This is a genomic window from Methylocystis sp. H4A (assembly GCF_015709545.1).
Taxonomy (GTDB): domain Bacteria; phylum Pseudomonadota; class Alphaproteobacteria; order Rhizobiales; family Beijerinckiaceae; genus Methylocystis; species Methylocystis silviterrae.
Map to the genome: position 1 here is coordinate 1 of NZ_JADNQY010000017.1, position 55,333 is coordinate 55,333.

The window sequence follows — 55,333 nt, forward strand, 5'->3', positions numbered from 1 at the left end:
CGGGGTTCTTGCCCTCGAGCGCGCACAGCGCCGAACCCTTGGTGATCGGAATGTCGTCGCCGGGGAACTCATATTTGCTGAGCAGCTCGCGCACTTCGAGCTCGACGAGCTCGAGAAGCTCCGGATCGTCGACCATGTCGACCTTGTTGAGGAACACGACGAGCGCCGGCACGCCGACCTGGCGGGCAAGCAGAATATGCTCGCGGGTCTGCGGCATCGGGCCGTCGGCGGCCGAGACCACCAGGATCGCGCCGTCCATCTGCGCCGCGCCGGTGATCATGTTCTTCACATAATCGGCGTGGCCGGGACAATCGACATGGGCGTAATGGCGGTTCTTCGTCTCATATTCGACATGCGCCGTCGAAATCGTGATGCCGCGCGCCTTCTCTTCCGGCGCCTTGTCGATCTGGTCATAGGCCGTAAAGGTCGCGCCGCCCGTCTCCGCCAGAACCTTGGTGATCGCCGCCGTCAAAGACGTCTTGCCGTGGTCGACGTGCCCAATCGTCCCAATGTTGCAGTGCGGCTTCGTGCGTGAAAACTTTTCCTTGGCCATCGCCGTGCTCCTCTTAAAGAGTTCCGTTTGCCCGTAGTGATCGAGATCAGGCGTATTTCGCCTGCACCTTCTTCGACTCCGCCTCGGGCACTTGTTCGTAGTGATCGAATTGCATCGTGTAGCTCGCGCGTCCCTGCGTGAAGGAGCGCAGCTGATTGACGTAGCCGAACATGTTGGCGAGCGGCACCATGGCGTTGATCACCACGGCGTTAGCGCGCATGTCCTGACCTTGAATCTGTCCGCGACGGGAATTCAGATCGCCGATGACAGAACCGGTATATTCCTCCGGCGTCACCACCTCGACCTTCATGATCGGCTCGAGCAGCACCGAGCCGCCCTTCTGCAGCGCTTCGCGCGTCGCGGCGCGCGAGGCGATCTCGAAGGCGAGCACCGACGAGTCGACGTCATGGAAGGCGCCGTCGATGAGCGTCGCTTTCAGATCGACGACCGGGAAGCCGGCGAGAATGCCGGACGTCGTCACCGACGCAATGCCCTTGTCGACGCCGGGGATATATTCCTTCGGCACCGCGCCGCCGACGATCTTGCTTTCGAACTCATTGCCTTTGCCGGCTTCGTTGGGTTCGAAAATGATCTTCACGCGCGCGAACTGGCCGGTGCCGCCGGTCTGTTTCTTATGCGTATAGTCGATTTCAAGCTTGCGCCCGAGGCGCTCGCGATAGGCGACCTGCGGCGCGCCGATATTGGCGTCGACCTTATAGGTGCGCTTCAAAATGTCGACCTTAATGTCGAGATGCAGTTCGCCCATGCCCTTGAGGATGGTCTGGCCACTTTCCTGATCGGTCGAGACGCGGAACGAGGGATCCTCCGCCGCGAGCTTCTGCAGCGCGATGCCGAGCTTCTCCTGATCGGCCTTCGACTTCGGCTCGATGGCGATCTCGATGACCGGGTCCGGGAACTCCATGCGCTCCAGAATGACGGGCTTCTGCATGTCGCAGAGCGTGTCGCCGGTGCGCGTGTCCTTGAGTCCCGCGAGCGCGACGATGTCGCCCGCGAAGGCTTCCTTGATGTCTTCGCGATTATTGGCGTGCATCAGCAGCATGCGGCCGATGCGCTCTTTCTTCTCTTTCGTCGAATTGAGCACTGTCGTGCCGGAGTCGATCTTGCCCGAATAGACGCGGGCGAAGGTGATCGTGCCGACAAAGGGATCGTCCATGATCTTGAACGCGAGCATCGAGAAGGGCTCGGAATCGAGCGGCTTGCGATCCAGCTCCTCGCCCGTGTCCACGTCGACGCCCTTGATCGCCTCGCGATCGACCGGCGACGGCAGATAATGCACGACCGCGTCGAGCAGCGGCTGGACGCCCTTGTTCTTGAAGGCCGAGCCGCAGAACACCGGGATGAAGGCGATCTTGCGCACGGCGGCGCGGATGAGCCTGTGCAGCGTCTCCTCGTCCGGCTCCTGGCCGTCAAGATAGGCCGCCATGGCGTCGTCGTCCATTTCGACCGCGGCTTCGATCAGCGCCAAACGATATTCCTTGGCCTTGTCGAGCAGGTCGGCCGGAATCTCTTCGTCGTGATATTTCGCGCCGAGGCCTTCGTCTTCCCAGACCACGGCCTTCATGCGCACGAGATCGATGATGCCCTTGAAATTCGACTCGGAGCCGATCGGCAATTGCACGCAGACCGGGCGGCCGCCGACGCGCGTCTTGATTTCCTCGACGCAGCGGTCGAAGTCGGCGCCGATCTTGTCCATTTTGTTCACGAAGACGATGCGCGGCACATTGTATTTGTCGGCCTGACGCCAGACGGTCTCAGTCTGCGGCTCGACGCCCTGATTGCCGTCGAGCACGCATACGGCGCCGTCGAGCACGCGCAGGCTGCGCTCGACTTCAATCGTGAAGTCGACGTGGCCGGGCGTGTCGATGATGTTGAGGCGCTTGCCGTTCCAGAACGTCGTCGTTGCGGCGGACGTGATGGTGATGCCGCGCTCCTGCTCCTGCTCCATCCAGTCCATCGTCGCGGCGCCTTCATGCACCTCGCCGATTTTATGGCTCTTGCCGGAGTAATAGAGGATGCGTTCCGTCGTCGTCGTCTTGCCCGCATCAATGTGGGCCATGATGCCGAAGTTACGGTAGTCCTCGATCGGATGAGAGCGGGCCATGACGGTTGTCCTTACCAGCGGTAGTGCGAGAAGGCGCGGTTGGCCTCCGCCATGCGATGCGTGTCTTCGCGCTTCTTCACCGCGGCGCCGCGGTTGTTGGACGCGTCGAGCAGTTCGGCCGACAGACGGTCGACCATGGTCTTGTCGTTGCGGGCGCGGGCCGCGGTGATGATCCAGCGGATGGCGAGCGCCTGACGACGCTCGTTGCGCACTTCGACCGGCACCTGATAGGTGGCGCCGCCGACGCGGCGGGACCGAACCTCGATCGCCGGCGCGACATTCTCGAGCGCCTGCTTGAAGACGGCGAGCGGATCGCTCTTGGCCTTCGACTCGACCTGATCGAGCGCGCCATAGACAATCTGCTCGGCGACCGACTTCTTGCCGTCGTACATGATCGAGTTCATGAATTTCGTGAGAACGATGTCGCCAAACTTGGCGTCTTCGATCACTTCACGCTTTTCGGCCCGGTGGCGACGAGACATCGAATGGCTCCTTACTTCGGACGCTTCGCGCCGTATTTCGAACGGCGCTGCTTGCGGTCCTTGACGCCCTGCGTGTCCAGCACGCCGCGCAGAATGTGATAGCGAACGCCGGGAAGATCCTTCACGCGGCCGCCGCGGATCATCACGACCGAGTGCTCCTGAAGGTTATGGCCCTCGCCCGGGATGTAGCCGATGACCTCGAATCCGTTGGTCAGGCGTACCTTGGCGACCTTGCGAAGCGCCGAGTTCGGCTTCTTCGGCGTCGTCGTATAGACGCGGGTGCACACGCCGCGCTTCTGCGGGCAGGACTGCAGATGGCGCGCCTTCTCGCGATAGGTCGGCGCTTGGCGCGGCTTGCGGATCAACTGGCTGATCGTCGGCATTCAATAGGGTCCTTCGCGTGATTGCGAATGGCGGATGTCAAGGTGGTCCCGCCGCGCATGGCCTTAAAGGCACGCGCAAACGAGCGAAGCGCCGATGGCCGTAAGGGCCAAGGCGCTTCTAACGCAGAGGATCCCGTCGCCGGGATCGTGCCTTCCTGTCAGTCGCTTTCGCGACGTGCTGATTACCAATTACATTTGGCGGTCACAGGCAAGGCGACAGCGTTTAAGTTCGAAGGATCGAGAGCGAGGCGCTCGCCGACGGCATGAACTTACGGCCTGTCGAAAGTGGGCGGAACCTAATCGCGAAGATTAGGTGCGTCAAGCGGAGAGTGCGTCATGAGGGAGAAATTCGTTTCCCTTCGTCATTGCGAGCGAAGCGAAGCAATCCAGAGCCGCGCCCGCTGCCCTGGATTGCTTCGTCGCGATGCTCCTCGCAATGACGTCGGCTGCATTTCAAGACCGTCTATAGAAAAGTCCGCTAAGCGTCATTTTTGTCATTGAGGAAGAAAATTCTTCAAGAACTCGATCACCGGCCCCGCGTGCTCGCCGAGCTTCTGCGCCGCCTCGTCCCAGCTTTAATCGCCGCCGCCCAAAGCTTTTTGCTGGCGAGAACGCTTGCCACAACGGATTTAAGCCGGTTGGCGTCGGCCGAGACCGCTATCCACATATCTTCGGCGGAGGTGGAGGCGGAGGCGATGGTGGAGGCGAAGGCGTAGGCGGCTGAGAGGGCGGCGGAGGCGGAGGCGTCGGGGGCGGAGGTGACTCGGGCGGCCTAGGCGGAAGCGTCGATGGCGGCGTAGGCGGAAGCGGCGTCGGAGGCGGCATAGGCGGCAAGGTCGGCGTAGACGCGAAGTTCATTAGCGCGGGTCGGATATTTGGCTGCGACCCGCGCCGCTGCGCTCGACCAAAAGTACGCGAAAGTCAACGTTACGAAGCGGCGCTGGTCACGCTTCGTAATTCGATAGAGCGAGGGCGCGACGCGCAGGGCCGCCCGCGCGGCGATCACGACGCTGACCTCGCGCGGCTGCGTGCTCAGCCACGCTATTCAACTCGCCGTCTGAAATGTCGTTCATCGAAATCTCCGCGCCTCACAAGATGAGCGGGTCACTCGCGCGTCGCAAGGCCGCCATCATTCTCGGCGCGCGCCGCGCGACCGGGAATCCATTTGCAACATCAATGATGTCCGGGCCTGGCTCTGGCTGCCCGCTGTCGCGGGCATGACAGCGCGGCGACGAATGCGGCGCAAATCGTCGCAGGCGGCGAAGGGGCCGTTCAACGCCGCCGCGAAAGCCGGTAAGCTCACGGCGAAAAAACAGGAGGAACCGACCGCATGAGCCATGTCGCGCATGAGTTACATGACGAATTTCCGGAGCAGGCCGAAGCGATTCATGCGTTGAAGGCCGGAAACGCGCATTTCGCCCGCATCGCGGAAGACTATCACACGCTCAATCGCGCCATTCACCGCATGGAGACCAATGTCGAGCCGGCCGACGACGCGACGATCGAAGATTTGAAAAGGAAGCGGCTCGCGCTCAAGGACGAGATCGCCGGCTTCCTGGCGACGGTTTAAGACCCCCTCCCCGGCCCTCCCCCGCTGCGCGGGAGAGGGAGCGGGCGTGCAGCGCCGTCATGCCCGGCCTTGCGCCGGGCATCCACGAGGCGATCGCGCCTATTGAGTCTTGGAAGGCGCGCCACGGAAGGCGCGCCACGGCGTGGATGGCCGCGACAAGCGCGGCCATGACGCGGCGAACCGGCCGCCACGGCGCCGCGCTATCGATATTGCGCAGGCGGCTGCGGATTGTTGGCGGGGTTGCTGTCGTGCTTGGTCAGGCGGGCGACCAGCGGGCCGCCGACGAGGGGCTGAAGTTCCGCCTCCAGCGCGTCGGCGACGTCCTTTCCATAGATTTCCTCACCGGCGACATGGATCGAGAAAGCTTTGCTGTGCTTCTCGATTTTCGCCGGATCTTCGATCACCGCCTTGGTCCATTTGTAGAGCGGGAAATTCTCCTCGCCGCGCTGTTCGGCCGCAGCGACATATTCGGAAAAGGCGTCGAGCTGGTTCCGAAGCTTCGCGTTATGTTTGGCGAGAATATCGCTGAGCGGCTTGAGCGCCGGATTTTCCGGATCCTTGCGCGCGAGCTTGGCCGCCGCGTCGACGAGATTGACCCGAACCTGATATGCCCAATCTTCGCTCATCGATCCACTCCCTGGGGCTGACGCCGCGCGCTGCGCTTTTCACTTGCGCCTTATGAGCCAGAACGGCGTCGGGGCTGAAAGACCCTTTAGCAGATTGGCAAAAACCCGAGATTTTCCAACCCCCGGGAGCGCGCCCGACTGTCGCTGCGGCCAAGCTATCCCATTGTCGCCGTTATGTTTAATCGCGCATGCCCTGGCACAAGGTGATTTTTTCGACAATACTGTGTATAAGCGGTCCAGCGGCATCAAGGCGGCGCCGCCCCTGGGAACGGACGTCGGCCACATTTCAGCCGCCTTGGCCTCGGACTTTGTCAGGTCGACGGCGCCTTTCGAACGTCCCGCTGTCGAGTCGATAAGAGTGTCGACTGTTGAGCATCGACGTCGCGCCCTTCGAGGAATCGGGGGCGGTCGTTTCGCGCGGAAAGCGCAGTCACGTCGCGCCGGCCCGGACGTTAAATTGCGGCCGCAAATAGCAAAGGGTGAAGATGCCGACCATCGCTCTCGTCGACGACGATCGAAACATTCTCACCTCTGTCTCCATCGCTCTGGAGGGCGAGGGTTATCGCGTCCAGACCTATACCGACGGCGCGCAGGCGCTCGACGGACTGCGCGCCAACCCGCCCGATCTGGCGATCTTCGACATTAAGATGCCGCGAATGGACGGCATGGAGCTTCTGCGTCGACTGCGGCAGAAGTCCGACCTCCCGGTGATTTTTCTCACCTCCAAGGACGAGGAAATCGACGAGCTGTTCGGCCTGAAAATGGGCGCGGACGACTTCATTCATAAGCCCTTCTCGCAACGGCTGCTCGTCGAGCGCGTGAAGGCGATCCTGCGGCGCGCCAATCCCAAGGAGGCCGCGGCTCAGAAGGAATCGGAAGCCAAGGTCCTGGAGCGCGGCGCGCTCGTGATGGACCCTGAGCGCCACACCTGCACCTGGCGAGGCGATCCGGTGGTGCTGACCGTGACCGAATTCCTGATTTTGCAGTCGCTGGCCCTGCGTCCCGGCGTCGTGAAGAGCCGCAATGCGCTCATGGACGCGGCCTATGACGACCAGGTCTATGTCGACGATCGAACGATCGACAGCCACATCAAGCGATTGCGCAAGAAATTCAAGGTGGTGGACAATGATTTCGAAATGATCGAGACGCTCTATGGCGTGGGCTATCGATTCAAGGAAGCCTGAGTTCTCGCGGAGGGGACGCGAGGTGGACGCAAGCATCGAGGGTGACGGCGACGTGACCGCCGTCGGCGACCCGGTCGCGGAAGCGCCGCGTCCGGCGGTCCCGGCGACCGCTCCTGCGCGCGACGCTGCGGCGGCGCGGGCCCGCCTGTGGCGGACGATCTCCGTCCGTTTGGCGCGGGCGCAGCGAACTGTGCAGCGAACGGTCCAGTCGCATCTTTCGTCCTCGCTCACCCGCCGCATCGTCGTTCTCAATCTTGGCGGGCTTGTCGCGCTGCTGGCCGGGTTCCTCTACCTCAACCAGTTTCGCGAAGGTCTGATCGACGCCCGCGTGCAAAGTCTGCAGACGCAGGGCGAGATCATCGCCGCGGCGGTGGCGGCCTCGGCGACGGTGGACACCGACGCCATCTCCATCGATCCGGAAAAGCTGTTGAAGCTCGCGCCGGGAGAGAGCGCGAGCGGCGCCGAAGGCGGTTCTCCGCTGGAGTTTTCGCTCAATCCCGAGCGCGTCGGGCCGCTGCTGCGGCGTCTGGTGTCGCCGACGCGGCTGCGGGCGCGCATCTACGACCGCGACGGCTTCCTTTTGCTGGACTCGCGCTCCGTCTCCGGCCGTTCGAACATTCTGCGCTTCGAGTTGCCGCCGGCGGCCGGCCAGCCCACGACCCTCGACGCATCCTCCTTCCTCGAAAGATCGCTGGAGTTTGTCCAGCGGCTGTCACATCGGCCGGAGCTGCCGCTTTACGAAGACATCGGCATGGGCAATGGCAAAGCCTATCCTGAGGTCGGCAGCGCGCTCGACGGACATATTCATTCGGTGGTGCGCGCCAACGCCACGGGCGAAACCATCATTTCCGTCGCCGTCCCGGTTCAGCGTTACCGGTCGGTGCGCGGCGCACTGCTCCTTTCGACCATGGGCGGCGACATCGACGCCGTGATCGTCACGGAACGCTGGGGCATCATCCGCATCTTTCTGGTCTCGGCCGGCGTGATGCTGCTGATCTCGCTGTTCTTCACTAACACGATCACCGAACCGATGCGCCGCCTCGCCGAAGCGGCCGAGCGCGTGCGGCGCGGCGTCAAATCCCGCCAGGAGATCCCGGACTTCTCGGACCGGCCGGACGAAATCGGCCATCTTTCCGGCGCGCTGCGCGACATGACGAAGGCCCTCTACAACCGCATCGACGCGATCGAGCATTTCGCCGCGGATGTCGCGCATGAACTCAAGAATCCATTGACGTCTCTGCGCAGCGCCGTCGAGACGCTGCCGATCGCCAAGACCGAGGAGTCGCGCGACAGGCTGCTCGCCATCATCAAGCATGACGTCGGCCGGCTCGACCGTTTGATCAGCGATATTTCCGACGCGTCTCGTCTCGACGCCGAACTCGCGCGCGCCGACATGGACGTCGTCGATCTCTCGGCGGCGCTGTCGACCGTCGTCGACTTGGCGCGCGCGGTGGACCGCGGCGACGGCGTCAACATTCAGCTCACCGTGCGCTCCTCTCCATACGACGCGCCGCGCAGCCGCTGGCGCGTTCTGGGCAATGACTCGCGCCTCGGGCAGGTGTTCAACAATCTGATCGACAACGGCCGGTCGTTTTCAAAGCCCGGCGGCGTCGTACGGGTGCTGCTGTGGCCGGAGCGGGCCAAGGGGCCGGGAGGCCAGCAGATCGAGGGCTTCGAGATCATCGTCGATGACGACGGCCCCGGAATTCCCGACGACGCGTTCGAACGCATTTTCGAGCGTTTCTACACCGACCGGCCGGAACAGGGGTTTGGCCAGAACTCCGGGCTCGGGCTCTCGATCTCCCGCCAAATCATCGAGGCGCATGGCGGACGCGTCCGCGCCCTCAACCGCACCCGCGCGCATCCGCAGGGCACTGACGAGCCCCTGCCCGGCGACGCCGTGCTTGGCGCCCGCTTTGTCGTCTGGTTGCCTTCGGCGCGATGACGCCGCCGCAAGCGTCAGAATATGTTCACGCCAATGCGCTGGTTCTCGGCGACTTCGGCCTGCTGCTGCGCGGACCGTCCGGCGCCGGCAAGAGCGCGCTCAGCTTGCAGCTGATTGCCGATTGGCGGGCGCGCGGCGCTTTCGCGGCGCTCGTCGGCGACGACCGTGTCGCGCTCGAAGCGCGTCACGGCCGCCTGATCGCAAGGCCGCACCCGTCAATCCGCGGCATGATCGAGGCGCGCGGTCTCGGGTTGTTGCGCGTCGCCTATGAGCCGGCCTGCGTCTTGCGGGCCGTAGTGGACCTCCTCGCGTCCAAAGAGTCGCCGAAACGATATCCGGACGAGGACCAAGCAACGACTCGGCTGAGCGGCGTAACGCTGCCGCGTATGTTCGAAAACGCCGAAAACATCGGGGCGGCGGCTCGGATTGCGGCTTACATTCAGAACGTTGTGACAAATTGACGGAGTCCTGCTGTTTTCGCTTGCCTATTTCGCCGCGTTGCACAAAATGTCGCCCCTGTTGAGCGGGGCGATCACGGCGGGCGCAACGGCTCCTCCTGGGATGCAATCTGGCTCCGTTCGCCCTTGCGGGCCGACGCGTTTTACGAGACATCGGCGCGCAAGAGACGTCTTCATGAGTGGTAGGGTCGTATGATCGGAATGGTCTTGGTGACCCATGGCCACCTTGCCACTGAGTTTCGCGCGGCGCTCGAACACGTCGTCGGACCTCAAAAGCAGATTGCGGCGATCTCGATTGGGCCCGAGGACGATATGGAGCGCCGGCGCGGGGATATCATTGAGGCGATCCGCGAGGCGGACAGCGGCGAAGGCGTGGTGCTGCTCACCGATATGTTCGGCGGCACGCCCTCCAATCTTGCAATATCCGTAATGGATGGCGGAAAGGTGGAGGTTCTCGCGGGGGTCAACCTGCCGATGCTGATCAAACTCGCTTCGGTCCGCGATACGCAACCTTTGGAGCAGGCGGTGCTGCAGGCGCAGGACGCCGGCCGCAAATATGTTTACATCGCCAGCAAAGTGCTCAACGCTAAATGAATGACCTCGTGACCGATAAATTGCATCAGGCTGCGGCCGAAGACTCCATGTCGCGGGAGTTCGCGATCGTCAACAAGAAGGGGCTGCACGCCCGCGCGACCGCCAAATTCGTTCAGTGCTGCGAGAAATTCGACGCCGTCATCACCGTTTCGAGAGGCGACGAAACCGTTGGCGGCAGCTCGATCATGGGCATTCTGACGCTCGGCGCAAGCCAGGGCGCGACGATCGTCGTCACCGCGACGGGCCCCCAGGCGAAGGCGGCCCTCGACGCGCTGGAGACGCTCATCGCCCATCGCTTCGGCGAGGACGAATAGCTCGGCCTAAGGCGCCGCCGAAAGCGGCCGCAGCGCGCGCGCCAAATCTTGCGCGCAAGCGGCCAGCCCTGTAGAGCGCGTCCGCCACAGTCGCCATGTTATTCGAAGCAACCGCGAGAGTTGCGATCCCTCGCACGTTGCTGAACCTTCCCCTGCTGGCAGGCGTCGTCAATGTCCGTCTTTAAAGTTTACGTGCGGGTGCTGGGGCTGTTGCGGCCTCAGGCGCGGCTTGCGCTCATACTGGTCGCGGCCAATCTGGCGCTCGCCGTCTCCGCCTTCGCCGAGCCGATGCTCTTTGGGCGCATTATCGACCGCATGACGCGCGCGCAGGCGCCCGGCGCGACTTTGACATGGAGCGATCTGCTGCCGCTCGTGTCCGCCTGGGCCGCCTTCGGCCTGTTTTCGATCGGCGGCGCCATTCTCGTCGGCCTCAACGCCGATCGTCTTGCGCATCGCCGCCGGCTCGCGATCATGTCGGATTATTTCGACCACGTTCTCAGCCTGCCGCTGAGTTTTCACACCAACGTCCACTCCGGACGTCTCTTAAAGATCATGCTCGATGGGGCGAACGCCATGTCGGGGCTGTGGCTTTCGTTCTTTCGCGAGAACTGCGCGTCCTTCGTTGCGCTCTTCGTGCTGTTGCCGGCGACGCTATTCGTCAATTGGCGGCTCGGCTCGCTGCTCATGGCGCTTGTCGTGATCTTTTATTTCGTGACGAGCTTCGTCCTACGACGCACGGAAGATCTGCAGGGCCAGGTCGAGCGCTACAATTCGACGCTCGCCGAACATGCGTCCGATGCGCTTGGCAACATCCCGGTGGTGCAGAGCTTTACGCGCATCGAAAGCGAGTCGCATGCGCTGAACCGTATCATCGATGACGTCATCGCGGCGCAGATGCCGGTTCTCTCCTGGTGGGCCTTCGTCGCCGTCGCCAGCCGCGCCTCGGCGACGCTGACGATTCTGGCGATTTTCCTACTTGGCGTCTGGCTGCATTTGCGCGGGCAGGCGACGATCGGCGAGATCGTCGCCTTCATGAGCTTTGCGACCATGCTGATCGCCCGCCTCGAACAGGCGGTCGGCTTCGTCAATGTCCTGTTCCAGCAGTCCGCGAAGATTGCGGAATTCTTCGGCGTCCTCGACACGCCGCCGAGCGTCGCCGATCGCCCGCATGCCCGCGACGCGGAGCGGCTGGTGGGCGCGGTCGAATTCGACAGCGTCACCTTCGCCTACGACGGGCGACGGCCGGCGGTGCGCGACGTGTCGTTTACGGCGAAACCTGGAGAGACGATCGCGCTCGTCGGCTCGACGGGCTCTGGAAAATCAACGACGCTTGGGCTCTTGCATCGGGCCTTCGATCCAGACAGCGGCTCGGTGAAAATCGACGGCGTCGACATCCGCGAATTCACTCTAAGCTCGCTTCGCCGCAACATCGGCGTCGTCTTTCAAGAGCCGATGCTGTTTGCGCGATCGATCGAGGAAAATCTGCGAATCGGCAATCCGGACGCGACGGACGAGGAGATCGCCCATGCGCTCGAACTGGCGCAGGCGACGGAATTCGTCGCGCATCAGAGCGACGGGCGGGCGACGCGCGTCGGCGAACGCGGCCGCTCGCTCTCGGGCGGCGAGCGCCAGCGGCTCTCGATCGCAAGGGCGCTGTTGAAAAATCCGCCGATCATGGTGTTCGACGAGGCGACCTCGGCGCTCGACGCGACGACCGAGCGGCTGATTCAAAAGGCGCTGGAGGCGGCGATGAAGGGGCGCACGACCTTCGTCATCGCCCATCGGCTGGCCACCGTGCGCAACGCCGACCGCATCCTCGTCTTCGATCAGGGCGAGATCGTCGAGAGCGGCGCCTTCGACGAATTGGTCGCGAAGGGCGGTCGCTTCGCCATGCTCGCGGCGGCGCAGTTCATGACCGAGCCCACCGTTTCGACGACGCCGCTCGACGGTGTTTACGAAGCCGGCGCGCAGCAGCCGGCGGGGTGAGGGTTATGGCGGCGCGCGCGCGGCGAGAAGCAAGGCAGCGACGAATACCGATCGGTCGAAACAAAAAAAGCCGCGCCCCTTTCGGGGCGCGGCCGCAGTCTTCAAAGACGCGATCTTCTTTAGCGGATCACGTAAGGCAGCAAGCCGAGGAAGCGGGCGCGTTTGATCGCCTGCGCGAGTTCGCGCTGCTTCTTGGCCGAAACGGCGGTGATGCGCGAGGGCACGATCTTGCCGCGCTCGCTGATGTAGCGGGACAGCAGGCGCGTGTCCTTGTAGTCGATCTTCGGCGCGTTGGCGCCGGTGAACGGGCAGGACTTGCGGCGGCGGAAGAAGGGGCGGCGGGGGGCGGTGCTCATTCGACCTCTCCTTCAACCTTGCCTTCTTCACGGCGCGGGCGACGCTCGGGACGATCGCCTCGATCTCCCCGGTCGCCGCGATCCCCTCGATCGCCGCGCGGGCCCCGGCGATCGCCGCGGTCGTCGTCTTCACGTTTGCGAAGCTGCGCGGAAGGACCCTCCTCCAGCTCGTCGACGCGCAGCGTCAGCACGCGCAGAATATCTTCGTTGATGCTCTGCTGGCGCTGCATCTCGGCGAGCGCCGCCGGCGGCGCGTCGATGTTCATCAGGGTGAAATGCGCCTTGCGGTTCTTGTTGATCCGATAGGCGAGCGACTTGACGCCCCAATATTCGGTCTTGCCGACCGTGCCGCCGAGCGACGCGATGACATTTTTGAACTGCGCGGTCAGAGCCTCCACCTGCTGGGGAGAAACGTCCTGACGCGCGAGATAGACATGCTCGTAAAGAGGCATGGATTTTCGCCTTTCCGTTGCCGCGAGCCGCTCCGGCGCCAAGCCCTTCGAGCGCTTCTTGGGGACCTGCCCCCGGAAAGGCTCGAGAAGGAAAGTTCGAAGGCGGAGGCACGGGAAGACGGGCATTAAAACCCTCGCTCTCTGCCCATATTCTCGTCCGAAAGCGCTTTGTGCGTTTCGGGAATATGCGCTCGAGCGCTTCCGTTCAGCCCCCGGCCGGGAACGTCGCGATCGGCGGTTTATACGCGGCTTTAAGCAGGATGCAAGAGCGCACGGCCTCGCGGCTTGCCGCAAGCCGGCTCGGCCAGTATGGTCGTGCCGTCAAGCCGCCGCCAGGAGAGACGAGATGACGCGGAAATTCCGAGTGTTCGCGCTGCTGGCGGCCCTCTCCGCGCTGTTGTCCGCCTGCGACAAATGTGGCGGCTTCCAGGAAATCCGCGTTCCCGGCCAGCCGCATGCCTGCAGGGACGGCGTGGCGCACTGACGCATTGTCCCCAGCCAGCGCAAGCCGTTTTGATATAGAGTGTCGTCCTGACGATTAGGCGCGCCGGAGCCCCATTTGTCCAACGCCAGCACCTTCCTCGACATGAAGCGCCGAGGGGAGAAGATCGTGGTCGTCACCGCCTATGACGCGCCGACCGCGCGCATCGAGGCGGAGGCCGGCGTCGACATTATCCTCGTCGGCGACAGCGTCGGGGTGAATGTTCTTGGCTATGCGCATGAGCGCGAGGTGACGCTCGCCGATATGGCGCATCACATCGCCGCGGTGCGGCGCGGCGCGCCCGAGGTCTACATCATCGGCGATTTGCCCTATGCGACCTATGACACGCCCCAGCAGGCGACCGAGAGTTCGCGCCTGCTGCGCGACGCCGGCGCCGATTGCGTGAAATTCGAAGGCGCGCAGCCCGAGATCATGCGCGCCCTGACCGCGGCCGGCTTCGACGTGTGCTCTCATCTCGGCCTTGAATCGCAGCATCACGACGTCAAGCGGCGCCAGGGCAAGACGGCGCAGGCCGCCGCGAAACTCTATGACGACGCGTTGGCGCTCGACGCCGCCGGACAGAAGTTTGTGGTGCTGGAGCTCGTGCCGCAGGAGCTCGCGGCGCGGATCACGCAAGCGATCAGCGCGCCGACGATCGGCATCGGCGCCGGCGCGGCGACGGACGGACAGGTGCTCGTCGTCAACGATCTTGCAGGGATCACCGCGCGTGAATTCAAGCACAACCGCCGCTACGGCGCCGTTGGCGCGGCGCTGCGCGAGGCCGTCGAGGCCTATGCGCGCGACGTTCGCGCCGGGCTCTTTCCGGCGCAGGAGCACGCCTTTCACATGGCTGACGACGAACGCTCCGCCTTCGAGCGCGCGGCAGGTCTTAAGCCGCTCCGATGACGACGGGCGGCGCGCCGGCGAGACGCCGGCGCCACATGTCTTCGAACAGTGATTCCAGCGCGCGCGTGTAGGCGTAGACGTCGAAGAGCGCCGTCGTCAGGCGATTGGCGGCGAGCTTGGCCCGCAGTTCGGCGCAACGAACGGGATCGCCCGCCAGGACCAGCGCGATCTCCAAATATTCGTCAAAATCCGCCGCGATCAACTCCGGCAATCCGATCGCATGCAAGAGGCTCCCGGCCACGCGCGAGGGAAAGGTGTCGCCGGCGCAGGTCACGATCGGCACGCCCGCCCAAAGCGCGTCGCTCGCCGTCGTATGCGATCCGAAGGGCGCCGTGTCGAGCGCGAGATCGGCGAGCTGCAGGCGCGCCAGATGTTCGGCCTGTGGCAAATGCGGCGCAAAGATCATCCGCGCCGCGTCAATTCCGCGTCTACGCATTTCATTGCGCAGATTGCCTTCCGCCAGCATCGCCGCCGAAAGCCACAGCACCGCGCCCGGCGTCGCCTCGAGCAGTCGCGCCCAAAGATCGAAGATAAAGGGCGTGAGCTTATAGGCCTGATTGAAGCAGCAATAGACGAAGCCTTCCGCCGGCAGACCGGCGGCGGCCCGCGAGGGCGGCGCGCGCAGCGGCGTCCCGCGCCCGTGCGGCTGATAGGCGTGCGGCAGATAGGCGAAGGCCTCCGAATAGGCCGACGCCGACGAGGGCGGCGTGACATAGCGATCGGTCACGATGTAATCGCACACGCCCGCTCCGAGCGTTCCGGGATAGCCGAGGTAATTGACCTGAACGGGCGCCGGCCGCAGCATCATCACGCTGGTGCGCGCGCCATGGGTGAAGCCCTTGAGGTCGATCAGAATATCGACGCCATCCGCATTGATGAGGCGCGCGGCCTCGGCGTCGGTCAGCTGCGAAATGTCGGCGAACGCGTCGAAGGCGGCCCGCAGCCGCGTCCGCATCGCCCCCTCGACGCCGCAATAGCTGTAAGCGCGAATCTCGAAGCGGGCGCGATCATGCGCCTCGAGCGTCTCGACGAGAAGATGCGCGGTCGCGTGCTCGTGGAAGTCGTTTGACAGATAGCCGACGCGAATCCTGCTGCGGGTGGAAAGGTCGAAGCGCATGGCGAGGCTCGCGCGCAGCGGCCCCGCCGCCAAAAGCCGCGCGGCGGTCCAGCTCTCGGAACAGGCGCGCTGTTCGCCGGCGGTGATGCCGGGCTCCGACAGCAGGAGGAAGGGGGGCGTCGCTGGCCCATCCGACAGGGCCAGCGCCGCGCGAATTTGCGGCGCGGCGGTGTCGAAATCGTCCCATTCGCACATGGCGCGGCTGCGAGATATGGATTTCATGGCGCCCTTTCGCGAGGGGCCAATCCGCATATCAGCCGGCCTTTGTGCGCGAAGCGATTTCCATGCCGCGCGACGATCGTCGTCTTGGCGTGTTGCCAGGACCGCCGCCGCCGCTAGAAGATATTCTTTTGCCGCGCCGCCATCTGGGCGGCCGGTCCGCAGCAAGGCTCGTCATGACGTCAGCCACGATCTCGAGAGAAGCGCCGGTCGGACTCCTCCTCGTCAATCTCGGCACGCCTGATGCGCCCGATGTCGCGGCGGTGCGGCGCTATCTGGCGGAATTTCTGTCCGACCGCAGGGTCGTCGATCTCCCGCGCGCGCTTTGGCTGCCGATCCTCTACGGCGTTGTGCTCAACACCCGCCCGGCGCGCTCGGCGAAGCTCTATGAATCGATCTGGAACGTCGACACGGGCGAAGGTCCGCTGAAGACCTTTACTCGCCTGCAAGCCGAGAAGCTGCAGGCGCGGATTGGCGCTTCGAACCTCATCATCGACTACGCGCTGCGCTACGGCGCGCCGTCGATCGCGACGCGGATCGACGCTCTGATTGCGCAAGGCTGCGAGCGGATCGCGGTGCTGCCTCTCTACCCGCAATATGCGTCATCGACCACGGGCTCCGCCGCCGACGCCGCGTTCGACGCGCTGCGCGAGATGCGCAAGCAGCCGGCGCTCCGCATCGGCGCGCCCTATTTTGACGACCCCGCCTATATCGACGCGCTCGCGACGAATATTACGCGCGCGCGCGCCGCGCTCGATTTCGAACCAGAGGTCATCATCGCCTCGTTCCATGGCCTTCCGCAGGCGCAGATCGATCGCGGCGATCCTTATCGCACGCACTGCGAAGCGACATGGCGACTGCTCTGCGAACGGCTCGGCATGAACGCCCAAAGCCTGCGTCTTGCTTTTCAGTCGCGCTTTGGGCGCGCCCGGTGGATCGAGCCCTATACGTCGGATGTGGTGACCGAGCTTGCCGGCGCCGGCGTCAAGCGCATCGCCGTCGTCGCGCCGGGATTTTCCGCCGATTGCCTGGAGACGATCGAAGAGCTTGGCGTCGAAATTCGCGATCTCTTTCTTGAGAAAGGCGGCGAGAAATTCGCCCGCCTGCCCTGTCTCAACGACAGCGACGAAGGCATGGCGCTTGTCGAGACTTTGGCGAAGCGCGAGATCGCGGGATGGATATGATACGGATTCAGGCTGATCCATTCGCTCGGACCCTGTCATTCCCGGCAGGCCGAAGGCCTGACCGGGAATCCAGAGCCGATCCAACAATGTTGATTTTGCTCTGGATTCCCGATCGCGCGCGTTGCGCGCGTCGGGAATGACATCGGAGCCGTGCAAAGAAAATTCGTGTCACGCGCCAATTGCCGACATTCGCTCGCTATCTTCGCGACAATTCGGTCAGCAATCCGCGCAGCGGCTGAAAGTGGAACCGCACCTCATGGCGCCCTTCCGGAATGGCGACGGCCCGGAACATGACATTCGCGCGCAGAATCGGCGCTTCCACGCCGTCGAGGTTCGCGAACCACCACGGATGCCAGACGTCGTGCAAAACAAGCCAGCCGCCGCCCGGAGGCGCGCTGGCCTCGGCGACGATGCGATCGTTCTCGTAGGAGAGGATTTTCGCCGTCGCCGGCGGCGCATCTTTGCGCGTGTGGCAGATCGGCGGCGTCTCCAGGAGCACCGTCTCGCGATAGTCCGCCTCCGGCCACTCGCCGCTCTTCATCATCGCCGCGAAATCGACGTGGATGGCGCAGGTTGCGAGTATGACGCGCGGCATGGCGCGGGGATTTTCGTAAATGTGAACGTCGCCGATGCGCGTGAGTTCGACGAAGTCGCCATGCTTGTAATTCGCGTCGATCTTTTCGATGGGCCCGCCGGTCGCGATAAATCGCAGGCCGAGCATGTCCGACAGGACTGAGCGATAGGACGGATAGAGCTTGGAAAACTGGCGCTGCTCGGGAAGCGCGAGATGGTCGCCGGCGCCGGTTACGTCTTCGAAGAGCCGAAGCCGGATGGGATTGTAACCGAGATCATGATCGAAGCCATGAACGAGCGACGCGTTCGGCCAATGAAAATCAATCGCCGCAAGTTCGACGCGGTCGCGACGATCCGGCGTCGCCGTCTCCTTGAGCTTGCCGCGCAGATAGGCGATCACGGGATCCTTGCCGTCGACCCGCAAGGCCTCGAACTGTTCAGGCGGCAAGGCCGTCGATTCATTTGGTCCGTTGCCGATCGTAAGATCGACGCTCATCAGCGTGGCGACCGCCGCGAGCAGATACGGGCCGCGCAGCAGCCTGTCGCGAGTCGCGAGGATAAGCGCGATGGCGAGCGCGGCAAAAATCGCGCTTATCGCGAGCGGCCAGGAGGCTTGATTAAGATGGCCCTTGGCGGCCGCGATAAGCAGCGCGACCGCGAACAGCGCGGCGACGGCGCCGACAAGCCAAGCCGTGCGTGGCGTGGCCTCGCCCCGCTCAACGAGATTGAAGCCATAGCCCGCGAGGATCGCGAGCGTCGCGCCGAGCAAGAATGTAGCGTCGGCCGGCCGCCGCCAAAGGTCGACGCCCGGCAGATGATAGAAGAAGGCGAAGACCGGCGTGTAGCGGCCCAGGGCGTAGAGGGCGAAAAACAGCGCGGCGGCGGCGAAGAAGCGGATTTCCTTATTCGAAAGGAAGCGCCTGCCCAGCGCCGCGATCAACGATACGAGCGTCAGTTCGCCCAAGTAAACATTGGTCATGTTGCGCGCGAGGAATAGGTCGCGCTCTCCGGCGGGAGGCCCCCAGAAGTTTTTGAGCGGGCCGTCCGTTCCGAACATATTGGCTGAGATCAGCGTCCAGAAGGAGCCCGGCGGCAGCGAGCCCTTGAACGCGCCGTCGAGATCGATCTCGGGTCGGTTCGAATGCGCGGCGAGCTCCAACGTGAACGCAAGCGGGACGGCGATGATCGTCAGGCCCGTGAGCGCTCCGGCGGCGAGGGGCGCGACCGCGCTGAGTTTGGGCGATTCATCCGTGGCGACGCGATAGGCGGCATAGGCGGAAAGCATCAGCACGCCTAGGAACGCGACTTGGTCCCGTCCGAGCACCAGCAGTGCGGCGGCGGCGCCCGCCGCGGCGCCGTAGAGCGCCGACCGCCGATCGAGCCCCCGCGCCAGCAGCCACAGCGTGACAGGAAGCCAGGCGAGACTCATGATCTGCCCGACATGCTGAATTCGCCACGCGGCCGAGCCGCCAAAAGCAAACGCGAGAGCAGCGAGCAATCCTCCCGCGGCGCTCCAGCCGCGATCGCGAAAATAGGCGATGAGGGCAAGTCCGCCCATGGCCAGCATCGCGAAGACGATCGCGTCGGCCAGGACGAAGGACGGCTCGGGAACCAGCGCCGCCGCCAGCAGGAAAAACGGAGCGAAGATCAGCGATTGCGGATCGGCGATCTGCGGCATCCCCGCAAAGACGTGCGGCGTCCAGAACGGCGACTGGCCGCTGTGTAGCGCATGGGCGAGAAAGGCGAACTGCGGAAAAAAATGCGCTTTCGCGTCCCAGGGAATGGTGACGCGCCCGGAAAGCCAGGGAAAGGCGAGCGCCAGCGCGCAGACGAGGAAGAACGCCGCCGCGAGGGCGTAGGGCTGACCTTCCGGGCGGCCGGCGTTTTTGCCGATTCGTTGCATGGCCACAGTTCTAGCGGCTCCAGGCCATGGCTCAAAGCCGCGCTTCAGGCGCCCGCCTGAGGCCGAAGCGCGCAGCGAGCGCGTCGATATCAACAGTCGGACGGCGCTTGTCATCCGATTCCAGCAGGAGGCGCAACCCCATGCCGCGCAGCATGTCAATAAAGGCGATGATATCGGGGTCATCGGCCGTTCGGCCAAAGAGCGGCGCGAGCTGCTCGGCCACGCCTCGGGCGTGCGCGGCGAGCGTTGCGCGAATTTCCGATTGGTCGCTCGCCTGCGCCACGACGCTCAAGAAGAAGCGCATCCTGTTGCGCTCGAACATGAGCGCGCGCACCGCTTCGACAGGATCGACGTCGCTTCCGATCGAACCGCGCTTGGGCTTATGCGCCTGTGCATGAGACGCTTCGAGCGTCGCGGCGAGCAAATCCGTCTTGCGCGGAAAATAATAGGTCAAATGCGACTGGCGCAATCCGGCCGCGGCGGCGACGCGGGTTTGGGTCAGCGCCGAGACGCCTTCCTTCCTTAGGATTTTGAGCGCAGCGTCCAGAATGCGCTGACGCGCGCTTTTTTCCACCATCGCCATTCGGTTCATTCAACCTTCGCCGCGCCAGCGTCGTATCAAAAAAAACGCGCCGCGGAAACGCCTCTGAGCTTGCGCTACATTTGATTGGTAATATACCAATCCGGCGCACCACGCCGGCGTTGGAGAGCTTGATGAGATTTTTTCTAATTTTGACGCTTAGCGCGGCGACGTGCCTAGCCGCGCGCGCCGACGACGGGGCCGAAGCGGCGCGCCGCTTGCTTTTCGAAACATTCGACAAGCCTGAAACGCGCCTATTCGTGGATGCTGTCATCGTTGAAGGCGACTCCGCCGTCGCCGACTGGCGCCAGGGCGAACTCGGCGGCCGGGCGTTTCTCACGCGCAAGGGCGATGCGTGGACCATCGCGCTTTGCGCCGGCGACGCCTTGAAGGATGGCGCCACGCTGGAAAAGCTCGGCGTTTCAAGAACGAACGCCGAGGCGCTTTCCCGGCGGCTGGCGACCGAAGAGAAGCGACTCTCGCCCGACGTGGTTGAACGATTCTCCCGATTTGACGGCATAGCCGCCGTCGAGGCGGATGGAAGCCATTCGCCGCTCGATCCCCATCACAAGCCCATTCCCTGACTGTCGCGCACTGTTGCGCCGGAGCAACAGCGGCTGAAAATGCGCCCGTCAGATCAGCGGAAGCGTTGCCCCGCGTAATTTGGTATATTACCAACATTCAGGTTCGGCGCTGTCGCCGCCCCTCGTCTCGCGCCTTGAGCGGCGAGACGCAGCCGAGGAATCCGAGACAAGATGGCGGCCCTTGCGAGAACGCCTCGCTCGATGATTTTGCGGCGCATCGGGGCTCTTTGCATCGCGCTGCTTGTCGCGCTCGCGGCGGTTTCATCCTCGGCGCCGGCGCATCCCGCGCATGCGCCGCAGGGGACGGCCGTGCACTGCCCGGATACCTCCCAACCTGCGCCGACGAAGCATCCGTGTGGCGGCGAGCAATGCTGTTCGCTGTGCGGTCACAGCCAGAAAGACCTGGTTTTTCCCTTTTTCGCGTCCGTATCTGGCGCCATCGCCTATACGCCTCCGCGCGCCGCAAACCGCGCGTTCTGCGCCCTTCAGGCGCCGCCCACAAAAAACGTCCGCGCACATTCGCGCGCCGCCCCGCGCGCGCCGCCCCGCCTCTCCTGATCGCGACAATCTTCCCCTAACGATCGCGCGGCGAGACGCCGCTCAGGAGATTTCCATGTTCCGGACCGGCTTGCTGCGCGGCGTCTGCGCCGTCGCCCTCGTTCTTTCTTTCGCGGACTCGAGCGCACTGGCGCAGCAGAGTCTACCGACCATCGACATTGGCGGCGCCAAGCCGCGCGTCCCTGGACGCGGCGGCGGTCGCGCGCCGTCTACGGCGACAGCGCCAGCCGCCCCCGCCGCATGGACGCAAACCGGCGGCGGCGGCTCGCTCACAGTGCCGTCAGTCGCCGAGCAGCGCCGCGAACTCGAGCGCACCGTCGGGTCGGCCGCCTTCGTCGACGCCAATACGCCGGAGATTCAAACCCGCTACGTTCACGATCTGCGTGATGCGCTCAAGGACGTCCCCGGCGTCTATGTCGAAAGCCGCTATGGACAGGAGCTGCGTCTTTCGATCCGCGGTTCAAATCTGACGCGCGACTTCCATCTGCGCGGACTGGAGCTGCTGCAGGACGGCATTCCGATGAATTACGCCGACGGCGGCGGCGACATGTATCAGATCGATCCCAAATATTTTCGCGCGATCGAGGTTCTCAAAGGCGGCAACGCCCTCGCCTATGGCTCCTCGACGCTCGGCGGCGCGATCAATTTCATCTCGCCCACCGCCTATACGGCGCTCGCGCCAAACATGCTGTCGCTCGAGGGCGGCAGTTATGGAACCGTGCGCGGGCAAGCGCAGATGTCGCGCATCATCGGCAATTTCGATTTTCTCATCAACGGCACGTTTACGCATGCCGACAATTACAGAAAACATTCGACGACGGACTACACGCAGCTCAACGGCAATCTCGGCTATCGCTTCTCCAACGATCTCGAAACGCGGTTCTATTTCGGCGTCTATGACACGTGGCAATTGCTGCCGGGACAACTCAATCAGTTCGACGCGCGCAACGATCCGAGACTGTCTCTGCCGCCGTTTCCGGCGGGTTTCGGACCCGACGGCTTTGGCGCCAATCAGGCGCGCAACGTCAAGAACTGGCGCATTTCGAACAAGACCACGATCCTGAGCGAAATCGGCCGCATCGACCTCAACAGCTGGTACACGCACAATTATCTCTATCATCCGATTTTCGTGGTCATCGAACAGGAAGGCGGGACCTGGGGAGTCACGCCGCGACTCACTTCGAATTTCCTCGTCGACGGCCACCCCAATGAACTCATCCTCGGCGGCCGCGTCTGGGGCGGATCGTCGAGCGACAATTGGTCCGACAATTACAATGGCATGCAGCTCAACCCCTATGGCGGGATCCCCGCGAACTTCGCTAACGCGCAATTCTCCTTTCCGCCCTATTCGTTTAACGGACTCGCGCAATTTGGCGCGGCGAGTTCGTGCTTCGGCTTCTGCGGCCTGTTCATCAAGCCGGGATTGGATCCGCGTCTTCGCAACAACCGCGCGACGGCGCTCAATCTCGAAGCCTATTTCGAGGATCGCCTGCACATCGCGCCGCAGCTCATCTTCATGTTCGGCGCCAAGCTTTTCGCCGATACGCGCCGCTATGCAGTTCTTGGCGGCATTCCCTTCGAGCCCGTTCCCGGCGTGTCGGACCAAGTCTACCGCGGCATCGTGCCCAAGGTCGGTCTGATGTACGAACCGACGCCGGACATTCAGTTCTTCGCCGACATGACCGGAAGCCGCGACGTGCCGGACTTCATCGACCTCACGCAAGGCGTGTTTCCGCCGCCGCGCGACGGCACGAAATTCACGCCGCTCGCGGCGCAGAAAGCCTGGACCGGGGAGCTCGGCGCGCGCGGCAGATGGGACCGCTACACCTGGGACGTGACCTTCTACCATTCGGAACTGCAGGACGAACTCTTAAAATTCACCACCAATCCCGGCCTCGGCATTCCGGCGACGACCTTCAACGCCAAACGCACCATGCACCAGGGCGTCGAATTCGCTGCGAGCGCCGAACTCTTGCGCGATATTTTCGCGCCGGATGCGGGCGACGCGCTGAAGCTTTCGCAGGTTTGGACCTGGAACGATTTCCGCTTCGTCGGCGATCGCGACTTCGGCGACAATACGCTGGCCGGCATTCCGCGCCACGTCTTGCGCACCACGCTGTCCTATTGGCGGCCCGACGGCCTTTATCTCGCGCCGCAGATGGATTTGGTTCCGGCAGGCGCTTTCGTCGACTACGCCAATACGCTGCAGGCGCCGGGCTATGTCTTGCTGGGCGTCCAGGCGGGCATGAAGCTGCCCTACGGGCTCTCGTTCTTTGTCGAGGCGCGCAATCTGACCAATCGCCACTACATCAGCGACGTGACCACGATCGTCGACGCCCGCGGTCTCGATCCGCGGGTCTTCTATCCGGGCACGGGGCGGGTGATCTACGGAGGCTTGCGCCTCGCGTTCTAGCTCGGCGACGTTTGGGCGATCGGCGAGGCGAGCCATATATAGGGCTGGCGCGCCGGCCGCCTTCGCCGGTCCTATCAGGGCGCATTGTTTGTCGATTCACGCGACGCCGGAAAATCTCGCCGCTACACGGACAAGCGCGCCAATGCTGCGCGTCGAGGGGCTGCAAAAATCCTATCCGACGCCGCAGGGCCGCATTCCCGTGCTGCGCGGCGTGGATTTCACGCTCGCCGCGGGCGCCAGCCTGGCGCTGACCGGCGAATCCGGCAGCGGCAAGAGCACGCTCCTGCACCTGGTCGGCGCGCTCGACGACGCCGACTCCGGCGAAATCGTTCTCGATGGCGTCGCGCTGACGCGGCTGTCGGAACATGCGCGGGCCGCCGTTCGGCGCGAGAAGATCGGCGTCGTCTTTCAGCAGTTCAATTTGATTCCGAGCCTGACTGTCGGCGAAAACATGGGCTTCCAGGCGCGACTTGCCGGGCGCTACGATCCGGCGTGGCAGGAAGAGCTCACCGCGCGTCTTGGCCTTGCGACGCTCGCCGCCCGCTATCCTGAGGAGCTGTCCGGCGGACAGCAGCAGCGCGTCGCCATCGGCCGCGCCCTCGCCGTGCGCCCGCGGCTTCTGCTCGCGGACGAACCCACCGGCAATCTCGACGAAGCGACCGGCGACGCCGTCATGGCGCTCGCGCTCGACCTCGTCGCCGCGACCGGCTGCGCCTTTCTGATGGCGACGCACAGCGAACGCCTTGCCGGCCGGTTGCAACGCCGCGTACGGCTGGAGGCCGGTCTTCTGGCGGCGCAATGAAACGAATTCCGACCGATCCGTTCGCTTGGACCGTGTCATTCCCGGCAGGCCGAAGGCCTGACCGGGAATCCAGAGCCAATCCAAGAGCGCTGGTCTTGCTCTGGATTCCCGATCGCGCGCTTTGCGCGCGCGTCGGGAATGACATCCGAGCCGTTCGAACGGATGTCGTATGAGAGAGACGCTCTGGACGCTCGCCGCGCTTATTAGCCACTGGCGCCGACGCCCAGGCAACCTCGCGACGCTCGTGCTCGGCCTCGCCATCGCCACGGCGCTGTGGAGCGGCGTGCAGGCGCTGAACGCTCAGGCGCGCAACAGCTACGACGCCGCGGCGACCGCAATTTCGGGCGGCGGCGCGAGAACGCTTGTCGCCGCTCGCGGCGGCCTCTTTGACCAGGAGCTCTTCGTGAGACTTCGCCGCGCAGGCTTCACCGTCTCGCCCGTTTTGGAGGGCACGCTCCGGATCGGAGAGAGGAATGTTCGGATCATCGGCGTCGAGCCGGTGTCGCTGCCGCGCCGTTCGCCGATCGCGCATATGCGAAGCCGCGCGGACATTCTGGAAGAGTTCTTCACTGGCCCAGGCCGCAGCTTTGTCGCGCGGGAGACGTTGCGCCGGCTTGATCTTTCAGAGGGCGCGCAGCCGCAAACCGAACGCGGTCAGCAGCTCCCGCCGCTTGCGGCGCTCCCCGAAGCGCCGCCCGGCGCAATCATCGTCGACATCGGCGTCGCGCAACGCCTGCTCGATCGACCCGGAAAGCTCTCGCGTCTCGTCATCGCCGACGAGGAGACGTTCGACGAGGCGCGGCTTAAAGGAGTCGCCGGCGATGCTTTGCGGCTCGTCGCGCCGGACGATGATAGCGATCTGGCCCATTTGACCGACAGTTTTCACCTCAATCTCACCGCCTTCGGCTTTCTTGCGTTCCTGGTGGGACTGTTCATCGTGCACGCCGCTTACGGCCTCGCCTTCGAACAGCGACTGCCGACCCTGCGCACCTTGCGCGCGCTCGGAGTCGGCCCCCCGCATCTCGTCGCGGCGATGGCCTGCGAAATCGCCGTCCTGACGCTCATCGCGGGAGGCGCGGGCGTCCTCGGCGGTCACGCAATCGCGCAGGCGCTTCTGCCGGATGTCGCAAAAAGTCTCGAGAGCCTCTACGGCGCGCAAATCTCCGATCGCCTTACGCTCGATGCGCGCTGGTGGCTCTCCGGCCTCGCGATGGCGGGCGCCGGGGCGGCGCTTGCGGCGGCGAGCGGCCTGACGAAAGCATTGCGGCTGCCGGCGCTGTCATTCGCGCGTCCTATGGCCTGGCGCGGCGCGCATCACCGCTATTTGCGCCGGCAGGCCGCGCTCGCCGCGCTTGCCCTCGTCGCGGCGGCCGGCGCATACGGCTTTGGCGAAGGACTTGCGTCAGGCTTCGCGATCATCGGCTTGGCGCTTCTTGCCGCCGCTCTCATTCTGCCGGTCGGCCTCGCCGGCGCCCTGGCGCTCGGCGAGCGTTTCGCGCGCCGGCCGCTCGCCCGCTGGTTCTTCGCCGATGGACGCCAGGAAATTTCCGGTCTTTCGCTTGCGCTGATGGCGCTGCTGATTGCGCTTGCGACCAACATTGGCGTCGGCGGCATGGTCGAAGGCTTTCGCCAGACGTTCGATCGCTGGCTCGACGCGCGCCTCATCGCCGAGATCTATTTCGAAGCGGCGACGCCCGCCGATGCGCGCGACATCGAGGCGTGGGCGCGCACGCAGCCCGACATCGCCGCGATCCTTCCTGTCTGGCGCGCGAAGACGCGAATCGGCGGATGGCCAGTCGACATCGTCGGCATGACGCCTCACGAAACCTACACGGCGCATTTTCCCTTGATCGCCGCCGCGCCGGACGCATGGACGGCGCTGCACGCGCAGGACGCCGTTCTCGTCAGCGAGCAGTTGGCGCGCCGTCTTGGTCTCGCCATCGGCGCGACGCTCGACATTCCGACGTCGGGGCAAGACTGGCCTGCGCGCATCGTCGGCGTCTTTCCGGATTACGGCAATCCGAAGGGCCAGCTGCGCATCGATCATGAGAAGCTGAAGCGCTATTTCGACGACGCCTCAGGCGTGCATTACAGCCTGCGCGTCGATCCGGGGGCCACGGCGCGCCTTATCGAAAATATGCAGCAGCGCTTCGGCGGGAAAATCACGCGCGTCGTCGATCAAGCCGAAGTCAGAACGCTGTCGACGGACATCTTCGAGCGCACATTCGCCGTGACGACGGCGTTGAACACGCTGACGCTGATCGTGTCCGGCGTCGCGCTTTTCGCCAGTCTGCTGACGCTCAGCGACATGCGGCGCGCCCGCATCGCGCCAGTCTGGGCCCTGGGCGCGACGCGGCGAAAGCTGGCGGCGCTGGAAATGGCGCGGATCGTAGCTTTCGCCGCCGGCGCCGCGGCTTTCGCGATCCCGCTTGGGCTGTTCATGACCTGGTGCCTTGTCGCGATCGTCAATGTCGCCGCCTTCGGATGGCGGCTGCCATTCCATATGTTTCCAGCGCAATGGCTTGTGGTTTCCTGCATCGCGCTCGGCGCCGCCTTCTTTGCGGCGCTCATCCCCGTCGTTCGGCTCGCACGCGTTTCGCCGACCGAACTGCTGAGGGTCTTCTCGAATGAACGCTAGATCCCCAAACAGTTCCCCGGAACGAAGCTCGGCAATTTCGAGGCGATCGGCGCTGCTTCTCGCGCTGTCGTCGAGCGGCGCGTTGGCGCAGGGCTTCGGCGGACTTGGCGCGACGGCGCCCGGCTTCGCGATTCCACGAGCCGGAACGCAGCTCGCTTTTCCAAGAGACCACGGCGCGCATTCCGATTTTCGTACCGAATGGTGGTACGTCACCGCGAATCTAAAAGGCGATGACGGCGCCGCCTATGGCGTGCAATGGACGCTCTTTCGCTTTGCACTGCAGCCGAACGCGGCGCGAGCCGGCTGGGACGACCGCAATGTATGGATGGGTCATGCAGCGGCGACGAGCGCCAGCGAACATCTCTTCGCGCAAAAATTCGCGCGCGGCGGAATTGGACAGGCGGGAGTCGAGGCGGCGCCCTTTCGCGCCTATATCGACGATTGGGGTCTTGAAACGCGCGACGATTCCGCCGGCGCCGGGATCGAGCGGCTGCGCGTTTCCGCAGGGGACGGAAATTTCGCCTATGCGCTCGACCTTACAGCGACGGGCCCGATCGTATTGCAAGGCGAGGGCGGCTACAGCCGCAAGTCCGAGGCTGGACAGGCCTCTTATTATTACAGCCAGCCGTTCTTCGGGGCGGAAGGCTCGTTGTCGATGAACGGACGCAAAATCCAGGTCTCCGGCCGCGCCTGGATGGATCGCGAATGGTCAAGTCAGCCGCTCGGCGCTGATCAAAAAGGCTGGGACTGGTTTTCGCTGCATCTTGAGGGCGGCGCCAGACTGATGCTGTATCGCATGCGCAGCGTCGAGGCGGCGCCGTTTCTCTTTGGGAATTGGATCGACGCCGATGGCGCAACATCCATACTCGCGCGCGAAGACATCTTCCTCGAGCCTTTGGAGACGACGCGTATCGTCGATCGCGACGTGCCGATCCGCTGGCGCGTGAAGATCAAAAGCCGCGACGTTGACATTGAGACGCGGCCGCTCAATCCAAGAAGCTGGATGGGAACCGATTTCGACTACTGGGAAGGTCCGATCCGCTTTACGGGTTCGCACAGCGGCGAGGGCTATCTCGAAATGACGGGCTATTGAGACCCTGTGGCCGTACGAAAAAAGTTCAAAAGAGCGCCTCGCGTATCCCGAAGCTTTTTCAAATGCACGGCGGCGAGCTCCGACAGCCGCCGGTCGCCCGCCCGCGTGATGACGACCAGCGATCTACGACGGTCGGTCGGATCGGTCTTTCGCCTGACAAGCTTCGCCTGCGCCAAGCGGGACACGAGCTCCGCCGCGCTGTGATCGCGGATCATCAGCTGCTCGGCGAGTTCGCCGACGCTGATGTGTTTTGCGCCGCGATAGGTGCGCACCACCAGCAGCGCCTGATACCATTGCACGGTCACGCCATGGTCGGCGGCGACCTGTTCGCTGAAGGCCACAAACCTTCGCAAGTCGGAGCGAAATTGCGCGAGTGCGGCCAGGTCGTCTTCACTGGGCGCCTTGCGTGGGGTCCCTTGCGGTTGATCGCAGAGAGTCAAATGAAACCCCTTACTTCCCGAGTCGTTCTCGCGCTGGCCGACTCGTTTGGAGTGAAGAAATAATGCGCGCGCCGCGCCGGCGGGTCAAATCTGGTCCGCGTCGAAGCGCGCTTTATAATTGCGCGATGATGGTCGTCAATCTTTGCAAAAAAAGCATTGGGCGGCGTCTCCTCTGCCGAGGCGCGCAAGCGCCATGCGACGACGCAGCGACTGCGGCGTCGAATAGTCGCGAACGGCTTGCAGCCATCCAAGTTCATCAAGCGGATCGATATAGTCGATCGCCTCGCCGACTTCGCCGCGCGCGAGACAATGCCTGGCGAGAGCGAAATCGACGCGATCAATTCCATTCGGGGCCGTATTCAGCGCGCGGGTCACGATCCGCGTGACGTCATAGATGACGCGGCTCCGCGCCGCGTTGCGGCGCTGCTGCAAGTCGCCGATGATCCACGGCCCTGGCCCCGCGTTAAATCTATCTCAGGGAACTCCCTCAAAACCTTGGCGAAACTCGCCGCAGCGCGCCGATCCGGAGATCGCTTATGTCGGAAAAGATCATCGTTTCGAGGGATCACGGGGTGCTGCGCCTGCTGATGAATCGCCCCGAAAAGAAGAATGCCCTTGATCGCGAGATGTATCGCGCATTGATCGTCGCGCTCGAAGCGGCGGCCCGTGACGAGACGGTGCGCGCCGTCGTCTTCGCCGGCGCGGGCGGCAATTTCACCGCGGGCAACGATCTCGCCGACTTTCGCGATTTTGCTCCTGGCCGAGATATTGCTCCTAGCGCAGAGATTTTTCCCGCGCTGACCTTCGTTCGCGCGGCGGCGGCCTTCGAGAAGCCGCTCGTCGCCGCCGTGACCGGGGACGCCGTCGGCGTGGGGACCACCCTGCTCTTCCACTGCGACCTCGTCTACGCCAGTTCGGGGGCGCGCTTCACAATGCCGTTCATCGATCTCGCCCTGCCGCCCGAAGGGGGCGCAAGCCTGCTGGTTCCGCAGCGCTTCGGTATGGCGAAGGCGTCCCAATATCTGCTACTTGGCGAGAGCTTCGACGGCGCCGAGGCGCTGCGTCTGGGCCTGGTTAACGCGCTGGCGCCATCGGAAGGCGTGCTCGATCTTGCGATGGACGCCGCGCGGCGTCTCGCGGCAAAGCCCAGCCAGGCGCTTTTCGCGGCGCGGCGGCTGATGCGCGGCGAACCGAACGACATACTGTCGCGCATCGACACGGAAGCGGCGCTTTTCGCTAAAGCGCTGACGTCGCCCGAAGCGCGCGAGCGCTTCGCCGCCTTTTTCGAGTCCCGGGCGCGCTAGGCTTCAGCGCGACGCGACCTTCGCCGCTTGCGTTGCGAACGCGCTTCTCCCAAATAATAGGGCGGACATACGCGCCCGCGCCGCCAAGGGCGGGCGCTCACATGGGCTGATTGGAAGATTATGCGCGATCCTTACGACGTTCTCGGCGTGCCCAAATCGGCGAGTCACGCCGAAATCAAGAAGGCGTATCGCCAGCTCGCCAAGAAATTCCACCCTGACCGCAACAAGGATGACCTGAAAGCCAAGGAGCGATTTTCGGAAATCAACTCCGCCTATGAAATCGTCGGCGACGAGAAGAAGAAGGCGCAATTCGATAAGGGCGAAATCGGTCCGGACGGGAAACCCCGCTTCACCGGCTTCGAAGGCGGAGGCGGTGGCCCCGGCGGCTTTACGCGCAGTTGGCGCCCGAGCGGCGGCGCGCCCGGCGGCGATCAGCCTTTCGAGTATCACTTCGGCAACGAGGCGCCCGGCGGCGGGCGCGCGGGCTTTGACCCTTCCGACCTCTTCGCGGATCTCTTCGGCGGCGGCGGCGGGCGCCGTCGCGCGGGACCCCAGCCGACCCGGGGCGACGACGTCGTCGCCACCGCCACCGTGCCGCTGGAAACGGTCGCTCACGGCGGCTCGGCCCGAGTCATTCTGCCCAGCGGCCGCACGCTGGAAGTCAAAATTCCGGCGGGAATCGAAGACGGAAAGCAGATTCGGCTGCGCGGCCAGGGCCAGGCCGGCTCCATGGGGGGCGAGCCCGGCGACGCGCTGATCACCGTGAAGGTCGCGCCACACCCATACTTCAAGCTGGATGGCCGCGATTTGCGGCTGGAGCTGCCGGTGACAGTTTACGAAGCCGCTCTGGGCGGACGGGTCCCGACCCTGACGCTGAACGGCAAGGTGGAGCTGACCATTCCGCCGCACTCCAACAGCGGGCGCGTGCTGCGGCTGCGCGGCAAGGGCCTTCCGGCGTGCGACGGCAAAATTGCCGGCGACCTCTATGTCTCGCTGAAGATCATGCTGCCAGAAACGGCGTCGAGCGATCTCGACGCGCGGATGCGGGAATGGCGCGATGCGCAGCCCTATGATCCGCGCGCCAAAATGTCGTGAGGCCCTCGGTTATTTAACCTGCGCAGGCGTCGCCGCGACCGCGGCGGCGGCCGCTTCCGCCGCGGCCTGCATCGCGTCGGGCGCCAAGGCGCCAACGAGCACGAAGGCGAAGCCGCCAGCCCGCCATTCGATGACCGAAACGCCCTGGCCGCGCTGGCCCGCCGGCGCGGCGAGGGCCTCCGCCCGCTCGAAATAAAGACCAACCCGCCCACCGTCGTCGCGCTCATAGACGAGAAACGCCGCCGGGGCCGCGACGCCGGGCGCGACGCGTCCGCCAAGCAGCCGCAATCCAACGCCGCTCAAATCCGGCGCGCGTGAAAACCCCACGCGCTCCTGAAGCCACGCGAGAAGTTCGCCGCGCCGGCTGGCCTCGACCTCCACGGGTCGCGGGTCAAGGATGTAAGTCGCGTAGGTCAAGCCCGCCCGCGCGGCATAGCTCGTGGCGCCGATGGCGCGCGTCGTCGGGCTCTGCGCCGGCGGGCGGCTTGCCAGAAACAGCAGCGCCGCCGCGGCGACGGCCGCGCCGGCGATGAGCGTCAGCAGCGTCGACGCGAGCGCCTGGCGCCGCCGGCTGGCGCGGATTTCGTCGAGCTTGCGCGTCGGACGCGGCGCCGCGCCGGGTCGCCCCCAATGGATAGCGCCGGTTTCGATCGGCCCTTGACCCGCGGGCGGGGCCGGCGGGCGCGCCGCCGCCTCCCGCAGCGACAGCGGCGGCGTCTCAAGCGCCACCGGCTCGAAAGCGGCGCGCAGCGCCGCGTTCTGGCGCCGCCAGCCTTCAACGAGCGCGGCGTCCTCGGGATGCTGCAGGAGATGGTCTTCGACCTTGCGCCGCCGCTCGGGGTCGAGTTCGCCATCGACGAGGGCGTGCAAATCGGCTTCTTCGATCAGCGCCGAGGGCGTCATCCTTACTTCACGACCCGCAGATGCGAGGCGGCGCGGCGGCCGCCCTCCAAGGGCGCGACGGGCCGCAAGCCCTCGGCGCCGAGCGCTCCCCGCGCGCGCATCAGCTGCGCCAGCGCCGTTTCTCGATTGGCGCCGACAATGCGCGCCGAGGCGTCATAGCCGAAGCCCTCGAGCGAGACGAGCAGCAGCATGGCGCGCTCGTCGAAACAAAGACTTGCAAGCCCATGCACGACCGGCGGGTGGCGCGACGCCGGACCTGGGGCGTTGGCAAGCTTTTTCTGAGCCAGCCCGACAAGCGCCGCATAGGCCTCGATTCGCGCTTCGGCGAGATCGGCGGGGCGCAGCTCTCGCGCCCGGATCCGCGCGCCGACCGATTGCAACGCGCTTTGCACGAGATCGTCGGCGATGGCCGGACCCGCGCCGGCGCAAAGCGCGCGCGCAAAGCGTCTCAGGGCTGGAGTCGCTCCGGCCAAACCCGCTACGATATCGGCTCTTCTGCCCATGCGGCCCGCTCCGCTCGGTCTTCTCGCCAGTCTGCGAAGCCAATGACGTTTCCTATCGAATGATAGGGCATCGCCGCGCGATTGGCTATGCTTGGCCGTTCTGCCGCGTCCGATTTCACATCCGCCGCCGCCTGTGGCGCGAGGGTTTCCTTTGCGCCCAAAGCACGCTAAACGGCGCGAGCCGCCGAGCGCTTTTCTCGCCCAGGACATAGACACGCATGACACAGCAAGCTGCGCCTGCCGCCCTTTTCGCCGGACTGCTCAAGGGAAAGAAGGGGCTCATCCTGGGCGTCGCCAATAATCGCTCGATCGCCTGGGGCATCGCCAAGGCCTGCGCCGACGCCGGCGCCGATCTCGCGCTCACCTATCAGATCGAAGCGCTCGAAAAGCGCGTGCGTCCGCTGGCGGCGGGCATCGGCGCAACCGTCGTCGGGCGCTGCGACGTCTCCGAGCCGGAGACGATGGACGCCGTCTTCGCCGAGATCGAGAAGCTTTGGGGCCGGCTCGATTTCGTCGTGCACTGCCTCGCCTATTCCGACAAGGACCAGCTCGACGGGCGCTATGTCGAGACGACGCTGGAAAACTTCCAGATGTCGCTGAACATCTCCTGCTACTCCTTCACCGCGATCGCGCAGCGCGCCGAGAAGCTGATGACGGACGGCGGCTCGCTCTTGACGCTGACCTATTACGGCGCCGAAAAATGGATGCCGCATTACAATGTGATGGGCGTGGCGAAGGCGGCGCTCGAAGCGTCGGTGCGCTATCTCGCCGCCGATCTCGGCGTCAAGAACATCCGCGTCAACGCGATTTCAGCGGGGCCGATCAAGACGATGGCGGCCTCAGGCATCGGCGACTTCCGCTACATCCTGCGCTGGAACGAATATAATTCGCCGCTGCGCCGCGTCGTGACGATCGAGGAAGTGGGCGAGACGGCGGTCTATCTCTTGTCGCCGATGGCGCGGGGCGTTTCGGGCGAAGTGCTGCATGTCGACGCCGGCTATCACGTCGTGGGCATGATGAATCCGAGCGCCGCGCCGAAAATGGCGGATCTCCTGGCGCTGCTCCCGCAGCAGAAGTGACGCGCTTGCCGCGTCATGCCCGCGCTCGTCGCGGGCGTCGAAACCGGGCAGAAAAATCCTTTCAGCGCTTTGGCCAAGTCGCTAGAATTGGCCTATGACGAAACTGCTTGAACAGGCCTTCGAGGCGGCCCGTAATCTTCCCCCCGCCATGCAGGACGACATGGCCCGCGTCATCATGGCGATGACGGGCGACGAGCTGCCGGTCGTGCAGCTCACGGCTGAGGAAGAAGCCTCATTTGACGAATCTCTCGCGCAGGCCGAGCGCGGCGAGTTTGCGACAGACGATCAGATTCGGGCCATCTGGGCGAAGCATGGGCTGTGAAGCTTCGCTACACGCTACGCGCCGCCGTTGAACTCGACGAAATTCTTTCTTTCATTGACGAACGCTCGCCACAGGGGGCACGCAGCGTCAAAAGCCGAATTCAGGCGATGATGGCTCTCCTCTTGCAGCATCCGCAAGCCGGCCATCCGACCAGCAAAAGCGGCATTCGACGCATGGTCGTCTATCCGTACCCCTATCTGATCTTCTATCGCGCCACGGAAACCGAGATCATCATTCACGGCATACGCCACAGCGCCCGCCGCCCCTCGCTGCCGAAGTCCGAGGAATGAATAGTCTACCCCGCAGGCTCCGCAAATCCTCGTTGCCGGAGCAGCGGCTCCACCGTCGGCATCCGCCCGCGGAAGGCCACATAGGCTTCCGCCGCGTCCTGCCTTCCACCCGCGGCGTAGATGTGATCGCGCAGCCGCCGCGCGACCTCGGGCGCGAAGGGGTCGCCCGTCTCCTTGAAGGCCTCGAAAGCGTCGGCGTCGAGCACTTCGGCCCAGAGATAGCTGTAATAGCCCGCCGAATAACCATCGCCGGAGAAGATATGCGAGAAATGCGGCAGGCGGTGCCGCATGACGATTTCCGGCGGCATGGAAATCCGCGCGAGGCTGTCCGCCTCGAAGGCGCCAGCGTCGAAATCCGGCGCGACGCTTTGCGCGTGAATGTCGAGATCGACATGCGCCGAGGCGCAGAACTCGACCGTCGCGAAGCCCTGATTGAAATGGCGCGCGGCGGTGATGCGCGCGACGAGATCATCGGGAATGGGCGCGCCCGTCTCGGCATGAAGCGCGAATTTCTTCAGCACCGCCGGCTCCAGCAGCCAGTGCTCGTAAAGCTGCGAGGGCAGTTCGACGAAATCGCGCGCGACATTCGTGCCCGCGACCGAAGGATAGGTCACGTCCGACAACATGCCATGCAAGGCATGGCCGAATTCGTGGAACAGCGTGCGGGCGTCGTCGAGGCTGAGCAGCGTGGGCGCGCCATCGGCGCCTTTGGTGAAATTCATCACATTGACGATGATCGGCCTGGTTTCGCCAACGAGCTTGTGCTGCGCGCGGAAGTCCGACATCCAAGCGCCGCCGCGCTTCGACGGCCGCGCAAAATAATCGGCAAGGAACAGCGCGACATGCTTGTCGTTGCTGTCCAGCACATCGAAGGCGCGCACATCCGGATGGTAGAGCGGCAGGCCCTTCTGCTCGACGAAGCGGAGGCCGAAAAGTTTTTGCGCCACATCGAACGCCGCGGCGATCATGTTGTCGAGCTGGAAATAGGGACGCAGCGCGGCCTGATCGAGATCGTAGCGCTTCGCGCGCACGCGCTCGGCGTAATAGCGCCTGTCATGCGCCGCGACGGTGAAATTCGCGCCCTCTTCTTCGACCATCGCCTGGACCTGCGCGCGCTCCTCGGCGGCGCGCGTCAGCGCCGGCGCCCAGACACGATCGATCAGTTCGCGCACGGCGGCCGGCGTCTTCGCCATGGAGTCGTCGAGTTTGAAAGCGGCGAAACTGTCAAAGCCGAGCAGCTTCGCGCGCTCTTCACGCAATTGCAGGATTTCGCGGATGAGCGGGCGGTTGTCGGTCGCGCCCGCATTCTCGCCGCGGCTCGCCCAGGCGCGAAACACCGTCTCGCGCAGATCGCGCCGCGTCGAGCTTTGCAGAAAAATTTCAGCGCTGGAGCGCGACAGCGTCACGCCATATTTGCCGGGCGATCCACTCTCCGCCGCAATGCGCGCAGCGGCGGCGCGAAAGTCCGGCGAGAGGCCGTCGAGATCGCTTTCGTCGAGCAGCAGCAGCCATGATGATTCATCGGCCAGCACATTCTGCGAAAACCGCGTCGAGAGGCCCGCCAGCCGCTCGAGGATCGCTTTGAGACGCGCCTTGTCGGCGTCGTTCAGCTTCGCGCCGGCGCGCACGAAGTTCTTATAGGTCAGCTCGAGAACGCGCCGCTGCTCCGGCGTCAAATCGATCGTCCCGCGCGTCTCGTAAAGCGCCTCGATCCGGCGAAACAGCGCGGGATTCATGGAGATGTCGCTGGAGTGACGCGAAAACGCGCCGGCCATATCGCGCTCGATCGCCTGCAACTCGGGCGTCGTGTCTGTGGCGGCGAGATTCCAAAACACCGCGCCGACGTCGGTCAGAAGGCGCCCGCTGCGCTCCAGCGCGCCGATGACATTGTCGAAACTCGGCGGCGACGCGTCGTTGGCGACGCCGTCGATCTCGGCCTTGTGCTCGGCGAAGGCGTTTTCGAATGCCGCGCGGAAATGCGCGGGCTGGATCGCGTTGAAAGGCGGCAGGCGGAAAGGGCCGCGCCACGCCGTTAGGAGAGGGTTATCCATGACAGTCTCTTAGCAAGATGCCGACCAGCGGCGGCGTGGCCGGCCGCTACACGCCCGCGGGCTTCCCCGCCACCGTCACCAGCAGATCGCCGTCGCCCAAGAGGCGCTTCGCGCCGCGCTGACAATCCTCCATCGTCACCGCGGCGATCTTGCCGTTGCGCTCGTCGAGGAAGCTCGGCTCGAATCCGTCGAGCTGCAGATTGACGAGTTGGCTCGCGATCTTCGTCGAGGTGTCGAAGCGCAGCGCATAGGAGCCGGTGAGGAATTTTTTCGCCTTGTCCAATTCGTCTTCGGTCGGACCGTCGGCGACGAAATTTCTGAACTCTTCCTGGATCACGCCAATCGCTTCGCCGGCGCGCTCGTTCTTGGTCGCGGCGGCGCCGATCAGCATCGGGCAATGGTCATATTCATTGAGATGCGAATAGACCGAATAGGCCATGCCGCGCTTCTCGCGCACCTCGCGGAACAGCCGCGACGTGAAGGTGCCGCCGCCCAGAATGTGATTGGCGACGACGACGGCGTAATAGTCGGGATCGTGCTTGGTGATCGACGGGCGCCCGAAGCGGATTGTCGATTGCGGCACGTCAAGATCGACGATCTGGCGCATGCCGACATTGGCGACTGCGATCTCCGGGACGGGCGCAAGATCGTTTTGCAGCGCCAGCCCGCCGAACGTCGCGTCAAGGAGTTCCGAGAGCCGCGTCGCGTCGATCGCGCCGACGACGCCGATCTTGAGATCGCGTCTCGCGAAGAGCCGCTCGCGCAGGGCGATGAGGTCTTCGCGCGAGAGCGTATCGATCGACGCGAGATCGCCGCGCACCGAGCGCCCATAGGGATGGTTCGGGAAGGCCGCTTCGCGGAAGGCTTTCGACGCCATCGAGTCCGGGTCATTGGCTTCGCGCTTCAATTCCGCGGCGAGCTGGCTGCGCACGCGCGCGACGTCGCCGGCCTCGAGCCGCGCGTCGTTGAGCGCAAGTTTTAAGAGGCCGAAGGCCTTGTCGACATTGCGCGAGAGCGTCTGCAGATGGCCCGAGATCGCGTCGCGATCGGCGCCGAAGCCGACATGGATCGCGAGATCGTCAATGGCGCGATGGAAGGCGCGTGCGTCATAGGGGCCGGCGCCTTCGTCGAGCGTCGACGCGAGCAGCGTCGCCAGTCCGGGCTTCTCGCAAGGGTCCTGCGACGCGCCGCCGCGGATCGCGAATTCGAGCGCGACGAGCGGCACGGCGTGGCTCTCCACGAGCCAGACCTCAAGGCCGGCCGGCGTCGTGATCCGCTGCACATGTTCGGCGCGGGAGGCGATGGTGACGATGGGCGCGTGAGCGGTCATTTCAGTTCCTAACGGAGGTCGGCGGTAGGTCTTGGGCGGTCGAGTCAGGCGTCGGCGTTACGCCGACAACCTGACGCGATCGCCTCTCAGGCCGGAAGCAGAAAGCCCGTAACGGCCCTGCGCTTGTCGAGCCATTTGCGCGCGGCGTTTTGCACGTCGTCGGCCGTCACCTTCTCCATGCGCTCGGGCCAGGCGACGACGTCGTCGATGGTGAGGCCGGTGGCCAAAGCCTCGCCATACCAGCGGGCAAGCGAGACCTGGCTATCCTGCGCGTAGACGGCGTCGGCGATCAGCCGGGTCTTGGCGCGCAGCAAATGCTCCGCGTCAATCGGCTCTTCTGCGAAGCGTCGCAGCACGCGATCGATCGCGACGTCGAGGTCCTGGAGCGAAACGTCCAGCGCGGGCGTCGCATAGACCCAAAGCCGCGTGTCGTCGACGGCGGAGCCCATGTAGTACGCGCCAGCGCCGACCGCGACTTGCTCCTCGACGACCAGCGCGTCATAGAGCGCGCTCGTGGGTCCGCCGCCGAGCATATAAGCGAGCGTCTCCAGCGCCTCGGCTTCGCCGGGCTGCGCAGTGCTGTAGGACGGCACGAGATAGACCTGCTCATGCGCCGGCTGCTCGACCTTCTCATCGCGCAGCGTCACCAGACGATGGGCGCGGTGCGGCGGCTCCTGCGCGCGGGCGCGCCGCGGCGGCGCGGCGTGCGCGGGAACCTTGCCGTAGGTGTCCTTGGCGAGACGCTCGACCTCGTCGGCCTCGACGTCGCCGGCGACGATCAGGATGGCGTTTTCCGGCGTATAGAAGCGTTGGTAATAGGCGAGCGCGTGCTGCCGATCGAGCCCCTCGATCTCGTGATTCCAGCCGATGATCGGGATGCCGTAGGGATGATGAGCGAAGAGCGCCGCCTGTACGGCCTCGTCGAGCTGCGCCGAGGGGTCGCTGTCGGTGCGCATGCGGCGCTCTTCAAGCACCACGTCGCGCTCCGGATCGACGACCTCGTCGGTCAGGACCAGATTGCGCATGCGATCGGCCTCGAACGCCATCAGCGTGGCGAGATGCTCCTTGCCGATACGCTGGAAATAGGCCGTGTAATCGTAGCTGGTGAAGGCGTTCTCCTGGCCGCCGAGTTCTGCGACAAGATTCGAGAACTCGCCCTGCGGATGATCCGCCGTGCCTTTGAACATCAGATGTTCAAGAAAATGCGCGATGCCCGACTGACCGAGCGGGTCGTCGGCGGCGCCGTTTTTGTACCAGACCATATGCGTGACGACAGGCGTTCGCGCGTCGGGGATGACGACGACTTGCATGCCGTTGTCGAGCGTGAAGCTCGTAATGCTCGCGCGCGCAGGCCCCGGCGCGGCTGCCCCAGGCGCAAGCGAAACGGCTGACGCCTTCGTCTCAAAAGACATGAACGGCCTTTCCCGCGGCGGTGGCCGCGTCTCGGAGAGTGTCTCTCCTATATAGGCCGGAATTTAATTCTTGTCGTTGTCCGAGCTACCGCGCAGGAATTGCGGCATCATCGAGCCGAAGGTGGACGATGCGCCGCCGCCCCGCATGTCCGGGGCAGCGGGGTTGGCGCCGTTCGCATTGGCCCCGCCCCGCATGTCCGGGGCGGCGGGGTTGGCGCCCGAGGCGTTGGCGGCGGAATTGTTCGCGCCGCCGCGTCCCCAGCTCAACGGATTCCACCAGGAACTCTTCTTGGCGGCTTCGGTCTCGCGGAGATTGTTGAGGTCCTGCGTCGGCCGGCGGTAGCCCGGCGGCGGCTCCGTCAGCATGATGCGGCTCGGCTCCTCGATGGCGGGCGCGGGCGGCGGACCGCCCGATCCAAAGGAAAGCACCCGCGCAAACACCCCAGGGCGCGGCGCCTCCGGCGGCGGCGCGTTCGGCACCCGGGCGTAGCGGTTGACGTTACGGCGCCGCTCGGCCGAAAGTTCGGCGGGCCATTCGCCCGACCGCGCGCCCCGCTCGCGGGGCGACGGGAGGTCGCCGGCGCTCGGCGGCAAGACGAGCTTGGGCCGTTCGCTATAATCGATTTTGCCGACGCCCTCGTCCGAAGACGCGCCGACCATCTCCATCATCGCCTGCCATGTCGATTTGTCATCGCCGGCCAGGGCTGGCGCGGCCTGGACCGCCGCGAGCCCGGCGAGAGCGTAAAGGGCGCAGCGCTGCGACTGAGCAAGCTTCATCTGTCGGACTCCGTTCCGGCTCCGGTTGTATGCGGCTACATGGCCGCGACTTATTGGCGATTTAGTGGCGAAGACCGGGCCTCAGCTCAACCAGAGCGCGTTCAGGTCTCGGCGCGCCGCTCCTGCGGCAGGAAAAACCCCTCGATGACCAGCAGCGCCACGCCCGCCGTAATGAAGACATCGGCGAGATTAAACACGTAGTTCGCGAGAGGCCCGACGGGCAGGCTGGTGTGCAGATAGAAGAAATCGGCGACCGCCCCCCGTGTGATGCGGTCGGCGGCGTTGCCGAGCGCGCCACCGATGATCAGCCCGAGCGCCACAGCCGTCGCGCGGCTCTGCGTGCGCACCATCCAGATCGCCAGTCCAGCGATGATCGCGCCCTGCATGGTCAGCAGCGCGAGGCGGGTCAAGGTTTCGTGGGCGGGAAACAGCGAATAGGAGACGCCGTAGTTCCAGGACAGTACGATGTCGAGGAACGGCGCAAGGCTCATCGGCGGCCGGGCGGCGACGTCAAATATATGCAGCATCCAGAATTTATGCGCCTGGTCGAACGCCAGAGCGACGAGCGCCGCGGCAAGGCCGAGCGCGCGGGGGGAAAGTCTGCCAGACAAGCGGGATCTCCATGACGCCAACGCAGCATTAAGCCGGATCAATGCGAAAAAGAAGCCGCTCCCCGCTCATGCGTCGATCAGGCGATCACTGGGCGACGATGATCGGTCCTTCCGGCTCGGGCCAGTCGATCCGGTAGTTAAAGCCGGTGCGGATAAGATGGGTCGCGCTGGCGCTTGACGCGGCGAAATTCGCGGGAAACCCATCCAGAACGGAGCCGCCGAAGGCGTTGATCTGATAGCTCTGCCGGCCCAGATCGACGTAGAGCCATTCGGCCTTGAGGCTCCAATTGCGGGCGACGGCGTATTCGAGCCCCGCGCCGGCGGTCCAGCCCGTCGCGAAGCCGGAAAAACTGCCGGCCGAGCAATAGAAGTCGAGTGCGCAGAACTTGTTGCCGTCGCCGAGCGCGCCAAGCGCCGAGACCTGGCCATAGGCGAAGCCGCCGGTGACGTAGAGCATGAAATCGTCGCGGGGCAGCAGCCCCAACCGCCCGCGCAACGTTCCGAGCCATTCGAGCAGACGTTTGGTGCTGGCGGCGTAATTCCGAGGAGCGTCGCCAACGCCGAAATTGACGGAAGCGCCGAACGAGCCGCCGATATTGGCGTAGGCGACATCGGTCTCGAGACCCGCGACGAGGAGCGGATGCAAGCGCCAGTTATAGCCGATCTGCCCGCCGCCGACGAAGCCCGCGATGTCCGAACGCTGCGCGAAGGGCGCCTGGAAACCTGTCTGCAGGATCGCCGCTTCCGGCGAGCGCGCGGCAAGCGTCGTGTCTTTCGCCGCGGCGAAGCCATAGCCGACATGGCCGCCGACATAGGCGCCGCGCCATTCATGCGGCTCGGCTTCCGCCCTGCCGAATAACGGCCCGAAATTTCCAGCGCCGGTCGGATCGTCAGGCCCGCCAAAGCGGTAGCCCGCCTGCAAGAAAAAGCCATAGCGCTGGGAAAATGAATAGATCGGCCTGGTCACATTGTTGGACAGGCGCTCGCCATAGTCCTGGCCTGGCGCGCTGAACTGCCAATAACGGCCGCCGACGCCCACGCTGAAACGCGGCGTCAGATCATAGGCGATGAGGCCTTCGAGCTGAAAGCCGTTCCCCTTGCCCGACTGCTGCGCGCCTCGGATATCGGGGCGAAAATTGTGATAGTCGGTGTTCCACATCCAGCTATGAATCCAGGCCGCTTCGAGCGATGCGCGCAGGCCCGGCATGAGTTCGATCTCGCCGCCGACGCCGACGCGCAGCGAGTTCCAGGCAACGTCGAAATCGAGCCCGTCCAGACTCGTCGGGTAAGGAACCCTGTTCGGCGGATCGGTCGCGCAAAACGCCGTGCCGGCGAGAATTTGCGCGCAGCCGAATGAATTCATCCGCTCGTGGAAATTATTGTATCCGACAAAAGGACCGATCCTGACCGGCTGGCCGGTCGGCAATCTGGTCTCCACGACATTATAGCCCAGATCGACGGTGACATATTTGAGCGAGCCGCCGCTCTGAACATGGACAGTATTGCTGTAGGGGCCTTTGGTCGCTGCGACAGTATCCTCGTCATTGAGCTTGCCGCTCGCGAGAGTCCCGCCGCCGAGAAAACCTTTAAGGAAGACGCCGCTCTCGTGGTCGACGCGAAAGAAGGTCTCGGCTGAATGCCCGGTCAAATCGCCGAAGGTAAGACGTGAAATCAACAGTCCGGGGACTTGGGCGTCGTAGTAATCATATTTATGGTTGCCCGAACTGAACCAGTAGCGGGTCCCAAATTCCACGCGCCACGGCGAAGCCGCCAATATTGGCGGCGGCGCTTTCAAAACGAGCGGCGTCGGATCGGCGGCCTTGGCGGCGCCGGCGGCCTGGAGGGCCGTCATTGAAATAGCCGTCACTGAAATAAATGCGGAAAGCGTCTTGCGCATGCGGCGCCCCAAGCTTCGGCAGACGATGGAAGGCGATTTAGCCAGCCGCCAAGACGCACGACGCTTACGACGACGCTACAATTTAGATGGATGCTTATGGTTTCTATTTTGTTAAGCCCCGCCAACGCTATAGCGGTCCGCGCAGCACACGAGCCGCCGCTCTGCACCGAATTTTGATCGCCTGTGCAAACGGATGGTTCGAGGCGCGGCGCCCGACCCGTCGTTCATCTAATGGCTAAGATCAATCTTTAGGCTGCGCTGTAGCTGCGCCGCAACAGAACCGAAAATTCTACGCCTGTCCCCAACTTGACAGCGATTGGCCTCGCCCATATCTGTGTGGCGCCTGCTGGCACTCATCTGACGCGAGTGCCAGCAGGCCTTCGCATATCCCTTTTTGACGGGGTCGAACCCCGTCAGGTCAGAAAAGGAAAGATTCACAATGACGTTCCGTCCCCTCCACGACCGCGTCGTGGTCAAGCGACTCGAAGGCGAGGAAAAAACCAAAGGCGGCATCATCATTCCGGACACCGCGAAAGAGAAGCCGCAAGAGGGCAAGGTCATTTCCGTCGGCCCTGGCGCTCGCGACGAAAACGGCAAGCTGAACCCGCTGGACGTCAAGTCCGGCGACCGCGTGCTCTTTGGCAAATGGTCCGGCACCGAAGTCAAGATCGACGGCGACGACCTGCTCATCATGAAGGAAAGCGACATCCTCGGCATCGTCGACTGACTCGACGCCGTTCGCTTCCAACCCCCAGGAGAATTGTAAATGGCTGCAAAAGACGTCCGTTTCTCCACTGACGCCCGCGACCGCATTCTGCGCGGCGTCGAAATCCTCAACAACGCCGTCAAGGTGACGCTCGGTCCAAAGGGCCGCAACGTCGTCATTGAAAAGTCCTTCGGCGCGCCGCGCATCAGCAAGGACGGCGTCACCGTCGCCAAGGAAATCGAACTTGCCGACAGGTTCGAAAATCTCGGCGCCCAGCTCGTCCGCGAAGTCGCCTCCAAGCAGAACGACATCGCTGGCGACGGCACGACGACGGCGACGGTTCTCGCCGCTTCGATCGCCCGCGAGGGCTCCAAGGCGGTCGCCGCTGGACTCAACCCGATGGATCTGAAGCGCGGCGTCGATCTCGCCGTGGAAGCCATCGTCGCCGATCTCAAGCTGCATTCGAAGAAAGTCACCTCAAACGACGAGATCGCGCAGGTCGGCACGATTTCGGCGAATGGCGACAGCTTCATCGGCGAAGAAATCGCCAAGGCGATGCAGAAGGTCGGCAATGAAGGCGTGATCACGGTCGAGGAGGCGAAGAGCCTCGAGACCGAGACCGACATCGTCGAAGGCATGCAATTCGATCGCGGCTATCTCTCGCCCTACTTCATCACCAACGCCGAGAAGATGATCGCCGAACTCGACGAACCCTACATTCTCATCCACGAGAAGAAGCTGTCGACGCTGCAGCCGTTGCTGCCGATCCTCGAAGCGGTGGTGCAGACCGGCAAGCCGCTGCTCATCGTCGCCGAGGACATCGAAGGCGAAGCGCTGGCGACCCTCGTCGTCAACAAGCTGCGCGGCGGCCTGAAGATCGCCGCCGTCAAGGCGCCCGGCTTCGGCGATCGCCGCAAGGCGATGCTCGAAGACATCGCCATCCTCACCGGCGGCGAGTTGATCGCCGAGGACCTCGGCATCAAGCTCGAGAACGTCACGCTCGCCATGCTCGGCCGCGCCAAGCGCGTGCGCATCGAGAAGGAGAACACGACGATCATCGACGGCGCCGGCGAGAAGAAGGACATCGAGGCGCGCATCTCCCAGATCAAGGGACAGATCGAGGAGACCACCTCGGACTACGACCGCGAAAAGCTGCAGGAGCGTTTGGCGAAGCTCGCAGGCGGCGTCGCGGTGATCCGCGTCGGCGGCGCGACCGAGGTCGAAGTGAAAGAGAAGAAGGACCGCGTTGACGACGCCCTCAACGCCACCCGCGCGGCGGTCGAGGAAGGCGTGTCGCCCGGCGGCGGCGTGGCGCTGCTGCGCGCCATCAAGGCGCTCGACGGCGTCAAGGTCGGCAATCCCGACCAGCAGACCGGCGTCGATATTGTCCGCAAGGCGATCCAGGCGCCGGCGCGCCAGATCGTCGACAACGCCGGCGGCGACGGCGCCGTGGTGGTCGGCAAACTGCTCGAGGCCACCGAATACGGCTACGGCTTCGACGCGCAGAAGGGCGAGTATGGCGATCTGATGAAGCTCGGCATCATCGACCCGACCAAGGTCGTGCGCACCGCGCTGCAGGACGCCGCTTCGATCGCCGGTCTGATCATCACCACCGAGGCGACGATCACCGAAGCGCCGAAGAAGGAAGGCCCGCCGGCCATGCCGGGCGGCGGCGGCATGGGCGGCATGGACTTCTAAGTCTCGCCACCAATCGCTGATCCAGTCAAAGTCCCGGGGAAACCCGGGACTTTTTTTACGTTCCTTGTCGGCTTTGGGTCGCGCCGAATATGCCTTCGATCCAGGCCGTCACCGCCCTGATCCTAGGGACGTGTCTGTCGCCGGGATTGACGAGCAGCCACACTTCGCGTTTGAGCACGGGCGATTTGTCGCCTAGCCGGCGCAACCCAGACTCTCGATCGGCGATCAAACAGGGAAGCAGCGACTTTCCGATGCCGAACTTTACGGCGTTCAGGGCCAGTTCGGAGTCATTGACGGCAAGGCTCGCCGGATGTCCCTGCCGACTGACCGCCCGATTGATCCAGGCGACGTGTGGAAGCCCGGCCATCTCCGCCTCGTAAGTAATCCATGAAAGCCGCCGCGCGTCCACTGCGGTTGGCGCGTAAACGGCATAGTCGAGGTCTGCGATGCGACGCGTGATCGCTCGTTGATCCTCTCGCGGCCGCGCATGGCGAAGCGCGATGTCGGCATCGCGCCGCATAACGCTGAGATTGCGCGGCTCGGCGATGACCTCGAGCGATAGTCCGGGATAGATTTGAGTCAGCTGCTCGACTGCGGGCAGCAGAAGACGGCTTGCGATGAGCGGGATTGCTGTGATGCGGACGCTGCCGGTCGGCGCGGAGTCGACGCCAGCCGACGCTTCGGCGATCGCGATGGCCTCTTCCTCCATTCGCTCCGCGCGTTCGATGATATACGAGCCAGTCTCCGTCAGGCGCCAGCGCGGCTCGAACAGGGTCAACCCAAGGCCTTGTTCGATGCGCCGAATCCGCCGCGCCACCGTGGTCTCGTCCACCCGCAAAGCCTTTGCCGCTGGCGCGATGGCGTTTGCTCGCGCCACCGCAAGCAGGTAGCGCAGATCGTTCCAGTTTAGTGGCGGCGAATTTGCTGACATGGGCGGCAAAACTACCGCTGCCTAGGCGTTTTTGCATCAACTAGGTTTCCCCCGTCGACCTTTGAAGACGGAGCCGGGCCATGCACATTGATCGTCGTCTGTTGATCCAAGGAGGTCTGGCGTCGATGACCGGCTTGCGATCGCCGGAGGAGCATCCCCGACGTTCCTTCAGAACTGCGGCGGCGCGCTTCAAGGCTTTGGCTTTCGACGCATTCCCAATCTTCGATCCTAGGCCAATTGACGCACTCGCCGAGGCGCTTTTTCCGGGAAACGGAACGCGACTTGTCGAGTTGTGGCGAAATCGTCAGTTCGAATACTCGTGGCTGCGAACTGCGTCAGGCCATTATGTGGACTTCATGAAAGTATCGGAGGAAGCGCTGGTCTTTGCCGGTAACGCGCTGAGGCTGCAATTGAGCGGAGAAACGCGCGATCAACTCCTTCACGCATATCTTACGCTCGGCGTATGGCCCGACGCCAGGCCGACTCTGCAAGGATTGCGGTCGGCGGGCGTTCGTCTCGCGCTTCTCTCCAATCTTACGCCCGATATGCTCAAGGGATCGATCACAACGTCCGGGCTTGAAGGCGTTTTCGAGCATGTCCTGAGTACGGATAGGGCGAAGACGTACAAACCAAGTCCAGACGCGTATCGGCTAGGGGTCGATGCGTTCGGACTGGCGGAAAACCAGATCTTGTTCGTCGCCTTTGCCGGATGGGACGCGGCCGGAGCAAAGGCGTTTGGCTATCCGACGTTTTGGGTCAATCGGCTCGGTCTGCCTTCCGAGGAGTTGGGGAGCAAAGCTGATGCGGAGGGTAAATCGCTCGCAGATCTGACGGCGTATGTGCTCGATTGACACTTGTGCGCGTCGTCGGCGCGTCAGATTCCCCGCCCATGCCGGGCGGCGGCGGCATGGGCGGCATGGACTTCTAAAGTCCGCGCGCTTCGCGACCAAAACAAAGCCCCGGACCAGCGTCCGGGGCTTTTTTTTGCGGCGCGTCGTGTGGACGGCGTCAATCGCCTCAGGCCGCCTTGCGGTTGATCCGCCCTTCGGCGAGCGACGAGAGTTTTTTGTCAGCGTTCTTTTCTTCGGCGAGCGTCTCCGACAGAAGCTGCGCGCAGTCCTCGCGGCCAAGCTCCTTCGCCCAGGCGATCAGCGTGCCGTAGCGCGTGATTTCATAATGCTCGACGGCCTGAGCGCTCGCGATCAGCGCGGCGTCCAGCACTTCATTGTCGGCGGTTTCGCCCGAGATTTCATCAGCCTCTTCAAGGATGCCGTCGATCGCGGGGCAGTTGACGCCCTTGGGCGCCACGCCATGCAGCTCAAACACTTTTTCGAGCCGGCGCACCTGATTTTCCGTCTCGCCGAGGTGCTGCTCGAAGGCTTCCCTCAGCTGCGGGTCGGAGGCCTTCTCGACCATGTCGGGCAGCGCCTTCAGGATCTGGTTTTCGGCATAGTAGACGTCGCGCAGCGTGTGCACGAACAGATCGTCGATCGTCTTGATGTCTTTGGAAAAGAGACCCATCGTCCCGCTCCGGTTTTGCGATGTGGGGAAGCCCGCGGGCCGCAGGCGTGCATTGGAACGCCGCCGAGGCGCGAATGTTCCCCATGCGCGCGCAGAAGCGCGCCTGAGCTCCCGAAGGGGCCGCGTTCGGGTTCGCTTGCCCTGCGCGTCGGGGCGCCGCAGCCTTCCGGAGCTTCAGGCCGTTGCCCTATCGCTTCCGCTCGTTTAGCATCAGCTTCGCACGCGGGATCTCGCGCGCGTCAGCAAGAATCGGGAGGAGCGAAATGGCGAGCTTGCGCACGCCGGCGGAGTCGAACGGCGACTGGGCCGAGCATCTAAGGACCTACAATACATTCTTGTTGCTGCTGAAGATCGGCGGGGCAAGCACTGCGGTTCTGCTGCTCCTGCTGTTTTTCTTCGTCGCGCGCTAGGTTCAGAGCCTCCGCTTCTTACCGCTGTCGGCGACGCTGGCGGCGACGGTTTTTCCACAACCGGAGTTCGTTATGCGCATCGCCGTATTGGCTGAAACGGATAAATCCGAGCCGCGCGTCGCGGCCACACCCGAGACCGTCAAGAAATTCATCGGGCTGGGCGCCGACGTCGTGGTCGAGGCCCGCGCGGGCGCCGCCGCCGGCTTCTCCGACAGCGACTACGCCGCCGCCGGCGCGACGATCGCCGATAACGCGGCGGCGGCGCTGACGGGCGCCGACGTCGCGCTGCGCGTGCGCCGTCCTTCGGCGGCGGAGCTTCCCGGCGCAAGATCCAATCTCGCGGTGATCGCGATCATGGATCCATTTGGCGCGGGGGCTCAGCTTGCCGATCTCGCCAAGAGCGGCGCGATCGCCTTCGCCATGGAGCTCATGCCGCGCATCACGCGGGCGCAAACCATGGACGTGCTGTCGTCCCAGGCCAATCTCGCCGGCTATCGCGCCGTCATTGACGCGATGGCCGAATATGGCCGCTCGTTTCCGATGATGATGACCGCCGCCGGCACCGTTCCGGCGGCGAGAGTTTTTATCATGGGCGTCGGCGTCGCCGGTCTGCAGGCGATCGCCACGGCGCGGCGCATGGGCGCGATCGTCACCGCCACCGACGTGCGGCCGGCGACGAAGGAGCAGGTCGAATCGCTCGGCGCCAAATTCCTCGCCGTCGAGAACGAGGAATTCCAGCAGGCGCAGACGGCGGGCGGCTACGCCAAGGAGATGTCGCCTGAATATCAAAAGGCGCAGGCCGAACTCGTCGCTTCGCACATCGCCAAGCAGGACATCGTCATCACCACGGCGCTGATCCCCGGCCGACCGGCGCCCAAGCTCATCTCCGCGGAGATGGTGCGCTCCATGCGAGCCGGTTCGGTCATCGTCGATCTTGCGGCCGAACGCGGCGGCAATTGCGAATTGACCAAGCCCGGCGAAACCGCGGTCGTCGACGGCGTGAAGATTTTAGGGGCTCTCAACATCGCCGGCCGCATGGCGTCGACGGCGTCGAGCCTCTACGCCAAAAATCTGCTGGCCTTCGTCGAGACGCTCGTCTCGAAGGACACCAAGCAGCTCGCCATCAATTGGGAAGACGAACTGGTGAAGGCGACCGCGCTAACCCGCGACGGCGCCGTCGTCGACGAGCGTTTTAAATAGCCGCCTGCGCGCATATCAAACTAAGGGGCGTTAAGCGATGACCGACTCTACGCAACAATTGCTCGAGAAGGCGCAGGCGGCGGCCGAGGCCGCCCGCCATCTGGCCGAACAGGCGCAACACTATTCGGACGAACTCGCGCATACGGCCGCCGCGGCGGCGGCGCACGGACTCGCCGGCGGCGCGATTGATCCTTTCGTCTTCCGCGTGGCGATCTTCGCCATGGCGGTCTTCGTCGGCTATTACGTCGTCTGGTCGGTGACGCCGGCGCTGCATACGCCGCTGATGTCGGTCACGAACGCGATTTCCTCCGTCATCATCGTCGGCGCGCTGCTCGCGGCGGGCGTCGAAGGCATGACCGCCGCCGAGGCTTCGGGCTCTTGGTGGGCGAACGCCTTCGGTTTCATCGCGGTCATTCTCGCCAGCGTGAACATCTTCGGCGGCTTCCTCGTCACCGAACGCATGCTCTCCATGTACAAGAAGAAGGGCTGACGCCATGAGCGCCAATATCGCAGCCCTTCTCTATCTCGTCGCCGGCGTGCTGTTCATCTTCGCGCTGCGCGGCCTCTCTTCGCCCGCCACCTCTCGCGAGGGCAATCGCTACGGCATGATCGGCATGGCGATCGCCGTGGCGACGACGCTGCTGACGCATTTCCCCTCATTCGGCGGTCTGCTGATGATCGTGATCGGCGTCGCCATCGGCGGCGGCGCGGGCGCTTTCATCGCCCAGCGCGTGCCAATGACGAAGATGCCCGAACTTGTCGCGGGCTTCCACGCGCTGGTCGGCCTGGCGGCGGTGCTCGTGGCGGCGGGCGCTTTTTTTGCGCCACGTGCTTTCGGCATCGGCGACGCGAATGAGATTCACGCAGGCAGCCTCGTCGAAATGTCGCTCGGCGCGGCCATCGGCGCGATCACCTTCACCGGATCGATCATCGCCTTTCTAAAGCTTTCCGAGCGCATGACCGGCAAGCCGATCCTGCTGCCGGAACGCCATACCATCAACATCATGCTCGGCGTCTCGCTGCTGGCGCTGACGGCGCTTTTCGTCGGCACGCAGAGCGGCGTCTGGCTGTTTCTGTTGATTCTCGCCTCTTTCGCGCTGGGCGTGACGCTGATCATTCCGATCGGCGGCGCCGACATGCCGGTGGTCGTCTCCATGCTCAACTCCTATTCGGGTTGGGCGGCGGCGGGCATCGGCTTCACGCTGGGCAATCTTGCGCTGATCATCACCGGCGCGCTTGTCGGCTCGTCGGGCGCGATCCTCTCCTACATCATGTGCAAGGGGATGAACCGCAGCTTCATCTCCGTCATTCTCGGCGGCTTCGGCGGCGAAGTGGCGGGGCCTGCCGGCGGCAAGGAAACGCGCAACGTCAAGCAGGGCTCGGCGGAAGACGCCGCCTACATCATGCAGAACGCCGGCAAGATCATCATCGTGCCGGGCTACGGCATGGCGGTCGCGCAGGCGCAGCATGCGCTCCGCGAAATGGCCGACATACTCAAGAAGGAAGGCGTCGACATCAAATACGCCATCCATCCGGTCGCCGGCCGCATGCCGGGCCATATGAATGTGCTGCTGGCCGAGGCCAATGTGCCCTATGACGAAGTGTTCGAGCTCGAGGACATCAACTCCGAATTCGGACAGGCGGACGTCGCCTTCGTCATCGGCGCCAACGACGTGACCAACCCGGCGGCAAAGACCGACAAGACCTCGGCAATCTACGGCATGCCGATTCTCGACGTCGAAAAGGCGAAGACGGTTCTGTTCCTGAAACGCGGCATGGGCTCTGGATACGCCGGCGTCGAGAACGAGCTGTTCTTTCGGCCCAATACGATGATGCTGTTCGGCGACGCGAAGAAGACCGTCGAGTCGATCGTCAAGTCGCTGGCGCATTAAGCCTCTTCAACGACGCCAAAACAAAACGCCCGGGAGTTTCTCCCGGGCGTTTTGTTGTCACGACGGCGTTTGGAAACTGCCGCGCCGCGGAGTTTGCGCAAAGCAGGGAGCGCCCCACTTCGCGACCCGAACCTCACCAGTTCCAGGCGACCGGCTGGAACCAGGTGCCCACGTCCGGCAAGCCGCCTTCGTTGCCCGTGTAGAACAGGCCCGGCTCGCCCTTGGTCTCGCCGAATTGATACCGTCCGGCGACATAGAAGGTTCTTTGCGGGAACGGGTGGAACAGGAAGTATCTATAATTGCCGATGTTATCGACGCCGAAATCGGCGGAGAATCGATCGTTCCATTTGTAATGGATCTTGGTGTCGACGACGAAGAACGGATCGAAGGCGAAATAGATTCCATAGGCGCGGTCATTGTTCGCCAAGGTGCGCCACAGCTTGCTCTGATATCTGCCGGCCACCGTGAACGCCCAGTGATCGTCCGGCCGATAGGTGAACGCGAGCGTTCCGCGCCATTCAGGAACGTTCGGCACGGTCTTCCCCGCCACCGACGTCGCCCAGGGGAACTCAAAATTCCCGGTGCTCGGCGCCCAGGTCGGATCGGAGATGACCCGCGCGTTGAGCCAGGTGGCGCTGCCGAGCACCTCAAGCCCCCTGAAGCCGAAGTTGTCTTTCTGAAACGCCACTTCGACGCCGCTGTTGCGAATGCGCTGAACGTTGGTCGGCGTCTGCACCAGTTGCGCGGGCGCCGCGGGCACGGAGACCAGCTGGTTGATGATGGCGTCGCGCACTTCTTCGTCGAAAAAGGAGACGCGCGCGGTTCCATCCGGTCCGAGCCTGCGCTCGATCATCAGCTCTTTGCTGAGCGCCGACTCGGGACGTAGATTGGGATTTGGGTTAGTCGCGACGCCATTAACGCCGACGGTCGCGAGGTTGTAGAGTTCGCGCACAGTGGGAAAGCGGTTCGCCATGCCGATCGAGCCGACGGCGCGCCAATCCTCATCGAACCTGTATTCGAGCGACCCTTTGGGCGAGAAGCGGGTGCTGTAGAGATTGGGCTGGTAGATCGGCAGCCAGGAGCGTGTCGAGCCTGTCAGCGCGGTCCCGAAATTGTTGACGCCCGCCGCCTGATTGTAGCCGTCCGACGCCTGCCAGTGCTCGCCGCGAAGACCGGCCGTGAACTTCAGATCCGGCGTAATGAAGAAGGCGTCCTGGAACCATAGCGCCTGCGTGCGCGTCGTGCCCTGAGCGATCGTGATCGCCGCGCCTGTGCTTGCATCTGTCCCGGCGGTCCAATTCGTCGTCAGCCAGACCGGATTGTTCAGGTGAAACTGATCGCCATGCACGCCGAAGGAGATGTCGTGGCCCTGTAATATTCCTTCCGGCGGCCGCACGATTCCCTTCGCGTCGAAGAGCGTCCAATAGGTGCCGGTGAAGACCGTATCGCGGCCGGTCTGCGTATAGCCGCCAAAGGGCACGGCGGCTGACCAGGGTGAGATCTGATCGGACTGCAAATAGGTGAAATTGGAGGCCGAAACTTCGAAGTCGAACGGACCGCCGCTGTTGGAGCGCACCGCAGCGGCGTTGACCATGATCTTTTCCTGGACCCGATAACGACCATTTGTCGCGAAGCTCTGCAGGTTGGCGTTGCTGAGGGCGCGCCCCCCCGTCGTTACGCCCCAGAAGGGGCTATTGCCCGCAGTAAGGTAATTCTCGGGATAAGACTGGCCGTCGTTGGACCAGAAGCCGAATGTGTAGGTGCCGCGGATCGTGTTGGTGAAATCGTAGGCGAATTTCAGTTTCGCATTAACTTGATCGTTCGCGAGATTGCCGGTCGAGCCGATGACGTTGGCGAAGGTGGTGCCATAGACGTTAGTCGCCAGATAGCCGCCGGGGTAAAAATTCGGCGTCGTGACATAGCTAAGCGGCTGCTGCGATCCGCGCTGCCAGTTGCCGGAGACCGTCCAGAGAAAGTCGCCGATCTTATCGCCGATAAAGAAGCTCGAGACGTTATTGACGAAGCCTCGCGACGTTCCCCACTGGGAGAAATCCTGGATCGTCGTGGTGTTCCTGACCGAGACTTCGAGCTTTTCGGGCATGCGCGTCGTGATCTTCAACACGCCGCCCATCGAGTTGCCGGGGTATTGCGCCGCGAAGGGTCCGTAAAGGAAATCGACGCGCTCGATTTCCTCCGGCGCGACGAGGCCCCAGCGCGGCGCGCCGATCGTATTGTCGTTGCCGATAAGCGCCGTCAGCAGCAGATCGTCCGCATAGACAAGACTGCGCGCCGAGGAGCCGACGCCCCAGGTGCGGGTCTGCAAAACTGCCTGAGTGTCGCCGCTGTTGCGTTTGCGCACGAAAAGGCTCGGCATGTATCTGACCGCGTCTTCCGTATCGACAATGTTGATTGTGCGATTGATCTGCTGGCGCGTGACGCTCGCGACCGTATTGGGCAATTGCCACTTCTGAACGAAGGCCGGCTTGCCGTCGGGAAGCGTCGCCGCCCAGATCGATGGCGGCGAAGGAGCTGGGGCCGGGCTCGGAGCTACGTTTGCGCCGGTCGCAGGGCCTGCAACGCGCTCGGTTCCACGCTGAACGCCGCGGCGCTGACCGCCGACGTCGATGGTCGGCAGCGATTGCTGCGCGGCGGCAGGGCTGACCCAAAATTCGGAAAGCGCAAGGACGGTGAGAGCGCCGACCGAAACGCCGCGCAAGAGCGAGTAACGAGACATGAGATGCTTCCTTCTGGCGCCGGTCAAGGCGGCGCGACTGACCTGAACGGCTTTCGCCGTGGCGTTCGGCAGATCAGGTGAAGGAAGGAGGTCCGCGCGTCGGGGCGCTGCGGTTTGGCCGTAACAGGATCAGCGCCCGCGTCGGAGGCGCCCGCGGCGCGAGATTGTATTCCACGCCACGGATCGCAAAAACGGCGTCCGCCGGCGGCAACGCGCTCCAGCCGAGCTGGCAAAGCGCGCAGGCGCATCGATCGTGATCAAGCTGACCGGAAGGCGCTTGATCGGACTCGTCCTGCGCCAGAGACGACGTCTTGGCGAACGGATGACATTTGGCGATCGAAGCGTTGGGCGCGCCGACAATATTCGCCGCCACCGCCTCGCAGGGCGAGACGAGTTTCGCGACAAGCGCGAAGAGAATGAAAAGCGTGGCGAGTCGGCGAATGCCCATGTAAATCTTGCCGAATTCCGCGCCGTTAACTGTGGCGGCGCCGGAAGCGACCATGGACCGGTAAACCGAGCTATTCCAAGCCCGCGCGCGTTGTCAAAGGTTAAAAAATCAACTAAGAGACATTTATGTCACAGTTGCGCGCCATGCGTCGGGAATTCCGCGCGGCACTCGCCGTCGCCGTCGCTTGCGCGCTGATGCTCTCGCTTCTTCTGTCAGGCGCTACGCGGCCCGCGCACGCAATCGCGAACCAAGGCGGCGTCGCCTGCGATCATTCCGTATCTTTTGCGGGAGCGCATGCCGCCGCTGCGCAAAAAGAAATCTCGATGCAGCGCGACGGATCGCCCGCGCATCACCAGCATCGATGCCCGGACTGTTGCCTGAGCGTCCATGCCGCGCCGGCCGTTCTTCCAGAGCGCGTCGCCTCGGCGATGCTGACCGCCGCAGAGCGCCCTTCTGAAATTCAGCATTGCGCGGTCGCCGCGCAGCCGCCCGAGAGTTTCGCCGCGAACGGCGCAAATGGCGCGCGCGCTCCACCCTCAATTCATATTTCCTGAATTGCATTAGGCTCCAGGGCGCGCCGCGCCGGAGTCTGATTGCGGGCTTTCGCCGCTTTGCGGCCTCTCGTCTCGCGAAGACATAACAAAACAAAAACTGACGCTTCGCCTGCGCGATCGCCGCAAGCGCGTCCCAATGAAACGAGTGAGTGAAAATGGATTACAACACGCTTTCTCCTCTCGCCATGTTCCTCAACGCCGGTCCTGTCGGAAAGGCCGTCATGGCGCTGCTGCTGCTCGCGTCGATCTGGACGTGGGTGCTCATCGTCGAAGGCGTGGTGGCCGTCACCCGCATCACCAAGTCGGCCCGCTCCGCCCGTGCGGGCGGAGACGTCGGCGTTCTCGCGCCCGTCGCAGAAGCCGGCCGCGAAGGTTTTGCCCTCGACCTTCCCGACGAAACGATCGGCGACAAGCGCGCCCGCATCGCCGACCATATGAGCCGCGCCGCGCGCGAGTTCCTCACCAAGGCGGAAGGCGGCCTGCCGAATCTCGCCGTCATCTCGTCGGTCGCGCCCTTCGTCGGCCTGTTCGGCACGGTATGGGGCATCATGACGAGCTTCGCCAGCATCGCTCAGTCGCAGGACACGAGCCTCGCGGTCGTCGCGCCCGGCATCGCCGAGGCGCTTGCGGCCACGGCCTACGGACTTGCCGCCGCCATCCCCGCGTCGGTCGGCTACAACCGCATCGGCGCCGCCTTCGCGCGCGTCGGCCAGCAGGTCGCGCATTACATCGAAGACGAGTCGCTCCTGATGTGCAGCGGCCATCAGTCGCGTCCGCGTCGCGATCGGGAGGCTGCATAATGGGCATGCCCTCACGCCAGCGCCAGAGCGCAACCGAAGGCCTTTATCAGCCACTCGCCGATATCAATGTGACGCCGCTCGTCGACGTCATGCTGGTGCTGCTGATCATTTTCATGATCACGGCGCCATTGCTCGCCAAGGGCGTCAAGGTGAACTTGCCGCAGGCGAGCGCCGCGATGCCGATCAACCAAAAAGACCCGATCGTCGTGACCGTGGGCAAGGACGGCAAGATCGCGCTTGGCGCGGACGAGCTCTCAGCGGAGGCGCTCATCGACGGCATCAAGGTGATGATGGGCGACGACCATGCCCGCGTCGTGCACATTCGCGGCGACACGGAGGCAGTCTATGG

Annotated in this window: 55 protein-coding genes (1 of these 55 cut by a window edge); 30 read left to right on the forward strand and 25 right to left on the reverse strand. The window is 64.2% G+C overall.

Going from position 1 to position 55,333, the window contains the following annotated elements:
* From IYW40_RS03660 to rpsL, 4 genes are all read right to left on the reverse strand, one after another.
* The coding region (locus IYW40_RS03660) for a GTP-binding protein (protein WP_196399428.1) at positions 1-553 on the reverse strand (553 nt) is incomplete at its 3' end.
* Positions 554-599: 46 nt separating this feature from the next.
* Entirely contained in the window at positions 600-2,675 is a 2,076-nt protein-coding gene (gene fusA, locus IYW40_RS03665; protein ID WP_196399429.1) for an elongation factor G, read from the reverse strand.
* 11 nt (positions 2,676-2,686) lie between these two features.
* On the reverse strand, positions 2,687-3,157 hold the full coding sequence (gene rpsG / locus IYW40_RS03670) for a 30S ribosomal protein S7 (RefSeq protein WP_018406024.1): 471 nt from the start codon (positions 3,155-3,157) through the stop codon (positions 2,687-2,689).
* Positions 3,158-3,168: 11 nt separating this feature from the next.
* Positions 3,169-3,540, reverse strand: a complete 372-nt coding sequence (gene rpsL, locus IYW40_RS03675; RefSeq protein ID WP_014890767.1) for a 30S ribosomal protein S12 — start codon at positions 3,538-3,540, stop codon at positions 3,169-3,171.
* A gap of 497 nt (positions 3,541-4,037) precedes the next feature.
* On the opposite strand from rpsL, the gene IYW40_RS03680 reads away from it, so the two are divergent.
* Positions 4,038-4,256, forward strand: coding sequence for a hypothetical protein (locus IYW40_RS03680; protein ID WP_196399430.1), 219 nt, complete (start codon positions 4,038-4,040; stop codon positions 4,254-4,256).
* A 56-nt stretch (positions 4,257-4,312) separates the two neighbouring features.
* On the opposite strand, the gene IYW40_RS03685 is transcribed toward IYW40_RS03680, so the two are convergent.
* Positions 4,313-4,546, reverse strand: coding sequence for a hypothetical protein (locus tag IYW40_RS03685; protein ID WP_196399431.1), 234 nt, complete (start codon positions 4,544-4,546; stop codon positions 4,313-4,315).
* Positions 4,547-4,870: 324 nt separating this feature from the next.
* Here IYW40_RS03685 and IYW40_RS03690 point away from each other — a divergent pair, with 324 nt between their 5' ends.
* Complete coding sequence (locus tag IYW40_RS03690; protein ID WP_196399432.1) at positions 4,871-5,110, forward strand: YdcH family protein; 240 nt, start codon at positions 4,871-4,873, stop codon at positions 5,108-5,110.
* Positions 5,111-5,310: 200 nt separating this feature from the next.
* Here the strand turns inward: IYW40_RS03690 and IYW40_RS03695 are convergent, their stop codons facing one another.
* Complete coding sequence (locus IYW40_RS03695; RefSeq protein WP_196399433.1) at positions 5,311-5,736, reverse strand: hypothetical protein; 426 nt, start codon at positions 5,734-5,736, stop codon at positions 5,311-5,313.
* 485 nt (positions 5,737-6,221) lie between these two features.
* Here IYW40_RS03695 and IYW40_RS03700 point away from each other — a divergent pair, with 485 nt between their 5' ends.
* The 6 genes from IYW40_RS03700 (at position 6,222) to IYW40_RS03725 (ending at position 12,217) form a co-directional block, all read left to right on the forward strand.
* On the forward strand, positions 6,222-6,920 hold the full coding sequence (locus IYW40_RS03700; protein ID WP_175095876.1) for a response regulator transcription factor: 699 nt from the start codon (positions 6,222-6,224) through the stop codon (positions 6,918-6,920).
* Positions 6,921-6,942: 22 nt separating this feature from the next.
* Positions 6,943-8,865, forward strand: coding sequence for a sensor histidine kinase (locus IYW40_RS03705; protein ID WP_196399434.1), 1,923 nt, complete (start codon positions 6,943-6,945; stop codon positions 8,863-8,865).
* Complete coding sequence (locus IYW40_RS03710; RefSeq protein WP_196399435.1) at positions 8,862-9,326, forward strand: HPr kinase/phosphatase C-terminal domain-containing protein; 465 nt, start codon at positions 8,862-8,864, stop codon at positions 9,324-9,326. Before IYW40_RS03705 ends, IYW40_RS03710 begins: the two co-directional genes overlap by 4 nt.
* Positions 9,327-9,515: 189 nt before the next feature.
* A complete protein-coding gene (locus IYW40_RS03715) occupies positions 9,516-9,917 on the forward strand; it encodes a PTS sugar transporter subunit IIA (RefSeq protein ID WP_018406034.1) in 402 nt (133 codons plus the stop codon).
* A complete protein-coding gene (locus IYW40_RS03720) occupies positions 9,914-10,231 on the forward strand; it encodes an HPr family phosphocarrier protein (RefSeq protein ID WP_196399436.1) in 318 nt (105 codons plus the stop codon). Before IYW40_RS03715 ends, IYW40_RS03720 begins: the two co-directional genes overlap by 4 nt.
* Positions 10,232-10,402: 171 nt before the next feature.
* Positions 10,403-12,217, forward strand: coding sequence for a glucan ABC transporter ATP-binding protein/ permease (locus IYW40_RS03725; protein WP_196399437.1), 1,815 nt, complete (start codon positions 10,403-10,405; stop codon positions 12,215-12,217).
* A 119-nt stretch (positions 12,218-12,336) separates the two neighbouring features.
* Here the strand turns inward: IYW40_RS03725 and rpsR are convergent, their stop codons facing one another.
* Positions 12,337-12,573, reverse strand: a complete 237-nt coding sequence (rpsR, locus tag IYW40_RS03730; protein WP_014890780.1) for a 30S ribosomal protein S18 — start codon at positions 12,571-12,573, stop codon at positions 12,337-12,339.
* Positions 12,570-13,025 (reverse strand): 30S ribosomal protein S6, encoded by a 456-nt coding sequence (gene rpsF / locus IYW40_RS03735; protein WP_196391599.1) that lies wholly within the window; start codon positions 13,023-13,025, stop codon positions 12,570-12,572. Before rpsF ends, rpsR begins: the two co-directional genes overlap by 4 nt.
* 346 nt (positions 13,026-13,371) lie before the next feature.
* On the opposite strand from rpsF, the gene IYW40_RS03740 reads away from it, so the two are divergent.
* Together IYW40_RS03740 and panB are read left to right on the forward strand one after the other, a co-directional pair.
* Complete coding sequence (locus tag IYW40_RS03740) at positions 13,372-13,509, forward strand: hypothetical protein (RefSeq protein ID WP_196399438.1); 138 nt, start codon at positions 13,372-13,374, stop codon at positions 13,507-13,509.
* A 75-nt stretch (positions 13,510-13,584) separates the two neighbouring features.
* Complete coding sequence (gene panB, locus IYW40_RS03745) at positions 13,585-14,412, forward strand: 3-methyl-2-oxobutanoate hydroxymethyltransferase (protein ID WP_281432861.1); 828 nt, start codon at positions 13,585-13,587, stop codon at positions 14,410-14,412.
* On the opposite strand, the gene IYW40_RS03750 is transcribed toward panB, so the two are convergent.
* Positions 14,396-15,751 (reverse strand): UDP-N-acetylglucosamine-peptide N-acetylglucosaminyltransferase, encoded by a 1,356-nt coding sequence (locus IYW40_RS03750; protein WP_196399439.1) that lies wholly within the window; start codon positions 15,749-15,751, stop codon positions 14,396-14,398. The genes panB and IYW40_RS03750 overlap by 17 nt on opposite strands.
* 173 nt (positions 15,752-15,924) lie before the next feature.
* On the opposite strand from IYW40_RS03750, the gene hemH reads away from it, so the two are divergent.
* Positions 15,925-16,932, forward strand: a complete 1,008-nt coding sequence (gene hemH / locus IYW40_RS03755) for a ferrochelatase (protein ID WP_196399531.1) — start codon at positions 15,925-15,927, stop codon at positions 16,930-16,932.
* Positions 16,933-17,128: 196 nt separating this feature from the next.
* Here hemH and IYW40_RS03760 read toward each other — a convergent pair whose 3' ends face one another.
* Together IYW40_RS03760 and IYW40_RS03765 are read right to left on the reverse strand one after the other, a co-directional pair.
* On the reverse strand, positions 17,129-19,408 hold the full coding sequence (locus IYW40_RS03760) for a hypothetical protein (protein ID WP_196399532.1): 2,280 nt from the start codon (positions 19,406-19,408) through the stop codon (positions 17,129-17,131).
* A 31-nt stretch (positions 19,409-19,439) separates the two neighbouring features.
* Positions 19,440-20,000 carry a TetR family transcriptional regulator gene (locus IYW40_RS03765; RefSeq protein WP_246720619.1) on the reverse strand — a complete coding sequence of 187 codons (561 nt, stop codon included), beginning with the start codon at positions 19,998-20,000 and terminating at the stop codon, positions 19,440-19,442.
* 122 nt (positions 20,001-20,122) lie between these two features.
* On the opposite strand from IYW40_RS03765, the gene IYW40_RS03770 reads away from it, so the two are divergent.
* The 5 genes from IYW40_RS03770 to IYW40_RS03790 all read left to right on the forward strand — a co-directional run bounded on the left by IYW40_RS03770 (position 20,123) and on the right by IYW40_RS03790 (position 28,076).
* Positions 20,123-20,572 carry a copper uptake system-associated protein gene (locus IYW40_RS03770; protein ID WP_196399440.1) on the forward strand — a complete coding sequence of 150 codons (450 nt, stop codon included), beginning with the start codon at positions 20,123-20,125 and terminating at the stop codon, positions 20,570-20,572.
* A gap of 613 nt (positions 20,573-21,185) precedes the next feature.
* Positions 21,186-23,543 (forward strand): TonB-dependent receptor, encoded by a 2,358-nt coding sequence (locus IYW40_RS03775; protein ID WP_196399441.1) that lies wholly within the window; start codon positions 21,186-21,188, stop codon positions 23,541-23,543.
* A 142-nt stretch (positions 23,544-23,685) separates the two neighbouring features.
* The gene (locus IYW40_RS03780; protein ID WP_196399534.1) at positions 23,686-24,345 is read left to right on the forward strand and encodes an ABC transporter ATP-binding protein; all 660 of its coding nucleotides are present in this window, start codon (positions 23,686-23,688) and stop codon (positions 24,343-24,345) included.
* Between the two features lie 169 nt (positions 24,346-24,514).
* Entirely contained in the window at positions 24,515-26,983 is a 2,469-nt protein-coding gene (locus tag IYW40_RS03785) for an ABC transporter permease (protein ID WP_196399442.1), read from the forward strand.
* Positions 26,973-28,076 carry a lipocalin-like domain-containing protein gene (locus IYW40_RS03790; protein WP_246720620.1) on the forward strand — a complete coding sequence of 368 codons (1,104 nt, stop codon included), beginning with the start codon at positions 26,973-26,975 and terminating at the stop codon, positions 28,074-28,076. Before IYW40_RS03785 ends, IYW40_RS03790 begins: the two co-directional genes overlap by 11 nt.
* Here the strand turns inward: IYW40_RS03790 and IYW40_RS03795 are convergent.
* Together IYW40_RS03795 and IYW40_RS03800 are read right to left on the reverse strand one after the other, a co-directional pair.
* Positions 28,070-28,417: a MarR family transcriptional regulator gene (locus IYW40_RS03795; RefSeq protein WP_348644226.1), complete on the reverse strand. Its 348-nt coding sequence runs from the start codon at positions 28,415-28,417 to the stop codon at positions 28,070-28,072. The two genes, IYW40_RS03790 and IYW40_RS03795, sit on opposite strands and share 7 nt — an antisense overlap.
* A 234-nt stretch (positions 28,418-28,651) precedes the next feature.
* The gene (locus IYW40_RS03800) at positions 28,652-28,948 is read right to left on the reverse strand and encodes a hypothetical protein (protein WP_196399546.1); all 297 of its coding nucleotides are present in this window, start codon (positions 28,946-28,948) and stop codon (positions 28,652-28,654) included.
* A 104-nt stretch (positions 28,949-29,052) separates the two neighbouring features.
* Between IYW40_RS03800 and IYW40_RS03805 the strand changes: the two genes are divergently transcribed.
* Positions 29,053-29,820 carry an enoyl-CoA hydratase-related protein gene (locus IYW40_RS03805; RefSeq protein ID WP_196399444.1) on the forward strand — a complete coding sequence of 256 codons (768 nt, stop codon included), beginning with the start codon at positions 29,053-29,055 and terminating at the stop codon, positions 29,818-29,820.
* Positions 29,821-29,940: 120 nt separating this feature from the next.
* Positions 29,941-30,915, forward strand: coding sequence for a J domain-containing protein (locus tag IYW40_RS03810; RefSeq protein ID WP_196399445.1), 975 nt, complete (start codon positions 29,941-29,943; stop codon positions 30,913-30,915).
* 9 nt (positions 30,916-30,924) lie between these two features.
* On the opposite strand, the gene IYW40_RS03815 is transcribed toward IYW40_RS03810, so the two are convergent.
* Complete coding sequence (locus tag IYW40_RS03815) at positions 30,925-31,818, reverse strand: anti-sigma factor (RefSeq protein WP_196399446.1); 894 nt, start codon at positions 31,816-31,818, stop codon at positions 30,925-30,927.
* A 2-nt stretch (positions 31,819-31,820) separates the two neighbouring features.
* The gene (locus IYW40_RS03820; protein ID WP_175094777.1) at positions 31,821-32,321 is read right to left on the reverse strand and encodes an RNA polymerase subunit sigma-70; all 501 of its coding nucleotides are present in this window, start codon (positions 32,319-32,321) and stop codon (positions 31,821-31,823) included.
* A gap of 218 nt (positions 32,322-32,539) precedes the next feature.
* On the opposite strand from IYW40_RS03820, the gene fabI reads away from it, so the two are divergent.
* From fabI to IYW40_RS03835, 3 genes are all read left to right on the forward strand, one after another.
* Entirely contained in the window at positions 32,540-33,400 is an 861-nt protein-coding gene (gene fabI, locus IYW40_RS03825; protein WP_196399447.1) for an enoyl-ACP reductase FabI, read from the forward strand.
* A 94-nt stretch (positions 33,401-33,494) separates the two neighbouring features.
* A complete protein-coding gene (locus IYW40_RS03830; RefSeq protein WP_196393715.1) occupies positions 33,495-33,722 on the forward strand; it encodes a hypothetical protein in 228 nt (75 codons plus the stop codon).
* Positions 33,719-34,012: a type II toxin-antitoxin system RelE/ParE family toxin gene (locus IYW40_RS03835; RefSeq protein ID WP_196399448.1), complete on the forward strand. Its 294-nt coding sequence runs from the start codon at positions 33,719-33,721 to the stop codon at positions 34,010-34,012. The genes IYW40_RS03830 and IYW40_RS03835 overlap by 4 nt, the downstream gene beginning before the upstream one ends.
* Before the next feature lie 5 nt (positions 34,013-34,017).
* Here IYW40_RS03835 and IYW40_RS03840 read toward each other — a convergent pair whose 3' ends face one another.
* From IYW40_RS03840 to IYW40_RS03865, 6 genes are all read right to left on the reverse strand, one after another.
* Positions 34,018-36,063 carry a M3 family metallopeptidase gene (locus tag IYW40_RS03840; RefSeq protein ID WP_196399449.1) on the reverse strand — a complete coding sequence of 682 codons (2,046 nt, stop codon included), beginning with the start codon at positions 36,061-36,063 and terminating at the stop codon, positions 34,018-34,020.
* Between the two features lie 46 nt (positions 36,064-36,109).
* Positions 36,110-37,393: a pitrilysin family protein gene (locus IYW40_RS03845; RefSeq protein WP_196399450.1), complete on the reverse strand. Its 1,284-nt coding sequence runs from the start codon at positions 37,391-37,393 to the stop codon at positions 36,110-36,112.
* Positions 37,394-37,479: 86 nt separating this feature from the next.
* Entirely contained in the window at positions 37,480-38,805 is a 1,326-nt protein-coding gene (locus IYW40_RS03850) for a pitrilysin family protein (protein WP_196399451.1), read from the reverse strand.
* Positions 38,806-38,868: 63 nt separating this feature from the next.
* Positions 38,869-39,582 (reverse strand): hypothetical protein, encoded by a 714-nt coding sequence (locus IYW40_RS03855; protein ID WP_196399452.1) that lies wholly within the window; start codon positions 39,580-39,582, stop codon positions 38,869-38,871.
* Between the two features lie 101 nt (positions 39,583-39,683).
* Entirely contained in the window at positions 39,684-40,193 is a 510-nt protein-coding gene (lspA, locus tag IYW40_RS03860; RefSeq protein ID WP_246720622.1) for a signal peptidase II, read from the reverse strand.
* Positions 40,194-40,278: 85 nt separating this feature from the next.
* Positions 40,279-42,045, reverse strand: a complete 1,767-nt coding sequence (locus IYW40_RS03865; protein ID WP_196399454.1) for an outer membrane beta-barrel protein — start codon at positions 42,043-42,045, stop codon at positions 40,279-40,281.
* 484 nt (positions 42,046-42,529) lie between these two features.
* Here IYW40_RS03865 and groES point away from each other — a divergent pair, with 484 nt between their 5' ends.
* Together groES and groL are read left to right on the forward strand one after the other, a co-directional pair.
* Positions 42,530-42,817, forward strand: coding sequence for a co-chaperone GroES (groES, locus tag IYW40_RS03870; RefSeq protein ID WP_014890807.1), 288 nt, complete (start codon positions 42,530-42,532; stop codon positions 42,815-42,817).
* 39 nt (positions 42,818-42,856) lie between these two features.
* Positions 42,857-44,494, forward strand: coding sequence for a chaperonin GroEL (gene groL, locus IYW40_RS03875; protein WP_018406071.1), 1,638 nt, complete (start codon positions 42,857-42,859; stop codon positions 44,492-44,494).
* A gap of 55 nt (positions 44,495-44,549) precedes the next feature.
* Here the strand turns inward: groL and IYW40_RS03880 are convergent, their stop codons facing one another.
* On the reverse strand, positions 44,550-45,425 hold the full coding sequence (locus IYW40_RS03880) for a LysR family transcriptional regulator (RefSeq protein WP_196399455.1): 876 nt from the start codon (positions 45,423-45,425) through the stop codon (positions 44,550-44,552).
* 125 nt (positions 45,426-45,550) lie between these two features.
* On the opposite strand from IYW40_RS03880, the gene IYW40_RS03885 reads away from it, so the two are divergent.
* Positions 45,551-46,276, forward strand: coding sequence for a haloacid dehalogenase type II (locus IYW40_RS03885; RefSeq protein WP_246720623.1), 726 nt, complete (start codon positions 45,551-45,553; stop codon positions 46,274-46,276).
* Positions 46,277-46,442: 166 nt separating this feature from the next.
* On the opposite strand, the gene IYW40_RS03890 is transcribed toward IYW40_RS03885, so the two are convergent.
* Positions 46,443-46,946 carry a ferritin-like domain-containing protein gene (locus IYW40_RS03890; RefSeq protein WP_196399457.1) on the reverse strand — a complete coding sequence of 168 codons (504 nt, stop codon included), beginning with the start codon at positions 46,944-46,946 and terminating at the stop codon, positions 46,443-46,445.
* 263 nt (positions 46,947-47,209) lie between these two features.
* On the opposite strand from IYW40_RS03890, the gene IYW40_RS03895 reads away from it, so the two are divergent.
* From IYW40_RS03895 to IYW40_RS03910, 4 genes are all read left to right on the forward strand, one after another.
* Entirely contained in the window at positions 47,210-47,356 is a 147-nt protein-coding gene (locus IYW40_RS03895; RefSeq protein ID WP_196399458.1) for an aa3-type cytochrome c oxidase subunit IV, read from the forward strand.
* 72 nt (positions 47,357-47,428) lie between these two features.
* Positions 47,429-48,556 carry a Re/Si-specific NAD(P)(+) transhydrogenase subunit alpha gene (locus IYW40_RS03900; RefSeq protein WP_196399459.1) on the forward strand — a complete coding sequence of 376 codons (1,128 nt, stop codon included), beginning with the start codon at positions 47,429-47,431 and terminating at the stop codon, positions 48,554-48,556.
* A gap of 37 nt (positions 48,557-48,593) precedes the next feature.
* Entirely contained in the window at positions 48,594-49,046 is a 453-nt protein-coding gene (locus IYW40_RS03905) for an NAD(P) transhydrogenase subunit alpha (protein ID WP_018406076.1), read from the forward strand.
* A gap of 4 nt (positions 49,047-49,050) precedes the next feature.
* Positions 49,051-50,448: an NAD(P)(+) transhydrogenase (Re/Si-specific) subunit beta gene (locus IYW40_RS03910; protein WP_196399460.1), complete on the forward strand. Its 1,398-nt coding sequence runs from the start codon at positions 49,051-49,053 to the stop codon at positions 50,446-50,448.
* Positions 50,449-50,581: 133 nt separating this feature from the next.
* Here IYW40_RS03910 and IYW40_RS03915 read toward each other — a convergent pair whose 3' ends face one another.
* Positions 50,582-53,182 carry a TonB-dependent receptor gene (locus IYW40_RS03915; protein WP_196399461.1) on the reverse strand — a complete coding sequence of 867 codons (2,601 nt, stop codon included), beginning with the start codon at positions 53,180-53,182 and terminating at the stop codon, positions 50,582-50,584.
* A 73-nt stretch (positions 53,183-53,255) separates the two neighbouring features.
* A complete protein-coding gene (locus IYW40_RS03920; RefSeq protein ID WP_246720624.1) occupies positions 53,256-53,684 on the reverse strand; it encodes a DUF2946 family protein in 429 nt (142 codons plus the stop codon).
* 655 nt (positions 53,685-54,339) lie between these two features.
* On the opposite strand from IYW40_RS03920, the gene IYW40_RS03930 reads away from it, so the two are divergent.
* Positions 54,340-54,984 (forward strand): MotA/TolQ/ExbB proton channel family protein, encoded by a 645-nt coding sequence (locus IYW40_RS03930; RefSeq protein ID WP_196399462.1) that lies wholly within the window; start codon positions 54,340-54,342, stop codon positions 54,982-54,984.
* A protein-coding gene (locus tag IYW40_RS03935) for a biopolymer transporter ExbD (RefSeq protein WP_196399463.1) crosses the window boundary here: on the forward strand, positions 54,984-55,333 show its 5' portion. The gene runs 178 nt beyond the window's last position; the window shows 350 of its 528 coding nt (coding positions 1-350); its start codon is at positions 54,984-54,986; its stop codon lies beyond the right edge, outside the window. Before IYW40_RS03930 ends, IYW40_RS03935 begins: the two co-directional genes overlap by 1 nt.

Coding starts and splice junctions, on each gene's coding strand:
- IYW40_RS03725 (WP_196399437.1), top strand. CDS start 10,403: ATGTCCGTCTTTAAAGTTTACGTGCGGGTGCTGGGGCTGTTGCGGCCT.
- IYW40_RS03840 (WP_196399449.1), bottom strand. CDS start 36,063: ATGGATAACCCTCTCCTAACGGCGTGGCGCGGCCCTTTCCGCCTGCCG.
- IYW40_RS03690 (WP_196399432.1), top strand. CDS start 4,871: ATGAGCCATGTCGCGCATGAGTTACATGACGAATTTCCGGAGCAGGCC.
- IYW40_RS03830 (WP_196393715.1), top strand. CDS start 33,495: ATGACGAAACTGCTTGAACAGGCCTTCGAGGCGGCCCGTAATCTTCCC.
- IYW40_RS03790 (WP_246720620.1), top strand. CDS start 26,973: ATGAACGCTAGATCCCCAAACAGTTCCCCGGAACGAAGCTCGGCAATT.
- IYW40_RS03815 (WP_196399446.1), bottom strand. CDS start 31,818: ATGACGCCCTCGGCGCTGATCGAAGAAGCCGATTTGCACGCCCTCGTC.
- fabI (WP_196399447.1), top strand. CDS start 32,540: ATGACACAGCAAGCTGCGCCTGCCGCCCTTTTCGCCGGACTGCTCAAG.
- IYW40_RS03915 (WP_196399461.1), bottom strand. CDS start 53,182: ATGTCTCGTTACTCGCTCTTGCGCGGCGTTTCGGTCGGCGCTCTCACC.
- IYW40_RS03810 (WP_196399445.1), top strand. CDS start 29,941: ATGCGCGATCCTTACGACGTTCTCGGCGTGCCCAAATCGGCGAGTCAC.
- IYW40_RS03850 (WP_196399451.1), bottom strand. CDS start 38,805: ATGTCTTTTGAGACGAAGGCGTCAGCCGTTTCGCTTGCGCCTGGGGCA.
- IYW40_RS03880 (WP_196399455.1), bottom strand. CDS start 45,425: ATGTCAGCAAATTCGCCGCCACTAAACTGGAACGATCTGCGCTACCTG.
- rpsR (WP_014890780.1), bottom strand. CDS start 12,573: ATGAGCACCGCCCCCCGCCGCCCCTTCTTCCGCCGCCGCAAGTCCTGC.
- IYW40_RS03720 (WP_196399436.1), top strand. CDS start 9,914: ATGAATGACCTCGTGACCGATAAATTGCATCAGGCTGCGGCCGAAGAC.
- IYW40_RS03900 (WP_196399459.1), top strand. CDS start 47,429: ATGCGCATCGCCGTATTGGCTGAAACGGATAAATCCGAGCCGCGCGTC.
- IYW40_RS03920 (WP_246720624.1), bottom strand. CDS start 53,684: ATGGTCGCTTCCGGCGCCGCCACAGTTAACGGCGCGGAATTCGGCAAG.
- IYW40_RS03775 (WP_196399441.1), top strand. CDS start 21,186: ATGTTCCGGACCGGCTTGCTGCGCGGCGTCTGCGCCGTCGCCCTCGTT.
- IYW40_RS03700 (WP_175095876.1), top strand. CDS start 6,222: ATGCCGACCATCGCTCTCGTCGACGACGATCGAAACATTCTCACCTCT.
- IYW40_RS03855 (WP_196399452.1), bottom strand. CDS start 39,582: ATGAAGCTTGCTCAGTCGCAGCGCTGCGCCCTTTACGCTCTCGCCGGG.
- IYW40_RS03740 (WP_196399438.1), top strand. CDS start 13,372: ATGACGCGGAAATTCCGAGTGTTCGCGCTGCTGGCGGCCCTCTCCGCG.
- IYW40_RS03820 (WP_175094777.1), bottom strand. CDS start 32,321: ATGGGCAGAAGAGCCGATATCGTAGCGGGTTTGGCCGGAGCGACTCCA.
- IYW40_RS03715 (WP_018406034.1), top strand. CDS start 9,516: ATGATCGGAATGGTCTTGGTGACCCATGGCCACCTTGCCACTGAGTTT.
- IYW40_RS03930 (WP_196399462.1), top strand. CDS start 54,340: ATGGATTACAACACGCTTTCTCCTCTCGCCATGTTCCTCAACGCCGGT.
- IYW40_RS03885 (WP_246720623.1), top strand. CDS start 45,551: ATGACCGGCTTGCGATCGCCGGAGGAGCATCCCCGACGTTCCTTCAGA.
- IYW40_RS03695 (WP_196399433.1), bottom strand. CDS start 5,736: ATGAGCGAAGATTGGGCATATCAGGTTCGGGTCAATCTCGTCGACGCG.
- IYW40_RS03865 (WP_196399454.1), bottom strand. CDS start 42,045: ATGACGGCCCTCCAGGCCGCCGGCGCCGCCAAGGCCGCCGATCCGACG.
- rpsG (WP_018406024.1), bottom strand. CDS start 3,157: ATGTCTCGTCGCCACCGGGCCGAAAAGCGTGAAGTGATCGAAGACGCC.
- IYW40_RS03765 (WP_246720619.1), bottom strand. CDS start 20,000: ATGAACCGAATGGCGATGGTGGAAAAAAGCGCGCGTCAGCGCATTCTG.
- IYW40_RS03890 (WP_196399457.1), bottom strand. CDS start 46,946: ATGGGTCTCTTTTCCAAAGACATCAAGACGATCGACGATCTGTTCGTG.
- IYW40_RS03845 (WP_196399450.1), bottom strand. CDS start 37,393: ATGACCGCTCACGCGCCCATCGTCACCATCGCCTCCCGCGCCGAACAT.
- IYW40_RS03780 (WP_196399534.1), top strand. CDS start 23,686: ATGCTGCGCGTCGAGGGGCTGCAAAAATCCTATCCGACGCCGCAGGGC.
- IYW40_RS03710 (WP_196399435.1), top strand. CDS start 8,862: ATGACGCCGCCGCAAGCGTCAGAATATGTTCACGCCAATGCGCTGGTT.
- IYW40_RS03770 (WP_196399440.1), top strand. CDS start 20,123: ATGAGATTTTTTCTAATTTTGACGCTTAGCGCGGCGACGTGCCTAGCC.
- IYW40_RS03910 (WP_196399460.1), top strand. CDS start 49,051: ATGAGCGCCAATATCGCAGCCCTTCTCTATCTCGTCGCCGGCGTGCTG.
- IYW40_RS03785 (WP_196399442.1), top strand. CDS start 24,515: ATGAGAGAGACGCTCTGGACGCTCGCCGCGCTTATTAGCCACTGGCGC.
- hemH (WP_196399531.1), top strand. CDS start 15,925: ATGACGTCAGCCACGATCTCGAGAGAAGCGCCGGTCGGACTCCTCCTC.
- IYW40_RS03760 (WP_196399532.1), bottom strand. CDS start 19,408: ATGCAACGAATCGGCAAAAACGCCGGCCGCCCGGAAGGTCAGCCCTAC.
- IYW40_RS03895 (WP_196399458.1), top strand. CDS start 47,210: ATGGCGAGCTTGCGCACGCCGGCGGAGTCGAACGGCGACTGGGCCGAG.
- groES (WP_014890807.1), top strand. CDS start 42,530: ATGACGTTCCGTCCCCTCCACGACCGCGTCGTGGTCAAGCGACTCGAA.
- rpsF (WP_196391599.1), bottom strand. CDS start 13,025: ATGCCTCTTTACGAGCATGTCTATCTCGCGCGTCAGGACGTTTCTCCC.
- IYW40_RS03805 (WP_196399444.1), top strand. CDS start 29,053: ATGTCGGAAAAGATCATCGTTTCGAGGGATCACGGGGTGCTGCGCCTG.
- groL (WP_018406071.1), top strand. CDS start 42,857: ATGGCTGCAAAAGACGTCCGTTTCTCCACTGACGCCCGCGACCGCATT.
- IYW40_RS03905 (WP_018406076.1), top strand. CDS start 48,594: ATGACCGACTCTACGCAACAATTGCTCGAGAAGGCGCAGGCGGCGGCC.
- IYW40_RS03750 (WP_196399439.1), bottom strand. CDS start 15,751: ATGAAATCCATATCTCGCAGCCGCGCCATGTGCGAATGGGACGATTTC.
- fusA (WP_196399429.1), bottom strand. CDS start 2,675: ATGGCCCGCTCTCATCCGATCGAGGACTACCGTAACTTCGGCATCATG.
- rpsL (WP_014890767.1), bottom strand. CDS start 3,540: ATGCCGACGATCAGCCAGTTGATCCGCAAGCCGCGCCAAGCGCCGACC.